Source organism: Alistipes sp. DJF_B185 (assembly GCF_964250025.1).
Lineage (GTDB): Bacteria > Bacteroidota > Bacteroidia > Bacteroidales > Rikenellaceae > Alistipes > Alistipes finegoldii.
In genome coordinates this window covers 57672-115342 of the sequence record NZ_CAXUDY010000004.1, presented here as the reverse complement: position 1 = coordinate 115342, position 57671 = coordinate 57672, and the positions used below count along the sequence as shown (strand labels likewise).

Sequence of the window (57671 nt, the reverse complement as noted above, 5' to 3'; positions counted from 1 at the left end):
TCCAGATATATCAATATCTTCTCAAACTCTTCATCCGTAAATGAGTTACGACCAACTTCCGCCAGCTGTTTCTTGTTGTGAATTTCCAACTGCCGCTTGAAGTTGGCATAAAGATTATCTTCTTCGGTAATCTGGACATACTCGTAGTCCATTTGCCGAAGTGTGGCTATAAGTCCGGCTTCCAATGCCGCTTCGCTCTGTATTGACATATTCTTTCCCTACTATGGTGTTATTACTTATTTATTCCAGCTTGTAGTATTTTGATACCTAATGCATTTTCTATTTTGCACAAAGTTTCCAATGACAGATTCTCGCGACCTTTCAACACCTTGGATACATATTGCTGGGTGCAGTTCATTTTCTCAGCCAACGCTCGTTGTGTCATGCCAAGTTCCTCCATTCGGTTTGACATGGTTGCAGCTATAGCCTGCGAATGGCAAACCCAATCTTCGCTTTTGCATTCCACTGTTTCCTCTTTTACTTCCAGTGCGTTGTCTATCTTATCTTCTGCCATTGTATGCATCAAAAATACCTTTGCCTTATTTGGTAAGCAAAGGTACTATAAATAATTGAGATGACACAACTTTCAGGTTGTTAATCGGTTCTTTTTTGCGCTAAGAATATTCTTATTTAATTGCTGTTACTCTTAAATCATATCTACGGCTACCCGTGTCAAGATCGACATCATACTCTTTCAGTCCTTTTTCAACTGCAATCTGATGTAATTCTTGCTTATCCTTTTGTGATATATCTGGACCATAATATATTGCTTTCAAGCATCCAACATCCGGTATTGCAACATAATCATTCTCATCTTCTAAATTATAGTAAATCATTCTCCATTCATGTTCGTGCTCGTATTCTTTTCTGTCTTTATAAAGATAAACTCGATACCAATATAATTGATTAACAGATATTATAGACGACAAAAAGCTTAACCAATTTTTATCTCCAATCTGCTTGAAATATTCGTAAGTATGAATATTTCCCTCATCTAATGTAACATCCGGTCTTAAATCTGTATAAATCACAGGAAAGAGATTAACACTCATTCCCAATGAATTATATTTAAAAATGCATCGTCTGAGATCATATTCTAATGCAAACCCCTTATATCCATCTGCATATCTATCCCACATATACTTAGACTGCACACTTTCTGTAAAACAGGCAATTTTTGCACTATTTCTTGGATTTCTAAAACGCGATTCTTGTTTTTTTATCGCAGCCCCTATATTATTGCAAAAATCAACATAATCATCTGTCAATATTTTATCTATAATTTGTTCATCCGTATATCCGCACTCTCTATAATAACATATTTTCGTTGCTTTTTCCGCCCTTATTTCAGGGGATTTCTGTGTTATATGCGACAATGTTATGCGCAACGCATCTTTCAATGCATTTTTTAGATCTTTGTGAATCTTATCTTGATCTATATATAAATACGAATCATATTTATCTGGAAACATTCCCGCATGGCATAATGAAATAGTTTTAGATTTAAATGATTCAATTGTATAGCCCTTATCGTCTATTCTACGATACCTAAAAAGTTTTTCCGGTATATTAGGAAGTACTAACTTATAAATATTACTCCATACGTCAGAAGTCGCAGTTTTATCTATATTGAAAGGGATATAAGATTGTTCTATAATCTCTTGGAATTGTTTTCTAAAATCCAACATCTGCAAATCACGAATTTGTTATTTCTTTATTTCATTAACTCGACAATATTTTCTGGCAACACGGCGTTTCTTATACCATCTTTCGGAGCATTCTTAAGGAACAGCATTGGAACGACGGTGTAGCACTTGGCAAACGGTAGCAGATTAGCTTTGCGGAGAAGTTCGGCAGTCAGTTGTTTGCCATTCTCTTGAGTAGTCCATTTGCATTCTCCGACCAACAAATACTTTTTGTCAAGCGATTCGGCCATAACATCAAACTCGACTTGTTCCGGCTTCTTATCCTCATTGAGCACAGAACCCCACCAGCGTTTTGCCTTGCCATAAACCACTCCATTGACAAGATTTCCTGTTACGGCATCCCGACATAATTTTTCCCATTGCATACTCACATACTCCGATAAATGAGCAGTCAAAGCCTGTTCTATTGGCAAACGACGACCAAGCTCGATGAACGAACGATTAGGTACGACAAACTGATAATAAAATGCCATAAACGGATCGGCTATCTTGTAAAGACTCTTTTTCGCATTCTTTTCATCAATCCCAAACGGAACATCTTTCTCCAAAAATCCGAGATCAATAAGTTTCTTCAATGGACGCGACAGGTTGGTTGCAGGCTCATTGCATCTTGCGGCAATCTCAGAAAGCCGATTTGCGCCAGTACCGATATAAGACATTATCGTCGAAGTCTTAACAATATCCTTTACATCGTCCTGAAACAATTTTATCGGTTCTTCGTAAAGAGTTCCATTTACAGAAAGGATATTGTGCCACAAAGCATCATTAAGTGAATTTTGGTTTTCCCTTAGTTCCCAATAACGCGGTACACCTCCCCAAACAGCATATTCTTCAATGGCATTCATCGCATCAAGGCTCAAAGCCTCTTGAATATATGGCAAACGTATCGGTGCAAGTTTCATGATCTCATCAGCACGACCATAGAGAGGTGCAGTAGAATCAAGAAACAATCCATACATCATATTTTGTGACGAACCGCAAAGCACAAGATTATACTTCAACAGCTTTTCATCAACCAGTTTTTGTAGCACAGACGGCAGTTCAGAAGATTGCTCTACAAGATACGGAAACTCATCCAAACATAAAGTAAAACGCTTGTCTGTTCGATAATTGACCGCACGAAACATAGATTCCCAATCCGGATATGTCAGTTTGTCGAAATCCGGGAACACTTGTGCTATTACTTTTGCAAGCAATACTCTCTGATGTTGCCCTTCAGAACGGTCAGCAAGGAAGTAAACATCCGTATCCGACAACACCCTTTTGATAAGCGTTGACTTACCCAACCGTCTGCGACCGTACATCACGACTAACGAGGACTTCTCTCTTGCAAGAGCATCCTTTAATCGTGCAGCTTCATCTATTCTATCAACGAATTTCATATATCTTATTTATTATGCAGCGCAAACATAATGCTTTTATTGCATAACACAAATTTTTGAGCCATATTTTTTTATTCCCAAAGAGCAAATTGCAACTTATGTATAGGAGAACATGTGCTCTATTCCTTTTTTGAAGCTCTTTTCCTTGTTTTCAAACTCAAATCTTGCAAAGCTTTTCCCAACTTGTCTTCTTTGGCCAGCCATAGAATATCATCGTCAAGCTGTAAAGCATACAGCACTCGCAAATAGATTCCGATTGCTACTGTCGGTGTGCCTTTTTCTATTCGGGACACAGTCAACGGAGAACAAGTGGCACGTTCTGCCACCTGAGCCACACTCAGATTCCTGCGCAAGCGAGCCAGTTTAATCTGCTCTCCCACAATTGACATCTTCTGCACCAATTTTCGGGGCAGCTTAGTCCCCATTGTATTCTTTGCCATATTCAACACATCATATAATATGTAAATTTATAACTTTTCATCTATTTAATGATGTATTACAGGTAAAAAATCACAAGATTAGAAGAAACGCTTGACCAAGTACAATATAACGGTTATACACTTTTTCAAGCGAATAAATCAGATTCGTTATACTTTTTCAAACGAATTCTATGTTTATAAAAGTTGCAGCAGCTTCCGACAACCATCTTGGGGAAAGTGTGTAAAACAAGATAATTTTGCTTTGGAGAAATATAAACGCTATTATATTGTTTATAAGCGCCAATATATCCACACAACAAACAATATGTTATTTGTTGCGTAAACACATACGATTCCTCCACACAACATATATTCAAGATTAGTTGGCTATTCAAATGAAAAACAACTTTACTTTATCCCCGTATTTATATATACGTGCATTAAAGTAAAGCTAACAGAGGGAGAAAAAGAAATGACTTCGCCAAAGCCGAACCGAACTATATCTGCCGACTTTTTTGGAGACTGCAAAATAATCACATAATTTGCCAAATCCCTTTGACCATTATGTCTCATTTTTGAGTCGAAAACAGTTCATTTTAGAAATTCCATCGTTTATCATTAAATGTTATCGACTAAAATCAGTACCTTTGTATAAGAAATCACTTAGAGTATAAATGTGGTAAGAATTTGATTATCACTCATTTCATCTCTAACCCATAATACATTCTTCGTCTCGCACTGTAAATGATTAATAGTTCTTGGCTGAGCTAAGTGATTAAAGTTTAGATAGATGTTACTAGTAGTTCAAATATAATGTCAAAGAAGATAGGTCGTAATGAGCCTTGCCCTTGTGGCAGCGGCAAGAAATATAAGCATTGTTGTATGCAAAAGGAACAGGCAATAGGAATATTGCCAGTAGCAAATCATGCTTTGTGGCCATCTTCTTGGCTTGATGTACCAAAAACGATAGCGTATTTAAGTAATCATGCAGTCCCTCCCATATTGGACTATTTGATAGCAATGCAACTTAATCCACAAAATCGAGGGAAGAATATCCGAATTGAGCACCTTTTGCAAATAGCAGTTGCGAATCTCGGAAAGAGTAGCCAGATTCCTGACATCAGTGAGTTCAAGAGTATAATTGACCAAGAGTTCTCATTTGATCTTATGGAAGACATGCCGATTAACATGTTTGCCGAACCTGTAGTGTTTTATGGAGGCAATTACACATTCTTTCCTGGCATCTCGACACATGCGACAGAAATTTTCCGTTCAATGACAGAAGCCATATTCAATAAAAGAAATATATTTACGGAAGCTTTCCGTAATGAAATTTATGATGGAGTACTCTTCATGCTTGAACTGAGCAAGCTTTTGTCAACCCAAGCAGGGATAAGTGGCTTAGTACGCGGAAATGAGACCCCTCGCGAGACGCTTAACGAACCAAAAACTAGCCAATCTTTTGTTATTAATTTGCCGACAATGACAGAACTCATTCATCGGAATAGGCTGAATCCAAATGTTTTGAAATCATTTTTGTTAGAAGTTAATGCTACTGATATACTAACCCAAGATGCAGAAAAGAATCCGTTGTTATACAGACCAATCGTTGAGTTTGACAATAACTTCTACTTTGCCGGAATTTCCAGTCAAGGCTGTGCCATTAACAACTTTATCTTAAAAACAGCTCTAAAACATCGTTGTCTTGAAGAACTAGTAAAACAGACCCATTATGGTGTCTGGATGCGCATCGGGCGTTCCTGTATAGAACAGCTGCGCTGGGTACAAAATTCAATGGATGAAATACTTGCTCCTGTTGAAGGCTATTACGAAGATGTATTCCGCATTGATGTCAACTGGCTTGCATACGTGTGCTATGCTCATGATTTAGCCCGTAATGTAGCCATAGATGGCAATGAGAGTTTCAACAATCGAGATCTCAGCCAACATTTACAAAAACGTATTGATACCATCAGAAATGATAAAAGGTCGAAAGATGACCATATCCTGACGCTTGTTCTGTATTCTACAATGGGGGAGACATACAGATTTGCCATGAAAAAGCAAAATGGAACTGACTATTTTCTTCAATTCTCTGCTTATGATTTCTTACAACTGATACAGACTGAGAAATGGGACAGCTTGAGTCTTGTTCGTTATGCTCGGTCCAAAGAGAACGTATCATCTCTCGAGACTCCTCTGAATCAATCTCTCGATGTATATGCTATATATAAGCATTATGGTGAAAGTTTCTATATGACAGACAACACACCATCAGACATGCTTTATATTGAGCCAAATGATGGATGTGATCTCATATTCAAAAGTAAAGATCAACTGTATTTCCACGGAACGCTGAAGAGATTAAATGGACAGTATGCTTATATACCAGTGATACGTGATCTCGACTATGCGGCAATTTTTAAGCCTGTCCATTCAGGTTTCAATGCCAAGAGTTGTGAATCTTATAGTATTCCTGTGTGGGTAAGTTGTTATCAAGAAGAAAAACAGGGAATAAATCCATCCTCTATTTCCGATACTGTAATAACAGCTGTTGCATACTGGATGGATACTTTACAACCAGCCATAGCCGATATGATCAGCCAACGCTATGAGCACTCCGTAGAAATAGAACTTGTCTTCAGTGAAAAGGTCTTGGCCGATAAAGGGATACACTATGATGACGACATAAAGCCTACGCAAGGAGGAAATCTTAACGTATCCAAGACAGAAGGCGGAGTTTCCGTTACATTTGATGATGATTATATCCATTCTTTTATGGGAGCTGGCAATGAGAGTGAGCGCAACATGATGCGTTGTATCATAAAAAAACTCCTGGAAATAGACGAAGAGACTGCATGCCAAATTATTGATACTCGCATCCCCTTTGGTCAAGCAAAGATGATTCTGATGATGGAGCAGTCACTCAACCCCCTGTCAATACCCTTGTGGCTTTATACTCCTATCTATATTCATGCCGCCACCAGCCAACTACTACAAGACAAATTCCCACAGTGGATGAAGGAGAAAGGTCATGATATAGCAGGTAAACTCAATACAAAAACTGAGAAAGAAGACTTCCTCCACAAAGGAGTAGATGTGCTCCTTAATGAACTTGATAAACGCCTATCATCATTTGATACATTGTGGTTGCTGCGTATGCTCATGCAGAATCACGAGACATTGGTTTATCAGCGAGAGCATAACAGAGTCTTACAACCCGCACAGATTCTTTGTTTTGGAGAAAATGAGTCAAAACGTAAAGAATTCTTCGATACAGAAAGACGACTTGCTGATGCTGGAATATCTACCCGTGCTATGATAGAATATATAGCTGCGACACAGTATCGTGGCGGTGGTGTTAAACCAGGCAATGATGATGTAGAAAGCCTGTTAGCTATCATGAACGAAGTGATATCCATTGGTGGTATATGTGACGCCATACATTTAGATGTAGCTAATCATACCATTGAGAAATTAGGCTCTGGACGTTATGGTATCTACGATGATGTTTTTTCCGACAATGTAGGAGAGTTTGCAGCAACGCGCACTATTGAGAGTGTAAATGGGCAAATCGAAGATTTCGAGAGTAAGATGGCCAGGATGGCAGTACGTCCAGATACAAAAGAAAAAAACAAGGATGCAGAACTCGAGGAGATAGATGTGGCATTCTTAGAGGATTGGGGAGTATCATATTCTAACATCTTGCAGTTCCTTTATGTTTGTTACATCATAGCTATGAAGCAGCAGAAGTCTGTTATTGAGATGGAAGAGTCTCAACTCATCAAAGCTATGCAGGAGCATTGTACAGAACTAACTGAAGATTTAGCAAAGAAATGTATCATTCGCCTTTCTTTGGATAAACGGGAAAACTACCTCACTCCGCCAGTAGGATTAGCGGGCAAGGATATCTTCCCTTGGTCATACAATAGGGAATTAAGTTATCTGCGTCGCCCAGTGATTCGTTATCAATATGATGATGGCACAGTTATGTGCATGTTTGGGTTCCGCTCCTGTATTCAAGCCGGCATTCAGCTATCTGACTTGCTTTATTCTGGTCGCTTACGTTATGTGGGAAGGAAGATAGAAACCTTGCTTGGAAAATTTGAGGCTATAAAAGGGGCTGCGTTCAATGACGAGGTACGCTCTTTTTTGGCAAAGATACCAATAATGCGAGTATGGGAACATGATGTCACTATCAAATCTGGAGGTTATTTTGCGGCAGATAAAGATTATGGCGATATTGATGTGATGGCTTATGATACATCACGTGATATACTCTACTTGATAGAATGTAAGAATACCAATCCAGCCAAGAATATTAAGGAAATGAAAACCGAGATGGATGAATATCTTGGTCGTGGTGATAATCCCGAGAGAGACAAGAAGAGAGCTCTTGTTCTTAAACATTTGCGTCGTCATCGCTGGGTAACGGAGCATATTAATGAAGTTGCGAAACACATTGGTGTAGCAGTTACACCCCGAGTAAAGTCAATGATGCTGACAGCTACAGTAATACCAACATCCTATCTCAAAAGAGAGAAAATACCAATGTCAATTCTGAATTACCCTGAATTAAAGATAAAGGGCGTGAATTTACTAGATTCGTGCAAAGAACCAGATTTAAGCGTACTTGATATATGAGACTTTTAGAGGTGCTGATGCATCACGCCTTCTAATTTTTACCTACTCCTAAAGGTAGTATGGAGCAATCGCTGACGGTTTATCATCTCTGCAATCTGTTCAGTTCGCATTCCCCTATTCTGGCTTGCCAAACAGTAGAGTATAGCCTCTTCAATCTTCATATTTTCAATAATTTAAAGTGTGCAAATTTTGCACAGGTTGTTACAAAAGTACGGAAAAATACGGCAACGGAGGTTCTCTGAAAAAGAATCATATCTGAAAACTTTCTCTTTTGACTGCAAAAGAATACGAAATCCCGACTAACAAGCCTGACAAAATTTCATATATGAACTTTTATACATATTTTCGTCCCCCAAAGAAACAAAATTATGGAAACATCAAAAACATACAATAGAACAATTAATTTATTAGATAAGTACACAAAGTTTATCAAGTCTATTGACACCGAGGATATTGGCAACAATCTTACACTAGATAAATTAATAGAACTAAAATCAATACTGTCCGATATTAATAACATAATGACATTAATATCGACTCGTTCTATTGCAACAAAGTTATCAGATATATTATCATTTAAAAATGAAGATAGAGAACGGATATTTAATGATATTGATAAACAAAAGCCAAACACAAATGGATTCGACATAAGAATTGACTCTCCTGTAAAAATATTAGTAGAAGTCAAATGCAATTCTCTAATCCGCAACAAAAAATTTGGTGCTGCACAAATCAATGCAATTCTTGAAGATGCTAGAAAATTACGGTTAGAATCATCTCGACATATAAAGGCAAGTAAAAGTATTCAAGACACAAAAGATTATATTAAGATAATTGCTATTGTCAATTTTGGCAATAGGTCTGACAAAGATTTAACGTCTCAACTACTGAGAGAAACCAAGTGTAAAGAATCCACTAATTCTGCAAGAAAAGAACGAATGAAAGTGAAAAAGTTTTTAAGACCATTATATTCACTATCGCAAATACATGAAATAACAGATCTAGAAAATGTTTATCTAACAATTTTACATATAAATGATTTAAAAAATGAGTTAGAGCGAATACGATGTGAGTACAGTTTATCACTCAAGTAAAAATACAACATAGCTTTACTTTATCCCTGTATTCATATATACGTGCATTAAAGTAAAGCTAACAGAGGGAGAAAAAGAGATGGCTGCGCCAGAACCAAGCCGAACCATAACTGCTGACTTTCTCTTTTGGCTGCAAAAGTATCACAAATTTGGTAAAAAGGCAAATGTAAGCATTGGTATTGATAATCAGGTAGTTTTTCTATCCAGTTCACTCTATACAGGTTGTCGAATCGGTAGTCGGCGGCATCGTCAAGCGTGGGTTCAGTTACCAAAGCATTACCTCGTTCGGGAATGCCTTTTATTTCCTAAAATAGTGATTTACCGTCTATTGCATTTCCATTCATCTTGACCGAAGACTCTGCGGAAATTAGTTTTGTATCCCTAAAAAAAGCAGAGTTATGCGCAGCACATTCAAGGTTCTGTTCTACCTGAAAAGGAACAAGAAAAAAACACAGTCTGCGGTTCCCCTCATGGGCCGCATCACGGTCAACGGTACTATTTCGCAATTCAGTGCGAAGCTCACGGTTCCGGAGTGTTTGTGGGAAGTCCGCGGCGGCCGTGCCAAGGGGCGGAGTCTCGAAGCCGACCGTATCAACCGCCATCTGGACGATATCCGCTCGCAGCTCGACCGTCATTATCGGGATATCCGCGACCGGGAAAGCTATGTGACGGCCGAGAAGGTGAAGAACGCCTGGCTGGGATTCGGGAAGCGTTACCGCACCCTGCTGTCCACTTTCCGCAGCTTTACGGACGACCTGCACGGCCGTATCGGCGTCGACCGTTCGAAAAACACGTGGTACCGTTATCTTGCCACGATGAAACACCTGCAAGCGTTCCTTACTGTAAAATACCGTGTGAGCGACATCGCCCTTGCCGAACTGGAACAGTCCTTTATCGAACAGTTCCATGTTTACTTGAGAACGGAATGCAATCTCAAGCTTACGAGCATCTGCCGTTATCTGGACTGCCTGATCAATGTGGTCAAAGTCTCCTTCAACGACGGAATCATGCCCCGCAATCCGTTCGCCTCGTACCGTTACAACGAACCCACGCCGGAGCGTGCTTTCCTGAACGAGGAAGAGATCCTCACGCTTCAGCATGCCGCGCTCCGCACGAAGAAACAACGTATGATCCGCGACCTGTTCCTCTTCTCCTGTTTTACGGGCATCTGCTACGCGGATCTGAAAACCCTTGCATGGAAACAGCTCGAACAGGATACGCACGGCGACTGGTGGGTCACAGGCAACCGCTGCAAGACGGACACACGGTACGTGGTCAAACTGCTGCCTGCTGCCTTGTCCATTCTGGAACGTTACCGGGACGGCACGGATTATGTCTTTTCTTTTATGCCGCATCTGAATACGGTCGACCGTTCCCTGAAACGGATCGCTGCCTTGTGCGGCATCGAAAAGAAGCTGACCTTTCATGTCGGACGCCATACCTATGCCACGACGATCTGCCTGATGAACGGCGTGTCGCTGGAAACGCTCTCGAAGATGCTGGGGCATAAACGCATCACCACGACGCAGACCTATGCGAAGGTTACCCAGCCGATGATCGACCGTGAGGTGGAGATGCTCAAAATAAAGTTGGCGGATAAATTCATGGCTGTATAAAAATAGCGGACAGTTGGGAAAAACGATAAGGAGCCATGTGAGAACAGCATATATCGTCTCACCCTTAAAAGCAAAAAAGTCTGATATATCCCTGTAATCTCTTTCCGCCGGCAGGAAATATATCGCCGGAGATGAAAATACGCAAGGCCATGCGAATCGCCCGAAGGGCGAGCCTTGCGTATTTCCATCTTCGGCGTTTTGCTGGACGCTACCGTCGGAAAAGGCGGCTTTCTGCGCCCCGGAGGCTACCCAACGGGCTATTGACTCTACGACACGCATATCAGAAACCCAAAGTAATCGGTCATTGCATTGCCTGTTCAAAACGGTTGTCTGTTATTCTTCTTTTCGTGGAGATAATTCAGCTCGTCGCTGTAAATTCCGATTACAAAGCGCAGCATATTGTCGACCAAGGCCGTTAATCTTGTATTATCGTTTCCCAGCAGGTGGAGGATTTCCGATACTTTGTGCTTGGTTTGGGCGCTGACATAGATCGCCGAACGGTTACGGCAATCCACCGGTGCGAAGAAGGTGCGTTCGAAGTCCGGCAGCGAGAGCTTTTTACGACGGAAGCCGGCAGGCTCCTTTCCAGTAGTCGTTTGGGTGTTGACGTCTGTTTTTTCAGTCGTCGGTGCCGATGCTTCGGATACCGTTTCCGATGTGTTTTCCTCGGGAGCGTCCGTATTTTTCTCTTCCGGGTCGGGAATCCGGCGGACGACTTTCGAGTCCAAAGGAGCTTGTCCGGCGATCATCTGACGCATCAGTTCCTCGGCGGCTTCGATACAGGGACGCTTTGAAGGTTTCGGTGCGAGTTTGTCTTTTTCTTTGAATGAATCCATGGTACAATGTTTTTGAGATTGATTGTTAGCTATATGGTCGTAAAGCGTGTATGTTTGCTTCGTTGGATTAAACCATTCAAAATACCATTATTGACTTTCGAATCCATAGGAACCCTCTGGCGATCATCTGACGCATCAGCTCCTCGCCGACTTCGATACGGGGACGCTTTGAAGGTTTTGGTGCGAGTTTGTCTTTTTCTTTTAATGAATCCATGGTGTAACGTTTTTGAGATTGATTGTTCGTTTTGCAGTCGTAAAGCATGTATGTTTGGTTTTATGTTTTAAACCATTCAAAATACCGTTTTCTGTTTCATGCGGTTTATATCGGGATAATGAACGGAATAAGAAAACCGACCTTTCATGCTGCAAGATACAACCGACTGAAATACCTCGGTTCCGATGTCCGCTCCAGACCGCTCCAGTCCGCACCGAGGGTTTGTTTTGGCGCCCGCACGGTTGTAATATTGCACCGGGAAAGACCCGCCCTCGGAGGCCGTAGCGGAGGCTTTTCAAAGTTTTTACAAAAAATTTTCCACCGCGGATTTTTGTTTTCGCCAGAAAACAGCGAGCTGTACCTTTGTCCGACAAATTGACATTTGTCCGACAAAGGTGCTCGCTCTGCGAGGCCGGGGTCGCTCCCGAGTCGCGACCCTTTTTTAAGCTATCTATGGATACCAACCGAAAACTGACAGACATAACCGACAGGAAGCCCCGAACACCGAGTTACAAGTATTCTTTCCGGCTCAATGAAGAGCAGCATATCCGTTTCAACGAGCTGCTCTGCAAAGCTGGACTGGAGCATAACAGAAGCCGTTTTATCGTCAAAAGAATCTTCGCCGAGGAGTTCGTCGTCATCAGACGCGACCCTTCGAAGGTGCAATTCATCGCACGGCTTAACGACTTTTATTTCCAATTTCAAAAGCTCGGGAACAACTATAACCAGATTGTAAAAGCCATCAATTCGCACTTTTCCAACGTCGCGATCCCGCATCAGATCGCCGCATTGGAACAGCGAACGAGAGAATTAAAGGCTCTGAGTATCGAGATTCTGAGCCTTGCAAAACAGGCTAAGAAATGGTTGCGAATATAAGATCGGGTTCTTCGCCCGACCGACAGCGTTATCGGAATCAAATATAGAATTGCACGCTTGCTCGTTACCTTGGCCCGGCAACTTTAACAACAACAAACGTATGGCAAGCGTAAAAGTAAAATTCCGGGCCTCGTCCGTTGCGGATCGGGAAGGCCGACTGTTCTATCAGATAATCCATAACCGTGTAACCCGGCAGATCAGCAGCGGTCATAAGCTGTTTCCGTCGGAATGGGAAGTTCTGCAGCGGAACATACTCCCGCCGAACTGCGAAGGCCCCCGGCACGCTTACCTTGTCGCATTGAAGAGCCGGATAGCGGACGACAAAGCCCGTCTGGAACGCATTATCTCCCGGTTGGAGCATACGGGCGAAAGCTATACTGCCGGGGATGTGGCGGCACGCTATCTTACGCCTCCGGATGCCGGCGGCTTTCTCTCTTTCGCACGGAGCCTTGCCGGGCAGTTGAGACAGATCGGGAAAATCCGCACGAGCGAACGCTACACGACCGTCTTGAACAGCTTCGGGCGTTTCCGCAGAGATGTCGAGGTGCCGTGGGATGAGGTGGATTCCGACCTGATGATCGAATACGAAACTTATCTCAAATCGAGGGGCGTATGCCCGAATACCTCTTCCTACTATATGCGGGGGCTGCGTGCCATTTACAACCGTGCTGTCGAAAAGGGAATGACGGTACAGCGCGATCCGTTCAAGTACGTTTACACGGGCATCGGCAAAACGGTCAAGCGGGCGGTACCTTTGAAAGTCATCCGCCGAATCCGGGATATGGACTTGGCGCTGTTCCCGGCGATGGATTTCGCCCGCGACATTTTCATGTTCTCATTCTACACCCGGGGAATGTCGTTCATCGACATGGCTTATCTGAAGAAGAAAGACCTGCAAAACGGCATACTCTCTTATCGCAGGCAGAAAACGGGACAGCAATTGTTCGTCAAATGGGAAAAACCCATGCAGGAAATTGTCGACAAATACGATACGGTCAGCACTCCCTATCTGCTGCCGGTGATTAAAGACATGAATGCCGACGCCCGCCGGCAGTACAAGAATGCGGCGCATCTGGTAAATGACAAATTGAAAAAGTTGGGTGTGCGATTGGGACTGGACATACCCTTGACGAGCTACGTCGCCCGCCACGGGTGGGCCTCCATCGCCAGGAGCAGGAACATCCCGCTTGCGACCATCAGCGAAGCAATGGGGCACGATTCTGAAAAGACCACGCGAATTTATCTCGCCTCTTTGGACACATCTTCCGTAGACAAGGCGAACAGCCAAATCCTGAAAGCATTGTAGCTGCATAAAAGTCTGTCTTCATCCAACCGGATTTCATTCGGAAATCTCTTTTAAGATTTATTCTTGAAAGAGATATTTTTTCCGGCGGATCAATCCACCGGAAAATCGCTCTCTCCGGAAGGAATAGGTGGGTCGGTAGCGATAATTAAAGAAATAAACGACGGTTAAGTTCCCGAAATAGCATTTAACGGACTGACAGATAGATACAACTTCTCTTTCCGAGAGAAATATCATACTGCCGCAAAGTTATGAAAAATATGAAATACGACAACGAAATCCGGTGAAAAATAAAATTATCCCGGTCATTTCAGTTCGGAATGTTGAGCCATTAATAGAATTTGTTGAACCAATCCTGAGGCTTTCGTGTGTAAGGCGCTGATAATAAACGCCAATCATTTCGCTATTTCTCTCGGAAAGAGATGTATCGGCAGAGGGAATCCGCCAAAGGAAATCACAAACAGCCTGCGACCGGTAAGAATGAGGTGCAGAGGCATTTCCGACGGACAATTCCGACTGACCGGGAGGGTGGGAAGAAAGATAAGGTGTTGTGTGATAGACTACTTCTCTCCGCAAGAGAAATATTGACGAACGCAAAGTTATGCAATTTAATGGAAATAACGACCAAAACCGGATGAAATTTTCGTCTGCCGAATTCGCCAAAAGATTTTTGGCCGACAAATGTTGTGCAAGCAAACAGTTTTCCGAGTGCAAATTTTGCATGGTTTTCAGATAGTTATAACCAATTATATCCATTGCTCTTTCTCTTGCGGAGAGAAAGAGCGTAAAACGAGCAGAATATCTTTTTACGGATTTGCGGAATAGATGATTGGTATTCCGGCGGAAATAAACATAAACGACTGTAATACATGCCAATATACAGATTGGCATGAACTAAAGGCATGTGCCTTTACAGAAAGGACAAACATAAGTAATGTATGGACATCGCCTCGCCCAATACAGAAGAACTCACGACCGCCCGCTGGTTCGTCATGCGGGCTTACAAAAGCGAAAAGAGAGCGGAGGAAAAACTCAAAGGTAAAGATGGATTGGAATATTTTATTCCGAAATATTATGCTGTAAGAGTCTATCACGGAGTGAAATCGAAACGCCTCGTTCCGGTCATTCCGAATCTCGTATTCGTACATGCCAGTCGCATACAGATTACGGAATTTAAGAAACGCTATAATTTCCTGCAATTCGTGATGTGGGAGAAAAGTACGGGCTTGGAATATCTCGTTGTTCCAGATGACCAGATGGAGAGTTTTATCAGGGTTTCATCCCAATACGAAGAAAATATCTCCTACTACAATCCGGATGAGCTCGACCTTCGAAAAGGGCGCCGGGTACGCATCCACGGAGGTAAACTCAATGGAGTAATGGGTGTATTCATGCAGGTGCAGGGCAAAAGAAACCGCAGGGTCGTCGTCCTGCTGGAAGGTGTCATGGCCGTAGCCGCAGAGGTGCATCCCGACTTGATCGAGGTTATCTCCTGACTGTAGTTTATCCATTGAGCAAAGCTGATACAATCGAATTAGAAAACTATGAACGGCAAACCGAATGTCGAGCCACCTTGGATGTCGCTGAAACGTCTGATCGAAACCCGTATGGTCGAGATACTCTGCAAAGAACAGGGCAACAGAAAGTATATCCGCTTATACGGCGCCGGAGAATATTGGCACGCCTACGAAGAGTCGGCCTGTCAGTTAAGCCGGATATTCACGGAATGTGAAACGGCACTTTTCAGGCATAAGGACTACCCCTTTCCAGTGGTTATGGTCAGCATCCCCGACAGTGAATTACGGACTTACATCCGGCAGCATATCCCGGTATGCGACAAGCCTGATTACAAAAAACTGCTGGTCGCGGAACTTTCCGTCTCGGAATACCGCGCATGGCATGAACACGCGGTGAAAGAGTTTTTGTAATTCCTTACGATTGCCGATGACTGATCCGAAAACCGTTATTTTCAACGAATATGGAAACGATACGTGCATTCATTTTATTCGTCATTCGAATATGCTAACTGACCGGAATCGCTATCTTCGATGGATCGACGGACTGTGAATTCAAACAACGAGTAAAATCGAACATTTTCACGCTTCTGTATGCTTTACCGCTTGCTGTCACGGCTGGGTGCTGAAAAGTACCTGTCGTCAAGTTACTTTTCGTCGTGGTTGATTTTGGCCATCGATACCGTTGTATCTGTTTTTTCGACGTTTGTCGCCTACCTTTTGATCCGGGGGCTTTTCCCGCATCCTGTTTTCACGGTCTGGTACGGCGTGTGGCTTCTGGCTGGTTCGTGCGTGTTGAGCGTCATCACGTTCATTCTGTTCCGTACGTTCCGGAGCGTCATCCGCCACACGACCCTTCGTGAAGTGTGGAAACTCGGCGCCGCGGTCCTGCTGAAAGACGTGCTGATGTTCGTCTATGTGCAATTGTTTCCGCAGTCGCCGCTTCCTCCCCAGACGGCTATCGCCCTGGGGTTCATGCTGGATGTGCTGGTCACGCTTTTCCTTTTGCTGGCCCTTCGTCTGGGGATGATCATCTTTTACGACCTGCTGAAACTCAACCGCACACGCCATGCGAACTGCCGTCAGGTTCTGGTCTACGGGACGGGGGACAAATCGGTCTCGCTCGTTACGCGTCTCCAGAACTCGCCCCATTACCGGGTCATCGGGTTTCTGACCTACGGGAAACGACTCAAAAACCATGCGATCGCCGACCGTCCGGTGTACTACTTCGAGGATGAAAGCAGCATCGAATATCTGCGTGACCGAGTCGATATTGATGCCATACTTTTCGCCACGAACGACGACGCACAGTCGGAACAGGAACGGCTGATCAAGTACTGTACGGAGAAATCGGTGAAGATCCTGATCACCCCTCCGATCGACGAGGTTATCGACGGTAAGATCATGAAGCAGTCGATCCGCGAGATCAAGATCGAGGATCTGCTGGGCCGCCCCGAAATCAAGATCTCGATGGAGGAGATCGTCGCCAACTTCAAGGACAAGACGATCTTCGTTACGGGCGCCGCGGGATCGATCGGCTCGGAACTATGCCGCCAGCTGGCGACGTTCGGGGTTAAGGAGCTTATCCTTTTCGACAACGGGGAGACCCCGATGCACAACCTTCGCCTGGAACTGGAGGAGCGCTATCCGGCATTGAAATTCATCCCTGTCATCGGCGACGTCCGGATTCCCGCCCGTCTGGACTTCGTGTTCCGGACGTACCATCCGCAGGTGGTGTTCCACGCTGCGGCTTACAAACACGTCCCGCTGATGGAGGAGAACCCATGCGAGGCGGTTCTGGTAAACGTCGCGGGAACGCGCAACGTCGCTGACAAGTGCATCGAATACGATGTTGAGAAGATGGTTATGATCTCGACGGACAAGGCCGTGAACCCGACGAACGTGATGGGTTGCACGAAGCGCCTTGCGGAGATCTATGTGCAGTCGCTGGGTCTGTCGATCGAGCAGGGCCGCACGCCGGGGAAGACGCGTTTCGTCACCACGCGCTTCGGGAATGTGCTGGGCTCGAACGGTTCGGTCATTCCCCGCTTCAGGGACCAGATCTCCAAGGGCGGTCCGGTGACTGTCACGCATCCGGACATTACGCGCTTCTTTATGACGATCCCCGAGGCGTGCCGTCTGGTCATGGAGGCCGCCACGATGTCGACGGGCAATCAGATCTTCGTCTTCGACATGGGCGAATCGGTTAAGATCGCGCACCTGGCGCGGCGGATGATCTCCCTGGCGGGCTTCGAGCCGGAGAAGGACATCAGGATCGAATACACGGGTCTGCGGCCGGGTGAGAAACTTTACGAGGAAGTACTTTCGAATAAAGAGAATACGGAGCCTACGTTACATGACCGCATCCGGATTGCTAAGGTGCGGGAGTATGATTACCGGGAGGCATGTGAGGTAGCCGAAGAGCTGGAAACTTTGTCCCGGAAAGTCGAGATTCCCGATATGGTCAGACTGATGAAAAAGACAGTTCCCGAGTTCAAATCAAAGAACTCAAGGTTTGAGGTGTATGATAAATAGAGTGTCGTTACATACATTTTGCGAACGTCTTAAAAGTAGTGATCTATTCAAGGACTCGTTTTGGGCCCTTGCTGGTAGTGCCTTGGGTAAAGGTCTTTCTTTACTTGCAGGAATTGCCGTAGCACGATTTCTCGGCAAAGAAGTATATGGCGAATATGGAACCATTAGGACCACACTGTTCTATATTGCGATAGTTTCCACTTTTGGATTTGGCTATACAGCAACTAAATTCGTTGCCGACTATATTTCGGAAAAGCCCGAAAAATTAAAGTCATTGGTTTGGACTTTTTTAAAAATTACTTTAGTTTTTAGTGGGTTATTAGCATTAGTTCAAATAATTTTTGCCGCTTCTATTGCTCTATTCATTGATGCACCAAATTTAGAATTTCAACTGCGTTTTTTTTCATTGTTAATTATTCTGAATGGATTACAAACAACCCAAATCGCTATTTTATCAGGATTTAAAAAATTTAAAGAAACTGCAAAAATAAATATTTACACCGGTTTTGTCGTATTTATTGGTAGCATTATCATGACATGGTTTTGGGGACTAACCGGAGCTCTTGGAGCATTAATGTTGTCATTTGTGGTTCAAGTTATACTGAATCAAATAATTATCCGACACGCTCTGACTCAGTATAATTCAAATGAAAAAGTTTCAAGATCAGAAATATACTCTATGTTAGGTTTTTCAATTCCTGTAGCCCTTCAGGAGAGTTTGTACACAATAGTACATTGGATAGGTTTGCTCCTACTGATTCATTTTGCCAATTATGGCGAAGTCGGTTTATCGTCAGCTGCAGCATTATGGCAAAGTGTTGTGATTTTTGTACCGGCAATGTTAAAAAACGTGATGTTTTCTTATTTATCAAGCTCAGATAACCATTCGTCTCTGATCAATAAACTTCTTTTAGTCAATTTTTTATCCTCATTACTCCCCGTTTCAATCGTCATTCTTTTTTCTGGATTTATCAGTTCTTTTTACGGTGTGAGTTTTGTTGGGTTACCAAAAGTTTTGAATATCTCAGCAGCAGCAGCTCTTTTCATCTGTTTATCGGAAGTTTATTGTTATGAGTTTATATCACGGGGAAAACCGTGGATAGTTTTCATAGCGCGCCTTGTTCGCGATATGTTCATTCTTATTCTCACCTACATTATTTTGCAACAAATTAATGAAAGTCAAGCTTATTGGTTTGCACTTATCTCACTAATTGCGAATGGGATATTTCTAATTTTACTACATCTAAGATATAGATATGTTAAGTAAAATACATATTAATAATAAATATTTTGTCCTATTCGTACTAGGGCTATTGGGATTTGCAGCAATAAAAGCAATGCAAGGTCTAGCTAATATAGATTCCACCTCACACAATAATACTAATTTTATTTATGTAATTATCGGAGTGTTATCTGTGATCTATATATTATCGCATTGGAGAATTGCTTTTGCAAATAATATATATACAAAAACGATATGTTCATTTTTGGCATACTTGATTTTAAGATATGCATTTTTTTATGATGATACACCAATAATAAGACTTATTGCAAATTGTGTATGGCCAATTATTGCAGTGTTAGGTTATACTATTGGTTATAAGAACTATACATCGGAGAACCTATCTGCCATAGCACGAGTTTATCTTACATTTATTGTTCCATTTTTTGTTTATAATGTCTTTCTTAGTTTTACATTGACATACGATACAGATGAGTTTGCCAAAGATGCTTTTTTTATTTGTCTAATTTTTTTACCATACATTTTTCTATTGAAATCTCCCAAATGGAAATACATATTATATATCATTTTTGCAGCAATTGCATTCATTTCGACCAAAAGAACCATTCTAATCGCAACAATATTGTCGGGCGTATTATTTTTTCTCAAAACAAAAAGAGGTAAGGAGTCTCTTGCATTAGTGATCCTCTTTGTTATTATTTTTTCATTTTCACCGCTTAGTAAGGATATTATTGCAAATACATCAGATCGTTTTCTAAGTATCGGTGAGGACGGAGGTAGTGGTAGGAATACACTTTACTTTCAAATATGGACTGATATATCTAGTAATTATTCGACACAAGACATATTAGTAGGCAAAGGATTCAGTTCGGTCTCGCATTTAGTTGGAATGGATGCGCATATGGACATATTGCAGATTCTACATTCATTAGGTTTTATAGGATTGATTATTTATCTAACTATATATATCATAATACTATATAAGTTGAAAATGTATAAAAACATAGTTGATTATAATGATCATTTAGGTTTGATAACTTTTATTACATTTATTTGTTTTGTTATAGTAGCTAACATGAATTGTTTTATATTCAATCCATCGTTTAGCGTTCCGATGTTTTTTCTTATTAGTCTTTTTATCGGAGCTATTTCATGCCGGCTGCAATATTATCAAAGATTTCACATATAAATATTTATGGCATTTTATTTAATTGGATCGTATATTAACTCTATTGACGACTCGACGATGCAGCAATTGAATGCTATGTCGGATCCAGCTGCAAATATCTATCAAGAATCTTTAATTAAGGGTTTTTTCAATTGTGGAATTGAATTAATTCCATACTCATTCAAGGTTGTATCAAAGAAGTTATACTCTCAATATAGCCTATTTTATAAGTCCTGGTGTTCATTATATCCAAATGTATCAATCAAGCCTCGGTCTTATATTAAAAATTTCATCGAATGCTATTTCTTTCTTTATAAATCATTAAGAAGTAAGCTACAACGAAATGATGTGATTATTTTATATTCATTGAATATTGCAGCAATTATTTCAACATTGGTAGCTTGTCGAAAATACCATAATAAAATATGTGTAATTATTACAGATCTACCATTGCACATGTCTACAAATGGATCCATTTTTTACCATATTATGAAATGGGTTGCTAATAAAATAATAAAATCGTGTATGCGGAAAATAACATGTTTTGGTATTTTGAGTGAATATATGTCTGAGTATCTCCCGAAACATGCAAACTACGTAGTCATTGAAGGTATTTATTCTCCTTGTAACTTAGTTAATATTCCTCAACCTAAAATAGACGGTCGAATTCTATATTCTGGAACCTTAGCAGAAAGATATGGTATCAAAAATTTGTTATTGGCTTTTAATTTATTAAAAAATGAAAATTATTCTCTGATTATATGTGGCAGAGGTGATTCAGAAGAATATGTAAAAAATATGGCAACGAAAGATCGTCGAATACAATATTTAGGATCTATACCTCATGATGAAATATTACAGCTACAACGGACTGCATCTTTATTAGTAAATCCAAGAACTCCAGAAGGTATATATACAAAATATTCGTTTCCATCTAAAACAATGGAATATCTTGCCTCAGGAACTCCTACTCTTTTATATGAATTGCCAGGAATTCCCAAGGAATATTACCATTATTGTTATTCATTAAATGATCAATCGATAACTGCTTTGGCCGAAAAAGTAGATGAAGTGCTTTCTCTATCTATAGAAGAACGGACAAAATTAGGGGAAAAGGCACAACAATTCATATTAGATACCAAAAATGCAACAATACAATGCACTAAAATTTTAGAACTAATTAAAAGAACATGAGTATTTTTACAGGAAAAGTCCTATTAATCACGGGAGGGACGGGATCGTTCGGTAACGCCGTGCTACGTCGCTTCCTCAATAGCGACATCAAGGAGATCCGCATTTTCAGTCGGGATGAGAAGAAGCAGGATGACATGCGTCATGCGTTACAGAACCCGAAAGTGAAGTTCTACATCGGCAATGTCCGCGACAAGTCATCGGTGGATATTGCGATGCGTGGCGTCGATTATGTTTTCGCAGCCGCAGCATTGAAGCAGGTTCCGTCGTGCGAGTTCTTCCCGATGGAGGCTACACGTACGAATGTCATCGGTACGGGTAACGTGCTGGAATCGGCCATTGAACACGGTGTGGAGAACGTCGTAGTCCTTTCTACAGACAAAGCCGCTTATCCGATCAACGCGATGGGTATCTCGAAGGCACTGATGGAAAAAGTGGCTATTTCCAAAGGCCGTGAATTAGGGGAAGGTGCCGCGACGACGATCTGCTGCACGCGCTACGGCAACGTGATGGCGAGTCGGGGAAGCGTTATCCCGCTTTGGGTGGAGCAGATGATGGAGGGTAAACCGATCACGATCACCGATCCGAACATGACCCGTTTCATGATGACGCTGGACGATGCCGTGGATCTGGTCGTCTATGCCTTTCAACACGGCCATAACGGGGATTTGTTCGTTCAGAAAGCCCCTGCTGCCACATTGAGTACCCTTGCCGAAGCCCTGAAGCAGATCTACGCAAAAGTGAACCCGAAATACGGTGAGACGGAGGTGAGGGTTATCGGTACGCGGCACGGCGAGAAACTCTATGAAACGCTCGTCACGCGTGAAGAGATGTCCAAGGCAATCGATATGGGCAACTACTACCGTATTCCGTGCGATACACGTGATCTGAATTATGACAAGTTCTTCACCAAAGGTAGCGAGGATATCTCGAAGATCGAGGATTACCACTCGCATAATACGCATCGTCTGGATATAGAGGGCATGAAGCAACAATTACTGCGCCTCCGTTTTATTCAGGAGGATCTGGGTATGATCGACCGCGCCAAGCCGCGTGACATTCGTTCGGAGTAACCTCTCTATATAAGAATACAGGCCATGCGTCCGGGCATAAAACGGATTGCGATCCTTACATCTCATTTCTTCGCGGCATTTCTTTCTGACAACCAGCCGCCCCACACAAAATGAACATATTAGTTACGGGAGCCAAAGGCTTCATAGGAAAGAACCTCCTTTCCCAACTGCGTAATATCCACGACGGTAAGGCGAAGAACTATGCCGTAGAAGGAAATCTTACGCTCTATGAATACGATCTGGACAGTACGCCGGAAGAACTGGACCTGTACTGCAAGAATGCGGACTTCGTTTTCAATCTTGCGGGTGTGAACCGTCCGCAGGACCCTGTGGAGTTTATGAAGGGCAATTTCGGCTTCGCGTCGACGCTGCTCGACACACTGAAAAAACACGGCAATACGTGCCCTGTGATGATCTCATCGTCGATCCAGGCGGCGCTGGACAACCCCTACGGAGAGTCCAAGCGTGCCGGCGAACAACTGCTGTTCGACTATGCAAAGGAGACCGGCGCCAAAGTATTGGTTTATCGCTTTCCGAACCTTTTCGGCAAATGGTGCCGTCCGAATTACAATTCGGCCGTAGCGACGTTCTGCAACAATATCGCCAACGACCTTCCGATCACGGTGAACGATCCGTCGGTGGAACTGCATCTGGTCTATATCGACGACGTGGTGGACGAACTAATCGGAGCGCTTACGGGCGATGAACACCGTGACGGGGATTTCTGTTATGTCCCCGCATCGCACCGGATTACATTGGGTGGGATCGTAGATCTGCTGCATTCGTTCCGGCGAATGACCGAAACGCTGGAGATTCCCGACACGACGAAAGACGGTTTTGCCAAGAAACTCTATTCGACCTATCTGTCGTACCTTCCGGCCGACCGGTTCGCTTACGACCTGAAGATGAATACGGATCCGCGGGGAAGCTTCACGGAGATTATCCGCACTGCTGACAGGGGGCAGTTCTCGGTGAATGTCTCCAAACCGGGTATCACCAAGGGCCAGCACTGGCATCACACGAAGAACGAAAAGTTCGTGGTGGTGCACGGACACGGATTGATCCAGCTGCGCAAGGTGGGCAAAGACGAACACGGCAACGATTACCCGGTGGTCAATTATGAGGTAAGTGGCGAAAAGATCCGGGTCGTGGAGATGATTCCGGGTTATACGCACAACATCGTCAACCTCTCCGATACGGAGGATCTGGTTACTTTCATGTGGTGTAACGAGTGTTTCGACCCTGCAAAGCCCGACACCTATTTCGAGCCGGTAGAATAACAACAGTACAATGAATACAATCAAACTTGACTATTCGGACGTAAAGTTTGCGGATAACGGCAAACTCAAATTACTGATCATCGTAGGCACACGCCCGGAGATCATCCGTCTGGCAGCGGTCATCATGAAATGCCGCAGGTATTTCAATACGGTTTTGGCGCATACAGGGCAGAACTATGACTATAATCTGAACGGGATTTTCTTCAAAGACCTGAGCTTGGAAGACCCGGAGGTGTATATGAATGCCGTCGGCGACGATCTGGGTGCAACGGTTGGCAATATCATCAACTGTTCCTACAAGCTGATGGTCACAATTAAGCCCGATGCACTGCTGATCCTGGGCGACACGAACTCCTGCCTATCGGCCATTGCCGCCAAACGGCTCCATATTCCGATCTTCCATATGGAAGCGGGTAACCGTTGTAAGGACGAATGCCTGCCGGAGGAGACCAACCGGCGGATTGTGGATATCATCTCGGACGTGAATATGTGTTATTCGGAGCATGCACGACGCTATCTTGCTGAGAACGGGCTTCCGAAAGAGCGCACCTATGTTACGGGCTCCCCGATGGCTGAAGTCCTGCACGCGAATTTGAAGGAAATCGAGGCCTCGGACATCCACCGGCGTCTTGGACTGGAGAAGGGGAGGTACCTGCTGCTGTCGGCCCACCGCGAGGAGAACATCGATACAGAGAAGAATTTCCTGAGTCTGTTCAACGCAATCAATGCGCTGGCTGAGAAATACGACATGCCGATTCTCTACTCGTGCCACCCGCGCTCGAAGAAACGTCTGGAGCAGTCAGGGTTTGAACTGGACAAACGGGTAATTCGTCATGAACCGTTGGGCTTCCACGACTACAACTGCCTTCAGATGAATGCCGCAGCGGTGATTTCGGACTCGGGGACGCTGCCCGAGGAGTCATCGTTCTTCCTGTCGGTAGGCCATCCCTTCCCGGCCGTCTGCATCCGCACCTCGACGGAGCGTCCTGAGGCGTTGGACAAGGGCGACTTCATCCTGGCAGGCATCGATGAAAAATCGCTTTTGCCGGCTGTGGAAACGGCGATCGGAATGAACGACGCGGGCAATTATGGAATCCCCGTTCCGGATTACACCGATGAAAACGTCTCGACGAAAGTCGTTAAGATCATTCAGTCCTACACTACTGTCGTAAACAAAATGGTCTGGAGAAAAGAATAGAATACGATTATGAATATGAAATTGAGAAACGTACCGTTCTCGCCTCCAGACATGACCGAGGCGGAAATTACAGAAGTTGCGAATGCTCTTCGCTCAGGATGGATTACTACCGGCCCGCGAACCAAAGAGTTTGAAAGACTGATCTCGATGTGTTGCCAGACTGAGAAATCGGTTTGTCTGAATTCTGCAACTGCTTGTATGGAGTTGATTCTCCGGGTACTTGGAGTTGGACCAGGTGACGAAGTCATCACGTCAGCCTACACTTATACAGCTTCAGCCAGTGTAATCTGTCACGTCGGAGCCAAAGTTGTTTTAGTCGATACAGCTCCTGGGACGTTTGAAATGGATTACGACAAACTCTCCCAAGCAATAACCGAAAAAACCAAGGTTATTATTCCGGTTGATTTAGGTGGTGTCATTTGCGATTACGATAAAATTTTTGCCGCCATAGAAAATTACAAACACCTTTTTAATCCTGCCAACGATATCCAAAAGGCTTTCGGTCGCATAGTCGTAATGGCAGATGCCGCCCATGCCTTCGGAGCACAGTGGCATGGCCGGATGTGCGGAGAGATTGCAGATTTTACCTCCTTTTCATTTCACGCTGTGAAGAACCTTACGACCGCTGAAGGCGGGGCGCTTACATGGCGATCTATTTCTGGTATTGATAACGAGTGGTTGTATAAGCAATTCCAGTTACTCTCATTACATGGTCAGAATAAGGATGCTTTGGCCAAAACCCAACTTGGAGCTTGGGAGTATGACATTATTGCCCCCAATTTCAAATGCAACATGACCGATATTATGGCAGGGATCGGATTAGCACAGTTAAAACGTTATCCGGAAATGTTGCACCGACGTCGGGAAATAATCGGTCGTTATGACGAAGCGCTGAAGAATTCGAATGTACAAGTCCTCAATCATTACGATCCGGATCATTCGTCGAGCGGCCACCTTTATATCGTGCGCCTGCTGGATATGGATGTGGCAGAACGCAACGAAGTTATTGTCAAAATGGCAGAACACGGAATTGCCTGCAACGTTCATTACAAACCGCTTCCGATGATGACTGCTTACAAGGCTCTCGGGTTCGATATTACCAATTATCCGAATGCCTACAATCAATACCGCAACGAAGTAACGCTTCCATTGCATACCCGTCTCACCAACGAAGATGTGGAATTCGTCATCTCAAATTTTGTCGATATCATTTCCCGATAAAGTTATGTACAAACATTTCTTCAAGCGGTTGTTCGATCTGATAATTGCTTTGTTTGCATTACCCTTTGTGCTGCTTCTTATTCTAATCATGGTACCATTGATTTGGCTGACTGATCGAGGACCGACTTTTTATAATGCGCAACGTGTTGGATTGAATGGTAAAATATTCAAAATGTTCAAATTCCGTTCAATGAAAGTGAATGCTCCCGATATACGTAATACAGATGGGTCTACATTTAATTCCAGTGATGATCCGCGTGTGACTCGTATAGGACGTTTTATACGGAAAACCAGTATAGATGAAATTCCTCAGATTCTCAATGTCTTGATTGGTGATATGAGTTTTGTCGGTCCCCGCCCTGTATTACCGGGCATACCTTATGCCGAATACGATGACGTTCGGCGCAAACGCCTAACCGTACGACCCGGTATTACAGGATATAGCCAGGCCTATTTTCGTAATTCTGTTGGTCAAGAGGAAAAATTTCTGCAGGATTGTTATTATACCGATCATGTATCTCTCCTTTTCGATTTGAAAATCTTATTTCACACGGCATATTCGGTGTTAAAACGAGAAAATGTTTTTGTAAAAGATAAAAAGGCTGAATAAAATGAGCCGTCTATTAATTCTTGGTGCATCCACTTTGCAACTCCCTGCAATTCTGAAAGCCAAAGAAATGGGGCATTATGTTGCAGTTGCCGATTATAATCCGCAAGCTATTGGGATTCTTTTTGCAGACGAGTTTTTCCCTGCTAGTACTATTGATATAGAGGCGATTTGTCAAGTTGCAGAAACATTCCATCCTGATGGAATTATGACTCTAGCAACAGATATGCCAATGCGATCGTTGGCGGCAGTAGCCGAAAAATTTGGCCTACCCGGCATTTCTGTACAAACAGCTTTACGTTGTACTGACAAAGGTGAAATGATTCGAGCTTTCAAAGCTGACGGCGTAGCTTCACCTTGGTATCATATAGTTGAAAATGAATCAGTATTAAAATCCATTATTTCGGAGTTAAGTTTTCCATGCATTATCAAACCTACGGATAATGCCGGTAGTCGAGGAGTCATATTGGTTCATGCGGTTGAAGAATTGTCAAGAGCATACCGATACAGCCGGGAACAATCCCGCCATGGTACCGTAATCATTGAAGAGTATATGCAGGGGCCGGAGGTAAGTGTAGAGGTGATGACTGTTGACGGAATACCTCATATTCTTGCTGTTACAGACAAGTTGACTACGGGAGCTCCCTATTTTGTCGAAATGGGGCATAGTCAACCATCCCGATTATCCAAAACAACAATTGATACTATCAAGGATTTAGCGGTCAAAGCAATTCGAAGTGTCGGAATCAATATGGGACCTGCTCACGTTGAAATGATTGTTACCGCTCAGGGGCCGAAGATGGTCGAGTTAGGAGCTCGAATGGGAGGGGACTGTATCACGACGCATCTTGTACCTCTTTCAACGGGAATAGATATGGTAAAGGCAACTATTGACATTTCCTTAGGATTGTATCCCGATATTGAACCCAAATTCGAACAGGGTAGTGCCATTCGTTATTTTCAAGTTTGTCCAGGGAAAATTTATTCTATTGAAGGTATAAATGCTGCACGAAAAATTGCGGGTATATGCGATATCATCTGTACAAAAAAAATCGGAGATCTTGTCACAGATATTCATAGTAGTATCGACCGTATGGGATGTGTAATTGCTCAAAGGGGAGATGCTGCTGCGGCAATCGAGGCATGTGAACAAGCGATGAAACAAATCAAAATAGAAATATATGAAGAAAAATCTGGCAAATAAACGATTGTTGCTGCTCGGCGGCAGTCTATGGAAAAAAGCGATTCAGGATTTCGCCCAAGAGCAAGGAATTATACTGATCGCTACTGGGAATAACCATAATGCTGGAATATTTGAAATTGCAGATGAGTGCTATGACGTAGATTCCACAAATACAGAGGCTATGAAACAACTCATTCGGGAGAAACGGATTGACGGAGTTTATATGGGTGGGAGTGAATCAGTCATTTCGACGGCTTGTGGTTATCTTCAGGAACTTGGTCTGCCATGTTACTGTACCAGAGAACAGTGGGAGTATTTGCAAAACAAAGAGCATTTTAAACGATTATGTATCGAGTATGGCCTGCCGGTTGTTCCGAAATATGATTATGAATTGGAGAATCCCAAACGCAATATTCCCGATAGTGCATTTCCTGTAATTACCAAACCAACGGATGGTTGTGGTAGCAGTGGCTTTTCCGTTTGCCGAAATTCTGAAGAGTTGAGAAAAGGTTATGCGATTGCACGTCAGGCATCGCCCACAGGCAGCGTCATTGTGGAAAAATTTGTAAAAAACGATGGCGTTGTGGTGTTCTATACTTTCAGTAACGGCAAGATGTATTTTTCTGGTTTGGAAGACAAATATCCAGTGAAATACCAAAAGCAAGGTAGCTATGTTGGAGGTTTGTTTGTATTCGAGAGTAAACTTACTCAAGAATTCCGTCTACATTTTGACGAAAAAATTGCAGAGATGTTTCAATCTATCGGCATTCGAGAAGGCAGTGTTTGGATTGAAGTTTTTCATGATGGAGAAAATTACTATTTTAATGAAGTAGGATTTAGATACGGTGGATCGGTTTCAATATACCCAGTCGATTATTTTTATCAAATTAATCAAGTCGCAGCGGATATTCATTATGCATTAACTGGCGAAAGTTGTATCTCCGAACACACCTCATTAATTCGGAGTACCCTGCCTCGAAAGAAATATTATTGCATATATCCGGTTCATATCAATGCTGGAACAATTTCTAGTATTTCAGGTTTAGATAAAATTGCTCAGTTAGAAAACATAGTTTATCTAGCCACGACTAAATATCTTCATGATCGGATTGAATCCTCGGGATCATTCTCTCAAGTTTTTGCATTGGTTCATTTTGTTTGTAATACAACTGAGGAATGTATACAAACCATAGATCGGATTCACCAAATGCTGGTTGTTTTTGACGAGCATGGGAATAACATGGTGAATCGAATGCTGGACGTCGGAAAAATAATTTTCTAATGGAAGGGCAATGAATAATACTATATCAATAAAAATTATAACTCAAGAAGATGTAGCTGCAATTTTTGATAGTCATGCAGATCGACTCTTCGAAATTGTTGAAGACGCTTTTCTTAAAGCTTCAAAAGGAGAGGTTCTTTTTCCTGATAAAATATCTCAGATTTTTGACACACAGACACAAAATCGGATTAACTGTATGCCGGCTACTTTATTGGGAAATAAAGTAGCCGGATTAAAGTGGGTTTCCGTTTTTCCAACCAATGCTCCGAAAGGCATTCAGAATGTGACGGGGGTTATGTTGTTGTCAGAAATCGAAACCGGATTCCCAATCGCTGTAATCGATGGAACACTTTGCACACAACTTCGGACAGCGGCCGTAGGATGTGTCGCAGCCAAATATTTGGCACCCAAAAAGGTGGAAACAGTTGGATTTATTGGAGCCGGAGAAGAGGCTCGGATGCACTTTACACTGCTGAAACATCTCTTCCCATCGATCAGAACCTGCAAAGTTGCTTCCCGGCACAGTGCAACCGAAGACCGATTCATAGCCGAATTTGATAAAATAATTCCGGATGTTCATTTTATCGCCTGCCGAGGCGATAATTCGCAGGCCGTGGCAGATACCGATATCATCGTAACAGCCATTAGCGGACAAGCACCGGTACTGAAGGCTCGGGATGTTCGGGCCGGAATGCTTTATATCCATGTAGGAGGTTGGGAGGATGAATATGGTGTGGCCCTCAAAGCCGATAAGATCGTATGTGATGATTGGAATGCTTCCAAGCACCGCACCCAGACGATTTGCCGCATGTATAAAGAGGGATTACTCAAGGATAAAGATATTTATGCCGATTTAGCGGAAATTATCGCTGGTCAGAAAAAGGGACGGGAGAGTGACGAGGAGTTTATCTATTTCAATTCAGTAGGTCTTTCTTACATCGATTTGAATTTTGCCCATGAAATCTATCGCGAGGCTAGCTTATTAGGTTTAGGGCGTGATATCGTGTTGGCAGAATCGGATCGAGTGGACTACCGTTGTTTTATTTAAAAATACTGCGAGTGAAAATACTTTATCTGCCAGCTTATTTTTATCCGGAGCAGGCGGCAAGTGCTTATTTAAGCGACAACCGAAATCAAGCTTTTGCTGATGCAGGGTTCGACATGGTGGTTTATACACCGGTTCCGACACGAGGTATTTCCATCGAAGAACGAAAAAAATACAAACACCGAAAGGCTGATTCGATGTATGGCGGCCGAATGATCGTATATCGGTTCTCTCTGATGCGTGAAGGTGGAGGTCCGATAGTGCGTGCGTTACGCTACAGTCTGTCGTGCATCCGACAATTTTATTGGGGATGTTTTGCCCAGGAGGCTCGGCAATGCGATGTAATGTTTATTTCCAGCACACCACCTATCCAAGGAGCAATGGCTGCATTGATTAAGAAAATACGGCGCATCCCACTCGTTTACAGTCTTCAGGACATTTTCCCCGATTCCTTGGTTGGAACGGGCATGGCAAAAAAAGGTGGGGCATTGTGGAAAGTCGGTCGGATGATTGAAGATTTTACCTATCGGAATGCCGACCGGATCATCGTCATCTCTGAGGATTTCAAACGCAATATTATGGCCAAGGGTGTCCCAGAGTCCAAAATCGAGGTCATATACAATTGGGTTGATGAAACTGCTATTATCCCGATACCACGGAATGAAAATCCCCTTTTTGCCGAATTTGGATTGGATCAAAACAAGTTTTATGTTGTATATGCAGGGAATTTGGGTAGTGCTCAGAATATTGATATTTTACTTGAGGCTGCAAACTTATTACACGATAATTCTGATATACAATTTTTGGTTTTTGGGGCAGAGAAACAAGCTGAGCCATACATCACAAAGGCCAAACACATGCAACTCTCCAATTTAAAATTTTTACCACTTCAACCGTATGAAAAGGTTTCGTGTGTGTATAGTTTGGGTGATGTCGCAGTTGTATCATGCAAACAAGGATTTGGAGACATTGCAATGCCTAGTAAAACATGGAGCATTATGTCTGCAGGAACTGCTGTATTGGCTAGTTTTGATAGAGGGACTGATATGCAATATATTATCGAAAAGAATCGTCTTGGAGTATTTACAGAAGCTGAAAATATTCAGGAATTTGTCAAGGCAGTACATATTTTATATTCTAATCCGGAGGAGTGCGTTCAAATGGGAAAACGAGGTCGTTGTTATATTCTAGAACATCTAACTCGGGAAGTTGGAACTCGTAAATATATTGGCGTTATTGAATCTATTGTTGGGCACTAAGTTTACAGTTTTCATTACATTCACATTAGCTGTCGATAATGTATGTTAGCACAACCCAATTTTCCAATAAATTGATATTTGGAAACATCAAAAATAATTCGTATTTTTACATTTCTAGCATAGAGATGTAATGTGGAGTAAAATGGCCGCTACAACCTCGTGACCTCAAAAACAAAGAATGGCCATAACATATTGATACATAAAGAACAAAGGTAGTAGATCCGAGTTTGTTTTCGATTCAAAAATCAGTAATCTATTGTAAATACCTTCTTTGTAAAAATAGAATCAATCAAGCTGATTGTGTGACCTAATCAATTGTATATTTAAGGGGTAAAATGACTTGTGTAGCCTAGTGGAGTTGATTAGCATATTGAGATTTTCGGGAAGTGTATCAAAATTCACTTGACTCATGAAAGGCCTAGTATTAGCGGGCGGGAGCGGCAGCCGCCTGTATCCGATCACGAAAGGTGTCAGCAAGCAGCTGCTTCCGATTTATGATAAGCCTATGGTCTACTACCCGCTCTCGGCTTTGCTTCTTGCGGGTATCCGCGATATCATGGTTATCTCTACACCGGATGACCTTCCGGGTTTCCGACGTCTTCTGGGCGACGGCTCCGACTACGGTGTTCGTATCACGTATGCCGAGCAGCCGTCCCCGGACGGTCTTGCACAGGCATTCCTTATCGGCGCGGACTTCATCGGCGACGACTCCGTGTGTCTGGTTCTGGGGGACAATATCTTCCACGGCTCGGGCTTCACGGGTCTTCTTCGCGAGGCCGTCCGCACGGCGGAGGAGGATGGCAAGGCTACGGTCTTCGGCTACCGTGTCGAGGAGCCCCAGCGCTATGGCGTGGCGGAGTTCGATGCGGTGGGTAACTGCCTTTCGATCGAGGAGAAACCCGCACACCCGAAGTCGAACTACGCAGTGGTGGGCCTGTACTTCTACCCGAACAAGGTCGTGGATGTCGCGAAGGGTATCAAGCCCTCCGCACGTGGGGAGCTTGAGATCACGAGCGTCAACCAGTCGTTCCTGCAAAGCGGCGAGCTGAAGGTGCAGACGCTTCAGCGGGGCTTCGCGTGGCTGGATACGGGCACGCACGACTCGCTGGCCGAAGCCTCGATCTTCGTGGAGGTCATCGAGAAGCGTCAGGGTCTTAAGATCGCCTGTCTGGAAGGCATCGCCTACCGCAACGGTTGGATCACGTCGGACAAGCTGCGCGCACTTGCCGAGCCGATGCTCAAGAACCAGTACGGACAATACCTTTTGAAACTCCTCGACGAAAAATAATCCCATGAAAGTTCTGACAACGGCCATAGAAGGCGTGGTTATCCTTGAGCCGGAGGTTTTCGGCGACGCGCGGGGTTACTTCTTCGAGAGCTACTCGCAGCGGAAGTTCGACGAGCAGGTGCGTTCAGTGCGCTTCGTGCAGGACAACGAATCGCACTCGCGCTACGGCGTACTGCGGGGCCTCCATTTCCAGAAAGGGCGATACGCCCAGTCGAAACTCGTGCGCGTTGTCCGGGGCCGTGTGCTCGACGTCGCGGTTGATATCCGCCGCGGCTCGCCCACGTTCGGACGACACGTCTCGGTGGAGCTCTCGGGGGATAACAAACGCCAGTTCTTCATACCTCGCGGCTTCGCACACGGCTTCGCCGTGCTGAGCGATGAAGCGACGTTCCAGTACAAGTGCGACAACCCTTACGCCCCCGAGTCGGAGGGCGCCATCGCGTGGGACGACCCCACGCTGGGCATCGACTGGCACCTGCTGCCCGGAGATGTCGTGCTCTCGCCCAAGGACAGCCACCACCCGCGGCTGGAGGAGGCCGGGGAGTTGTTCAACTATAATACGGATTACTATGCTTAATATCCTGATCACGGGGGCGAACGGACAGCTCGGCCGCTCCCTGCAGCGTCTGGGCTGTGTCTCGCCCCACAACTATATCTGTACGGACGTCGCGGAGCTGGACATCACCGATGCCGGGGCGGTCCTGCGTGCGGTCCGGGAACAGGGGATCGACGTTATCGTGAACTGTGCGGCCTATACCGACGTGGAGCGGGCCGAGGATGACGAACCTACGGCGGAGCTGCTGAACCACAAGGCCGCGGGCAATCTCGCGGCGGCGGCCAAGGCGACGGGCGCGACGCTGTTCCACGTCTCGACGGACTACGTCTTCGACGGCACGGCCCATACGCCCTATACAGAGGATGGTACGCCCTCGCCGCTGGGAGCCTACGGGCGCACGAAGCTTGCAGGCGAACGCGCCGTCATGGCGTCCGGGTGCCGGTATCTGATCTTCCGCACGGCGTGGCTCTACTCGGAATACGGCAACAACTTCCTGAAGACGATGCTGCGTCTGACCTCGGAGCGGGATACGCTGCAGGTGGTCTTCGACCAGATCGGCACTCCGACCTACGCCGGGGACTTGGCGCTTGCGCTCTTCTCGATCATCGAGTCGGAACGCTACGCGGGCAACGAGGGGGTGTACCACTTCACCGACGAGGGCGTCTGCTCGTGGTACGACTTCGCGACGGAGATCGCCGCGGCCGCGGGACACGACAAATGCCGCATCATCCCCTGCCACACGTCGGAATTCCCGACCAAGGCCACCCGCCCGGCCTACTCGGTGCTGGACAAGACCAAATTCAAAGAGACCTTCCAAATGGACATCCCCCACTGGAGGGAGGCTTTGATCTACTGCATGAAACGACTCACAGAAAATAACCCATGAAACGCACTATCCTGATTACGGGCGGAGCGGGCTTTATCGGCTCGCACGTAGTACGCCTGTTCGTGACGAAATACCCGGATTACCGGATCGTGAACCTGGACAAACTGACCTATGCGGGGAACCTCGCCAACCTGCGGGACATCGAGGATTCCCCGAACTACGTGTTCGAGAAGGGGGACATCTGCGACTTCGAGGCGATGCGTGAACTGTTCCGGCAGTACGGCATCGACGGGGTCATCCACCTCGCGGCCGAAAGCCATGTCGACCGCTCGATCAGGGATCCGTTCACCTTCGCGCGTACGAACGTCCTGGGCACGCTCTCGCTGCTCGAGGCGGCACGGGAATACTGGAACGGTGATTGGGCAGGCAAGCTGTTCTACCACATCTCCACCGACGAGGTGTACGGGGCGCTGGAGCTGACCCGTCCCGAGGGAGATGCTGCGGGCGGGGAGAGCGGCGGCGGGCCCTTCGGCGAGGAGTTCTTCACCGAAGAGACGAAGTACGCCCCGCACAGCCCCTACTCGGCCTCGAAAGCCTCGTCCGACCACTTCGTGCGGGCCTACCACGACACGTACGGGATGCCGACGCTGGTGACCAACTGCTCGAACAACTACGGGCCCTATCAGTTCCCGGAGAAGTTGATCCCGCTTTTCATCAACAACATCCGCCACCAAAAGCCGCTGCCCGTGTACGGCCGCGGGCAGAACGTGCGCGACTGGCTGTACGTCGAGGATCATGCACGGGCCATCGACGTGATCTTCCACAGGGGCAAGGTCGCCGACACGTACAACATCGGAGGCTTCAACGAATGGAAGAACATCGACCTGATACGGGTGATCGTCAGGACGGTGGACAGGCTGCTGGGCAACCCCGAGGGGTCGTCGGAGAAGCTCATCACGTATGTCACAGACCGCGCAGGCCACGATCTGAGGTACGCCATCGACTCGCGCAAGCTCAAGCGCGAACTGGACTGGCAGCCCAGCCTGCAGTTCGAGGAAGGAATCGAAAAAACTGTCCGCTGGTACCTCCAAAACCAAAAATGGATGGACGACATAACTTCTGGCGAGTACCAGCAATACTATCAGAGCATGTATAAGGGAAGATAAATGACCCGTGACGAGAAAATATATTTTTCCTTACTAAGGATAGGATTAGGAACTGAAAGCCCGGGAGAAATTTTACCGGAATTGGCTAAACTCCAATGGGGTGAACTTTATCGTTTGGCTGTTCGACAGGGGACGGGGGCATTGATCTGGGATGCTTTGCGGCAATTGCATGCAACGGAATATTTACCATTGTCTTTGCGTGTGCAATGGGCCTATAATGTCGAACAAATTGAAGATCGTTATCGAAAACAGGAAAAAGTATTGGCTGGATTGTCAAAATTCTATGCTTCCCATTCCATTTCGCTGATGCTCTTGAAAGGGTATGGACTGAGCTTTTGCTATCCGTGCCCCGAACATCGGGAATGTGGCGATATCGATATCTGGCTTTTTGGTCGACAGCGTGAAGCGGACGAGTTGTTATGTCGTGAATGGGGAATTCGGATCGATGAAGACAAACACCATCATACAGTTTTTCTCATCGACGGAATTATGGTCGAAAATCATTACGACTTTCTGAATGTTCATGCCCATGCATCGAATCGTGAGATCGAGCAGTTGCTGAGGACCTATGCCGAAATCCATGGTGAAACGATCTGTCTGAAAGATACGGAAATTCATCTTCCGTCACCCTCTTTCAATGCATTATTTCTGTTACGGCATGCCGCAGCACATTTCGCTGCAGCGGAGATTGGGATGAGGCATATAGCCGATTGGGGCATGTTCATCCTCCGTTACTGTGATAAGATTGATTGGACGGAGCTTTATGCGACGGCCCGCCGGATGAACATGCATCGATTTCTGAATTGTATAAATGCTATTTCAATAAATAACATAGGGGTAGATGCGAAACTATTTCCTTCGTTCGAACGTGATTTAAAACTCGAAGAACGGGTTTTAAATGATATTTTGCATCCTGAGTTCAGCGAGAAATTTCCTGAAAAAGGTTTTATCCGGATAATGCGGTTTAAATTCCGTCGTTGGTTGGCGAATCGTTGGAAACACCGGATCGTTTACCGGGAAGGTTTGATACATACGTTTTTCAGGCAGGTATACAGCCATCTGTTAAAGCCTAAGTCCATAGCGCATTAGGTCGTGGACACTGTTTTGGGTGTAATGATATGTTTATTATGAAATGGCTACTTCTTTGGGCGGTATTCCTCGCTCTGTTTTATAATTTCCTGTGGTGGGTTATCCGCCGGACGCCGGTGACCAAAGACGATGAGAAAGAGGGCTGGATAGATTGAAATGATAATATCGTACTAAATTATGATATATCAAGTGTTTCTAATTATTCCAATTTTTTGTACTTTTGCAATGGTTATTTGAAGTAAAGAAAATTAGTGCAAGATACTGACAAAAAACCGTTGCCTTCTCGTCACCTGTTATTTATATAAAAACTGTAACGATCCGATAAATCGAATCGTTACGGCTGTTTAATCCCGCTCTCGGAAGAACTTGGACAAAAATCAATTTATCGTCATGCTTGACACACTGCTTAACCGTCGATTGTCGGATGCGGAGTGCACAGCCTTTCATGCGGCTTATGAAAAGTTCATCGACCTGCTGCACGGTCTTACGGCTCAATCCTGTAAATCGCCCCTTGACCTGCTGCACGAACTTGCCCGCCTCCAATCCCGCCTGATGCGGTTGCAAGCGCGGATTGTTTGAGAAGGAATCTCCGCAAGCGTCGCTGCTCAAATCGGAGCTTCTGCTGACGAATTTCGAGATCCGTTTAGTCTTTACCCGGCTTCGTTATCCGTCCATCGCCGCCCCGGTATCGGTCGAAGTCCCTAAATCGCCGCTGTTCCTCTCCGAACAATTCACGCCTACGGATATCATGGAACTGAAAACGGCACTGCATCTCTCTGGAGCCATACGCCGCATCGACGGCACGCGGATCGATCTGGCGACACTCGTCGATGTGCTTTCCAGAACTTTCAATGTCCGGATCAATAATCCGGAACAGTGCCACCATACGCTCATCAACCGCAAGTTGCGGGACGCATTTTCTTGACATCTTGCGTAACAATCAGATAGAATATAACCGTTGATAGCTGGAACGCCTAAGTAGAGAAAAAGCAAATGAGAGAATTCTCATTTGCTTTTTTATCGGCTATTTTTTATCTTTGCATAAGAGTCTTTGAAAAGCTAATGAATGCAAAGGACACGGCCTTCAGAGTTAACAAATCATTACCTCGACTTTTGTCATATACTGTCTATCATATAGTTAGATTAGATTAGCACTTTTGACATCAAAAGACACAGAAATCCTGCTCACAAAACAAACATGATTCGAGCCCTTGTCAAGCCACCAAAAGCCCATCCGAAAATCCGTAAAATTACCCTCTATTTTACAGCCACAATCGGCGAAATAATCACCGATATGCCTTATCTTTGCGAAACGGAGATTTAAGAGCAAAAGAGAGCCATTATTCTCTTTTCCCCTTCGTTTGAAGACAAACTAAGGTTAAAAACGTTAAATCTTCGATTTTCGGCGAAAAAACAAGTAAATTTTTGAGCAGTCTATCTTTTAAGCCGTAAATTATTGATAATCAATTAGCATAATATGCTGCATCGGCAAATAATCAAAAACAAACCGGGACCGACATCCGATCAGAAGGTGTCGGTCTCGTCGCTTTATCGAATGGACAAGGAATCTACCGAACGTGTCTTAAGCATTCTGCCTGCGAAAATGCGAGACACATCCATCGCCTCTTCCGGGAAAAAGGGTATCGGGGCGGAATCTGGATAAGGGAACCGGTTCAACTACCGCCGCGGCTTCGGAAGATGCCGAGCAATCAGCGTATCGGCCGCATAGAGACCGGGACCTGCGGCGTACATCAGCACGTAAACCGACAGATAGGCCAGCGCCAGTTCGCGCGCCGCGAACGGATCGCCGCCGTGTACGGCGAAGAAAGCCACGCACATCGTGAAAATCATCGGGATGAGAGCCAGCCGGTAGAACAACCCCGCGATAAACCCGGCAGAACAGACGACTTCGCCGAAGATCGCCAGCGCGAGCGAAACACCGCCGCCGACACCCAGCGGATCGGGAAACGCGGCGGAAAGCGCATCGAAGTTCTGCCACTTGGCGATGCCGTGCGACATCAGCAGTCCTCCGAAAATAATGCGGGCCGCGAGCAGCAGCCACGAATTGCCGGCGGTATAAGGTTTGTCCGGAAACAGAAATCTCAGTATTGTATACATAATCTTGGGAATTTATGCTCTAATATCACAATAAATGCCGGAATTTCCAACACTCCGCCACACAATTTCGGACATCCGCAATGTGATATGCCCCGGACCGCGCAACGGCAAAGGGAGCATGCTCCGATTTTTCGTATCTTTACCGCAGCAATTTACAACATCGCCATGATCCAGCAGACCGAATTCACACTACGCCCCCGCACCCGCGGCTTTCACCTCGTCACGGACGAAATCGCGGCCAACCTGCCGCCGCTGCCCGACGCCGGGCTGGTGCATCTCTTCATCAAACACACCTCCGCAGGTCTTTCGATCAACGAAAACGCCGATCCCGACGTCCGCACGGACCTCTCGGCCATCTTCGACCGGCTGGTCCGCGAGCGCGAATCCTACTACGTCCACACGCTCGAAGGCGACGACGACATGCCGGCGCATGCCAAATCGACGCTCACAGGCGTCGAACTGACAATACCCGTCACACAGGGCCGGCTCAACCTCGGCACATGGCAGGGCATCTACCTCTGCGAATTCCGCAACCGCGCTTCGGGCCGCCGCATCGTCGCCACCCTAATCGGATAGTCCGGCCGCAATTCAGAAGACAAGCGGACGCGCTGGCCGAAAAATTGCATCTTCCCGAAACGGATCACCAAACAAGGGAAAGCAATGACGACAGCGACAAAACACAAGACCGCGGACCGGCTCACCGCCGAAGAGCGGCACGAACTGCCCGACTCGGCATTCGGGATTCCCGAAACGCGCGAATTCCCGCTCGTGGACGCCGAGCACGTACGGGCCGCCGAAGCCTACTTCCGCTATGCGCCCGACAACAAAAAGGCGGCTCTGGCCCGGCGTATCCTCGCCAAGGCCGCTGCATACGGCGTAAACGTACAGAGTCAGGTTATCCGCAGCTGGGCCGAGGAGTAACGCCGCGCGACACGCCGGAACGCGCGAAGGCCGGAGCACAAACGCCCCGGCCTTCGCTTTCCGCGACCGTCCCCGGTCCGGATTCCGGTCCGCATGCCCCGAACGGACGAACCGCATCGAGCGTTTCCGGCACAAAAAACGGCGGCGGAAACCGATTCCGCCGCCGCTGTCGTCCGGACAATCCCGGCCGGTTACTGAGCATGCCCGCGCGTCGTATCATCCGCAGGGCGTCCGCAACCGTCTATTTTTCCGAGGTCGCAATCACCAGCTCGCCTTTGCCCAGCGCATCGTGGGACACGAACCAACCACCGACCGGATTTCCGCCGCACGTGATGCCCGTAATCCGGCGGCCCGTTCCCTCGCGGCGGATCGACCAGCGGGAACCGTCGCCCAGCGACACTGCGACCTTGTCGAACAGCGGCACGGTGACGATATATTCGGGATCGGCCGGGGAATAGGTGTAAAGCCCGATGGCGTTGAAGACATACCACGACGACATCTCGCCGGCGTCGTCCATGCCCGACAACGCCAGTCCTTCGGGTCCCATGCCGTAGAACCGGTCCAGAATGTGGTCGAGCAGCTCCTGCGAACGCTCCTGACGGCCGATGAAGTAATACAGGTAAGGGAAACTGTGGTCGGGCTGGTTGCCGTGGCAGTACTGCCCGATAAAACCCGAAAGGTTGTCCACCTCGTAGCCCTTCCACGGAATCGAGAAGAGCTTGTCCAACTGCGCCCCGAACGCCTCGCGGCTGGGATAGAGACCGATCAGCCCCTCGGTATCGTGCGGCGCGAAGAACGCCTGCTGCCAAGCGTTGGCTTCGCGGTACATGTATTCGTAATAGGGATACTGGTCGTCGAAGGGCGTGATCCACGAGCCGTCGTCGAGCCGTCCGCGCATCAGGCCCGTCGAGGGGTCGAAGAGGTTCTTGTAATTGGACGTGCGCTTCATCAGCATATCCCGGTTCGCCCCATCTCCCAGCACATCGGCCAGCAGCGCCACGGCATAGTCGTCGTAGGCGTATTCGAGCGTTTTCGTAACCGCGGCTTTGCATACGGTCTGCGTCACGGGATTCTCGACATCCATTTCGGGGATATAGCCGCGGGCGACATACTCGTCGAGCCACGGGCGGATCGGCCCCTGCACGGTGGCGTTGCGCAGGACCAGCTCGTAGGCGCGGCGCACGTCGAAACCGCGGATGCCGCGCAGGTACACTCCGGCCACGAACGCCGAAGCGTGGTCGCCGTGGAAGAAGGTCGGCATGAATCCGCCCCGCTTTTCGCCCCGGTCGGTGTCCGAGCTGATGACGTCGGCCGCGACATCGGGAGCCAGCAGGCCGAGCAGAATCAGCTTGTTGCGGTAATCGTCCCAATACGAAGGCCCGGTGTAATAACGGAACCCGGTATTGACGACCTCGCCGTCCGCATCGGTAAACTCGCCGTTCACGTCGCTGCGCAGCGCGGGCCAGAGGAACGAGCGGTAAAGGCATGAATAGAACAATCCTTTTTCGCGCTCCGTACCTCCTTCGACACGGATCCGCCCCAGCAGATCGTTCCACACAGCGGTCGCTTCGGAGCGCACGTCGGCGAAACTCCTGCCGAGCATCTCGGCTTCGAGATTCTTCCGGGCGTTCTCCTCGCTCACGAACGAGAACCCGATCCGCAGTTCGACCGGACCGTCACCGTCGCCGAAGCGGACGATGCGGATTTCACGGTCTCCCTCCGCAACCGGCTCGATCCCGGTCACGGGACGGTCGGCCACGGCATAGAAATACATCTTCTCGCCCGTCTGCTGCCATCCGGCGAAGGCGTTGTCGCCCTCCTTACGGATATCCCATGCGCGAACATGTTCGTTCGAACGCTGCAGGTCGGCCAGCAGAGCCGCCTGCGCCCCGGCGGGATAGGTGTATTTATGAAACGCGCAGCGCAGCGTCGAGGTCAGCTCGGCATCGACGCCGTAGCGGTCGAGAAAAACCCGGTAGTAACCCGGAGCGGCCGATTCGCGCGCATGGCTGTAGGGCGAACAGTAGTCTCCGGGAAGCGGCGTGCCCGTGACGGGCAGCAGCGGAATATGGCAGAGGTTCCAATGCCCCTTGTTGGTGTGGGTAAAGCCGTAAATCACGCTATCCTCATACTGGTAGCCCGCCCCGCTGTGAAATTTGGTGACGGGGCTGACCTGCACCATGGCGTTGGGGAGCGACGAACCGGGGAAGACCTCGGCTCCCCACGTACGTTTGGTGGGCTTGAAGCCCAGATCGACGCTGTCCCAGAGCGTCGCGGTTCCCAGCAGGGGATTCACATAGTCGGTAAGGGGTTTCTGCTTCGGCGCGCACCCGGCGGCCAAGGCGAACAATACGATACAAAGTCCGGTTTTCAACATAAGCGGTGAGAATTCGTTTCAGACAAAATTAGCGCTTTTCATCCGGCACGTGCAACCCCTTTCGGGCAAAAAAACTATCTTTGTCCCGCAGGCGGACTACTCTTGCACAAAACCGGACACGACACATGGAGACACTCACGCAATTTCTGATCGACTGGGGCTACTGGGGCCTTTTCTTCTCGGCGCTGATCGCCGGAAGCGTCGTGCCGTTCAGCTCCGAGGCCGTGATGCTCGTACTGGTGCACATGGGGCTGGACCCCGTGCTGTGCGTCGTCTCCGCGGCATCGGGCAATACACTGGGCGGCATGAGCTGTTACTGGATCGGCACGCTCGGCAAGAGCGAATGGATCACCCGGCTGGGCGTAAAGGAGAAACAGCTGGACAAGGCCCGCCGGTTTCTCGCAGGGCGCGGGGCGATGATGGCCTTCTTCTCGTTCCTGCCCACCATCGGCGAAGCCATCGCCATCGTCCTCGGCCTGATGCGCAGCAACGTCTGGCTCACGGGCGGCTCGATGCTCGCCGGCAAGACACTGCGTTATATCGTCGTGCTGGCGACTTTCCAAGGTGCCGCATCGCTTCTCTAAATCCTCAACGCATGGAATTCGAAATCGTAAAAACCGACACTCCGGACCGCAGCCTGCTGTTGCTGGCCGACGAATCGGAAGAGTCCGTGGCCGACTACGCCGACCGCGGCACGACCTATGCCGCATGCCAGAGCGGGCAGCTCCTCGGCCAATACGTATTACTGCATACGCGGCCCTTCACGGCCGAAGTGGTCAACATCGCCGTCGCGCCCGAATACCAGCGCCGCGGCATCGCCACGACGTTATTGCAGCATGCCGTACGAACGGCCCGCGATGCGGGGTTCCGACTGCTCGAAATCGGCACGGGAGACATCGGCGCGGGGCAGATCGCCCTGTACGAACGGTGCGGTTTCGTCCGCTGCGGCATCGACGAAGACTACTTCCGGAAGCACTACCCCGCTCCGATTTTCGAAAACGGCGTAGAGTGCCGCCATATGGTGCGCCTGCGCATGGAGCTGAGATAACGGATCATGTCGGTCGGATGGAACCCGTGGCACGGATGCCGCAAGATCAGCGAAGGCTGCCGCCACTGCTACGTATACCGGCAGGACGAACGGCACGACAAGGACAGCAGCGAGGTGCGTAAAACCTCGGCGTTCAATCTGCCCGTGCGCCGGAGCCGCGACGGACGGTTCAAGGTTCCTGCCGGAGAGATGGTCTACACCTGCTTCACGTCGGATTTTCTGGTCGAAGAGGCCGACGCATGGCGCGCCGAGGCGTGGGAGATGATCCGCACGCGCAGCGACCTGCGCTTCTTCTTCATCACCAAACGCATAGACCGCCTGATGCAGGTCCTGCCGCCCGACTGGGGCGACGGCTACGAGAATCTGATCGTGGGCTGCACAGTCGAGAATCAGGCGGCGGCCGACCGCCGGCTTCCGCTGTTGCTGGGAGCGCCCCTGCGCCACAAGCTGATCGTCTGCGCACCGCTGCTCGGACCGCTCGACATCGCGCAATACCTCACCTCCGAGATCGAGGAGGTCTCCGCGGGCGGCGAATCGGGCAACGACGCCCGTCCGTGCGACTTCGACTGGGTGCTTTCGATCCGCCGGCAGTGTCTCGATGCGGATATCCCCTTCTGCTACCACCAGACGGGCGCACGGCTCGTCAAAGACGGCCGGCTGTACCGCATCCGCCGCCGGTTCCAGCACGCGCAGGCCCGCAAGGCGGGAATAGACTACAAGGTAAAACGATAGCCGCCCCGGTTCCCCGGAGCGGCTTGCTCAATACTACGGCATGTGATGCGGTCAGGCGTTGTTCGCGGCCAGCGGCGAAGCCTGCTGGTATACGCGCGCGGCCAACTCCTTGTCGAGCGTATAAAGCCCGAACTTGTTGCCTTCGACGGCCTCGCATGCGGTGATCATGTCGCGGGCCGACTCCTCCTCCTCGACCTGCTCGTCCACGAACCATACGAGCATGTTGGCCGAAGCGAAATCCTTGTCTTCGGCGGCGATCGACGCAAGGTTGTTGATCATCGAAGTCACCACCTTCTCATGCTCCAGCGTATCCTTGAACATGTCCAGCGGCGAAGTCCACTCGGTGCGCACTTCGGCGATCGGCTTCAGCTCGACTTTGGCGTCGCGCGAATTGATGTAGTTCATCAGGATGCGGGCGTGGTCCTGCTCCTCCTGAAACTGTACGAAGAACCAGTTGGCGACACCCTTCAGCCCCTTGGCCTCGGCGTCCATCGACATCGAAAGATAGAGATAGGCCGACCAAAGCTCGGCATTGATCTGCTCGTTCAGAGCATCATGTAATTTCTCGCTTAACATAGCTGTATTGTTTTAAGTTTGTGTTATTCTTTCCTGATACAAATATACAATAGTTTTCGCCGATTTGTGCGGAAATCCCATCACATTATTTTACAACACAATAGTCCCCGGTTATAACAAAAAAGACGGAACCTTCGCCGTGAAGATTCCGTCCCTGCCGGGGTATGCCGTCAGAAAATCGTGCCGTCGGCCTGAATGCGCAGTTCCGCTTCGCGGTCCGACTGCGGGTCCTCCAGTTCGAAGAGATACCACTGGCGTTCGGGGCTGTCGTAATGGTCTATGTCGTCGATCTCCCAGCCCGCGTACTGCGATGTCTGAAACGCCTGCATCACCGCTGCGGGGACCTCGCTCCTGCGCACTTCGGTTTTGGTCCGGAGCCAAGCGTCGCCGGCGCCGAAATAAACCTCGCGCGGCGTACGGCCGTCGATAATTTCGACTTCGAGTCCGCCTTTTTCACGCTCCGCATCGACGATGCGGGCGCCCGGATATTTCCGTCCGATAAAATCCTTCACAGCCTGCGGAAGCTCCTGCGGAAGCATATCCCCGTGGTCGCGGTCACCGTCCGCATCGGGCACGGCGCGCAGCAACACGCCGTCTTCCGAATAGACAAGCTCATACTCAGCGTCGCGCTGCTCGACTTCGAGCACATAGACCGTCTCCAATCCTTCGCGCGTCAGCTTATCCGCGTCGTCCACATGCCATGCGGCGTACTCGCCGCTTTCGAAAGCGGTGCGCACCGCCTGCGGCAGCAGGGCGTAAGGTACGTCCTCTTCGGTCATGTACCATTTGCCCGCGGCGTCGAACCACGCCTGCATGTCGGTTCCGCCTTCACGGAATTCGGCGACCAGATAGCCCTGCTTCCCCGCCCATTCGACATGTCCCGCACCGGGGAACATCCGTCCGAACGTATCCTGCACTGCGGCCGGAACCTTCACCGAATCGTCGTCGTCATCGCAGCCCGTCATCGCACCCAGCGACGCGAGGGCCAGCATCAACACTGCGAACTTTTTCATAATACCTCGCATAAAGGACTGTCCACTAATTGTCGATATCGATCAGACGGAACATGAGGTCGAACTTCAGGTCGAGTCCGTTGTCCAGCTCCACCTCGTAATCGCGACGGTCGCGGTCGATGGCGACAATCTTGTTTTTGGGGTAATTCTTGGTCACATAATCGCGGATCTGCTGCGGAACGATTGCCGCCGGCACCTCGCCGTATTTGCATTCGACGTCCTTCCACTCGCCGTTCTTGGCGAATTCGACTTTGGCGCCGTTTACGAATACGACCTTGTAATCCTCGTTGAAAAGCTCCTCGTCCACCTTCGAGAAGGAGACTTCGACGCCTGCGAAGTGGGTTTTGATAAACTCCTGCGACACGGCCGGAAGTTCGCCGACGGCGATCGGACGGTCGTTGCCTGCGAAGGCGGGAGCGGAAGTTGCGAGCAGGGCTGCGCCTGCGAGAATCATCATGAGCTTTTTCATAATCGTTTTGCTATTTTGGTTCAACATTGCTTATCGTTTACAATGCAAAGTTGCGACCTAAAGCTGAAACGAATTTGAAATAAACGCCCCGATACGCTTTTTTTGATTTTTATTTCGGAAAATGCACCGTGAAACAGTGGCACCTATTTATATACGCATATTCGGTCCGCAAACCGTAAAGACGGCACACGGCATCGACGATCGAAAGGCCCAGCCCCGTCGAACCCTCCTTTTTGGCCCCCTGATAAAAGCGTTCGAAGATATGGTCCGCATCGAGCGCACCGCCCGCACCGCTGTTGCAGACGCTCAGACGATCCCCGGAAACGGTCACCGTCACTTCGCCGCCCGCATCTCCGTGGACATAGGCGTTTTTCAGCAGGTTCGTGACCAAACTGGCCCCCAGCGACGAATTCATGCGGGCCGCAAGCCGGCCCTCTTCGCGCAGGGAGAGGCGCATGCCCCGCCCGGCGTAAATCTCAGACATATCTTCGGCCGTACGCCTGACCAGCGCATTGAAATCGACCTGCTCCGTTTCGGGAAACTGGCCGTTCTCGATCTTCGACAGCAACAACAGCGAACGGTTGAGCCGCACCAGATAATCGAGCGTCCGCTGCACCTTCATAATCTCGCCCAACTGCTCCTCGCTCAACGCCGAGCCGTCGCCTACGAGCATCTCCAGCCGGTTGCGGCAAACCGCCAGCGGCGTCTGCATTTCGTGCGACGCATTGCCGATGAACTGCTTCTGGCGGTCGAACAGCACTTCGGCCCGCTCGGCATTGCGGATCGCCGCCTCGTTCAGCCGCCGGAATTCGGCGATCTTCGTATCGTTGGCCAGCGGAGCGTTCTTTCCGCCTACCCTGTAGCCGTCGAGCCACCTCAGCAGGGCATACAGGGGCCGCAGGGTGCGGTGGAGCACCAGTATGTTGATCAGCAGAATGGTCAGCAGCAGGAAAAGATACAGATAGACGATCCACCAGAGAATCGCCTCCTGCAAATCGTCCTTCTCGATGGTCGGCGTCATCACGGTAAGCTCCTTATAGCTTCCCTCCCGGTCGCGGAAGATCATCCGCAGCACGCGCGCCGGCTCCTCCTCGTCCTTCTCCGGAATGAAAATCTCCTCGTCGCTGTAAACCATATGGGGCCGTGCGGCGGCGTATTCAGCCGAGACGTCGTGCAGGAAATAGCCGTTGTTGCTGCCCGAAAACGCCGCAGGAAGCTCACGGCCCGCAAGATTGCGTTTCACAAGCACCTCGGCATAGTTTTCGAGCGAATCGTCGACTTCGTCGTTGATCTCGTCGATCATCGTGAAATAGAAAAGCACCGCCCACGCCGCCAGCAGCAGCGAGAGCGCCCAAGACATATGGAGCAGGATACGGTAAACGAGTTTCATGGCGTAACGAGTTTATAGCCGAAGCCGTAAACGGCGCGGATTTCGATGTCCGCTTGCGCGTCGTGCAGCCGGCGGCGCAGGTTTTTCATCTGGGCGTAGACGAAATCGAAATTGTCGGCTTGGTCGATGTGGTCGCCCCACACGGCTTCGGCCAGCGTCGTCTTGTCGATCATATGGTTCGGGCGGCTCATGAAATAATAGAGTATATCGTACTCCTTGCGCAGCAGTTCGACCTCCCGGCCCGCGATTTCCACCCGGCGTCTGTCGGGAAACAGCCGCACGTTTCCGGCATCGAGACTCTCCTGACCGCCGCGCTGGTGACGGCGCACGACGCTCCGGATCCGGGCGCTCAGCTCCGCGAGATGGAAGGGTTTGGGCAGGTAGTCGTCGGCCCCCAGTTCGAGTCCCTCGATCTTGTCGTCGAGCGAGTCGCGGGCCGAAATGATGATGATTCCCGCCTGCCTGCGCTGCCGCTTCAGTTCTTCGAGCAGTTGCAGGCCGCTCCCGTCGGGCAGCATGATGTCCAGCAGAATACAGTCGTAATCGTATCCGGCGATCTTGTCGAGCGCCGATGCATAATCGGCAGCCTGCTCGACCACATACTGTTCCCGGCGCAGGGTCTGCACCATGATCTCCCGCAGGGAGGGTTCGTCTTCGACAATCAGAATCTTCATAACCGCACTTTTTCCAGATGCAAAACTAATGCGCGAATCCGAAAAGAAACTGAAACCGCACACGTTCCACGAAAGCCAAATATACGAAAATTCCCGGTTCCGCGAAACGCAGGGCACCCCGGAATATGCAGAAAAGAGACGGAAACCATCGCTGGTTTCCGTCTCTCTGTAGTCTATTTCTCCGACGGGCATCCGCCCGCACCGCAAAACTATTTTTCCGAAGAATCGATCTGGCAGGCTTTCGAACCGTCGTAAGCCCACTTCACATAGATCGCGCCCCACGTATAACCGCCGCCGAAAGCCGACAGAATCAGGTTGTCGCCCTTGCGCAGCTCCTTCTCGTAATCGTAAAGACACGAAGGAATCGTCGCGGCGGTCGTGTTGCCGTTGCGGTCGATGTTGATCATGCACTTCTCATGTTCGAGTCCCATGCGGCGCGCCGTGGCGTCGATGATGCGCAGGTTGGCCTGATGGGGCACCAGATAACGCACATCCGCAGAGGTAAGTCCGTTGCGCTCCATGATCTCGACCGACACGTCGGCCATCTTCGAAACGGCGGCCTTGAACACGGCGTGTCCGTCCCACATGATCGTATGCCAATTGTTCTGCACGGTCTCGACCGAAGCCGGATAGCGCGAACCGCCCGCCTTCATGTAGAGCTGCAGCTCGCCCGAACCGTCCGAACGGAGAATCTCGTCCAGAACGCCGTATCCCTCTTCATTGGGTTCCAGCAGTACGGCGGCGGCGCCGTCGCCGAAGATCGGACAGGTGGAACGGTCGGTGTAGTCCACGATCGACGACATCTTGTCGGCGCCGACGACCACGACCTTCTTGCACGAACCCGACTCGATGAATTTCGCACCCGTCGTAAGGGCGAAAAGGAAGCCGCTGCACGCCGCCGAAACGTCGTATGCAAAGGCGTTCTTGCATCCCGCCTGATCGGCGATCAGGTTGCCCGTCGAGGGGAAAAACATATCGGGAGTCACCGTAGCGCAAATCACCAGATCGATCTCCATCGGGTCCACCCCCGCTTTGTCTAGAAGGTTGATGACCGCGCGGGCGCCCATGTAGGAGGAACCTACGCCCTCACCCTTGAGGATATGGCGCGTCTTGACGCCGATATGCGACATGATCCATTCGTCGGACGTATCGACCATGGTGCTCAACTCTTCATTCGTAAGGATGTAATCCGGCAGATACTCACCTACACCCGTTATCGCTGCTGTTATTTTACCCATTAACTTTCTCTCCTAAATTGTGTGATTAATTTTTGAAAGCATGCTGCAGTTTGACGGTAAGGTCCGCCTTGATGCACTGCTCCGTCGAAAGGATCATGCTTTTGATCGCGCGGGCCGACGAGATGCCGTGGCCGATGATTACGGGCGCATTGACGCCGAGCACGGGCGTACCGCCCACGTTTTCGTAATTCATCGCGTCCCAGAACGCATTGCCGCCGCCCAGCTTCTTGTTGATGCGGTAAAGCCCCTCGGCCATCTTCAGCACCGTATTGCCCACGAAACCGTCGCAGACGATCACGTCGGCGACTTGGCCCGTAAAGATGTACGAACCTTCGACATTGCCCACGAAATTGATGCGTCCGTCCTCCTTCAGCAGTTCGTAGGTCGCCTTGGTCTGGGCGTTGCCCTTGGTCTCCTCCTCGCCGATGTTGAGTACGGCGACGCGGGGTTTCCCGATTCCGAGCACGGCTTCGGCGTAGATCGAACCTATCAGTCCGTACTGCGCCAGCACTTCGGGCTTGCAGTCCACGTTCAGCCCCACGTCCAGCAGAAGCGCGGGACGCCCCGCAATCGTGGGAACGATGGACGAGATCGCGGGACGGATGACCCCTTCGATCGGTTTTACCGCATACATCGAGCCGACCATCATGGCGCCCGTACTGCCGGCGCTGGCAAAACCGTCGATGGCGCCTTTGGCCAGATAGCCGAAACCTACCGTAATGCTCGAATCGGCCTTGGCCTGAAAGGCCTTGGCGGGATGGTCTCCCATCTCGATGACCTCCGTGGTCGCAACGATGTCGAAGCGCTCCGCGGAGCAGCCCTCGGCTTCGAGTACGGCTTTGATTTTCGCTTCGTCGCCGAACAATACGATGCGGCTGTCCGGCCCGATCGCTTCAAGTGCCAATACGGCGCCCTGAACCGCCGCCTCAGGAGCGAAATCGCCGCCCATGGCATCTACACCAATCTTTAACATAATCGTGCGATTTGGTTTAACTTCATATCCCGCTCTGTACCCGTCGGCAGGCCCGCATCACGGACCGTCCGGCCGTACGCGGCGAAGACAGGGAGCTTCTGTAAACTAAAAAGAGAGCAGCCTCGCGGATGCACTCTTCTTGCCGTCTGATTTATTCAGCAGCTTTTTTCTCGATCGCCAGCTTTCCGCGATAGAAACCGCACTCAGGGCATACACGGTGGTACAGCGTGGCTGCGCCGCAGTTCGAGCAGGTAACTACCGTCGGAACGACAGCCTTGTAGTGGGTTCTTCTCTTATCGCGTCGCGTCGACGAGACTTTGTGTTTAGGATGTGCCATTTTACAATATAAATTATAAGTTTAACGTATTATCGATTCTCCTTATTGCCGCCGGCGCTATTTTTCCGGCGTTCGGTCCTCTTCCTGCGGCTCTTGGGCCTCCATCCGCTCCTTGAGCGCGGCCAGCTTGGCCCATTCGCCGCCGTCGTGCTCCTGCGCTCCGGCCCGCGCCTCGACGGCCGCGAGTTCCGAATCTGATACGATGCGGAAGCGTTCGAGCATCTCCGGATTGCACTCCCCTTCGGGATGCACCCGCTGGTAAGGCAGCGACAGCACGATGCTCTCGTAAATGTACTGCTTCAGGTCGATTTCGTCTTCCATGGGCAGCAGCCACATCACCTCGCCGTCGTATTCGTGCACCTCGTCGGAGAACTTCACCAGCAACCGTCCCTGATAATGCACGGGAATCCGGCACTCTTCCAGACAGCGGTCGCACTCCACGACGACGCTTCCGTCCACCGTAACGTCGAGCGTAAGCATCGCTTCGCCGCGCTCCAAGGCGACCGTCACTTCGCACGCTCCGTCCTTGATCTCCGGACTTTCGAACTCCTCGAACAGCGAGCCGTCGACCTCGAAACGAAAGTCATGCAAACCGGGTTTCAGCCCTTTGTAAGCAATCGTATACCTTTTAGTTACCCCCATACGAGCGCATTTAGGGCACAAAGTTACGAAAAAATAAGACATTTGCAAAGAAATCGCTCAGTTTTAGCACCCCGCGCTCCAGACGCCCGTCCGGCAAACCGTCTGCGGCGGGGCGGAGCGATTTTCCCGGCACGAAATTCGCCGAAGAGCGAAAAATCGCTATATTTGCACCGTATGGCAGCAACTGAAGGATTCTCGATCGAAATATCAAGCCGTTACGACGGCTGGTGGCGTTACAACGCAGCGCTGATGTGCGGCTGCTTCGACGCCGGCGACGAACGCATTGGATTCGCCTCGGCCGAATCGCACGTCGCAGACGTCGGCGCGAACCTGACGGCAAAACCCGCGGACATGGCGGGCGACCGCAGCCTGCGGCTCGAAACCACTGCGTGCGACCACCTGCTGCTCTATATTTATATTGTACCCCACACGCTGCCCGCAGGCAACGACATCGCCGACACGCAGCCGTTCGAAATCACCCTCCGCATCGCATACGGCGGCAAAGTGCTCCGCAGCGAAAAACGCCTTATCAACCAGTGGTCGGGCGCTTCGGTCGAAATGCGGGTGGATCGTCAGGACAAATAACAATAAACGACAAAAAAAGAGGGATCCGGTTTCCCGAATCCCTCCGCTTTATGCGTCGGCTTACGACTATTTGTTGTTGTAAGCGGCCATCTTCTGGATCAGCATGACTACCTTGTTCGAGTAGCCCCACTCGTTGTCGTACCAAGCCACGAGCTTCACGAAGTTCGGGTTCAGCGCGATACCGGCCTTAGCGTCGAAGATCGAAGTGTTGGCGTCGCCCGTGAAGTCGGTCGAAACCACGTCGTCCTCGGTGTACTCGATGATGCCTTTGAACTCGTTCTCCGAAGCCTTCTTCATGGCAGCCTTGATCTCGTCGTACGAAGCGCCCTTCTCCAGACGGCAGGTCAGGTCTACGACCGAAACGTCGAGCGTCGGAACGCGGAATGCCATACCGGTCAGTTTGCCGTTCAGGGCGGGGATCACCTTGCCTACGGCCTTTGCAGCGCCGGTCGACGAGGGGATGATGTTGCCGCCGGCAGCACGGCCGCCGCGCCAGTCTTTCATCGAGGGACCGTCTACGGTCTTCTGCGTTGCGGTGGTAGCGTGTACGGTGGTCATGAGACCCTCGACGATACCGAAGTTGTCGTTGATGACCTTAGCCAGCGGAGCGAGGCAGTTCGTGGTGCACGATGCGTTCGAAACGATCTGCTGACCTGCGTAAGTATCGGTGTTCACGCCGCATACGAACATCGGGGTGTCGTCCTTCGAGGGAGCCGACATAACGACGTATTTGGCACCGGCTGCGATGTGGGCCTCAGCCTTCTCCTTGGTGAGGAACAGACCGGTAGACTCGACGATGTACTCGGCGCCTACTTCGTTCCACTTCAGGTTTGCGGGATCCTTCTCGGCGGTTACGCGGATGACGTTGCCGTTGACGATGAGCTGGCCCTTCTCCACGTTGTAGTCGATCGTACCGTTGAAACGGCCGTGTACCGAGTCGTACTTGAGCATGTAAGCCATGTAGTCTACCGGAACGAGGTCGTTGATACCTACCACCTCAATGTCTGCATTGTTGCACGCAGCACGGAATACCAGACGGCCGATACGACCGAAACCGTTGATACCTACTTTGATCTTTGACATAATGTTATGATTTATTTGTTAATAAAAAATGCGTTATTTTTTCACTGCACAAAAGTACATACTTTATGTATATTACGCAAGTAAAAAATTAAATTTTTTTAGGAATCCGATTCCTGCCTACTTCGCCGCCCTCTTGGCCCGTTTGGCCATCGCCGAAGCGAAGACGAAGTCGTTGAGTTCGGGGTTGTCGGCGTGCAGGATATCGTCTTTGGTGCCCTCCCACCATTTGCGGCCTTCGTGTATGTATACAATTTTCTCGCCGATTTCCATCACCGAGTTCATATCGTGCGTATTGATGATGGTGGTGATATTGTATTCGCACGTGATTTCGTGAATCAGGTTGTCGATGACGATCGAAGTCTGCGGGTCGAGTCCCGAATTGGGTTCGTCGCAGAAGAGGTAGCGCGGATTGAGCACGATGGCGCGGGCGATGGCCACACGCTTGATCATGCCGCCCGACAGTTCGGCCGGATAGAGGTGGTTGGCCTCTTCCAGCCGCACCCGCTGAAGGCAGAAATTCACACGCTCCATCTTCTCCTTCTCGCTCTGCGAGGTGAAGAGGTCCAGCGGCAGTTTGACGTTCTCCTCGACGGTCGAGGAGTCCAGCAGCGCCCCGCCCTGAAAAATCATGCCGATATCCTTGCGGATGGCGCGCCGCTGCTTGAAATCCAGCTGCGTGAAGTTGGTGTCGTCGTACCAGACGTCGCCCGAATCGGGTTCATGGAGTCCCACCAGCGTCTTCAGCAGCACGGTCTTGCCCGAACCGCTGCGGCCGATGATCAGGTTGGTCTTTCCGGTCTCGAATTCGATCGAAATATCGTCGAGCACCACGCGACCGTCGAACGATTTGGTGATATGTTCGGCGCGTATCATATGAGCAGGACTTGCGTCAGTATAAGGTTAAAGATCATGATCACTACGGAGCTGGCCACCACGGCGCGCGTCGAAGCGGCGCCCACTTCGAGCGAATTGCCCTTGGCGTAATAGCCGTAGAAGGCCGAAATCGAGGTGATGATATAGGCGAAGACGGCGGTCTTGATCAGCGAATAGACGATCGAATAGGGCTTGAAATCCATCAGCAGGCCGTCGATGTAGTCGGCCGGGATCATGATGCCGGTCAGGTAGGCGATCGCCCAGCCGCCCATAATGCCGATCGCGATGCTCAGGATGGTCAGAAACGGGAAGAAAACCACCGCGGCGACGATCTTCGGCAGGATCAGGTACGACGCGGAGTTGACGCCCATGATCTCCAGCGCGTCGATCTGTTCGGTGATGCGCATGGTGCCGATCTCCGAGGCGATGCTCGACCCGACCTTGCCGGCCAGAATCAGCGCCACGACCGTCGATGAAAATTCGAGGATCATCGTCTCGCGCGTGGCGTAGCCCACCAGCGAGCGGGGGATGAAGGGCGAATCGAGGTTGATGCACATCTGCAGGGTGATGACCGCGCCGATGAAAACCGAGATGATCGCCGTCAGGCCGATCGAGTCGATGCCCAGCGACTCCATTTCGTAAACGATGCGGCGGCGGTAGATGGCGGCCTTCTCCGGACGGGAAAAGACTTTCCCCATCAGGATGAAATAGCGGCCTATCAGCTCGAATATCTTCAGCATACGCTACTCTTGTTTCGGCTCTTTCGTCTCTTCGAACTCGACGTAGTCGCCGACGTCTTTCGACACCCGTTTTTCGGGCGCCCCGGAGGTTTTGCGCACCTTCACTTCGCCTTCGCGGCCCTTGCGAGGCTCTCCGGCGAAGGGCGAGCCGAAACCCTGTCCGCCGAAATTGCGCGGATCGAAGCCTTCGCCGAACTGCTCCTCCATCTGGCGGCGGACCTTGTTCATCCGCCAGCGGAACACCAGTATCAACGCCACGGCCAATATCAGAATACTCATAACGACATACAGAAAAAACAGTGCGACGCCCTTCAGCAGCGCCGGAGCGGCGATGGCGAGGATGAGAATGACCAAAACCGTCAGCGGATTGCGCTGCACGAATCCCACCAGAGCGTTTATGATTGCGGTCAGAAAATTCATTGCAATTTAAAGTTTACAACCCTACAAAGGTAGGGAAAAATATGCGGATTTCAATTAATTGTCGTAAATTTGGTGCCGGAAAACAAATCACAACACAATATGCTCAACAAACTTACAGCCATTTCGCCCGTAGACGGCCGCTACCGTAATACAACGGAAACGCTCGCCGATTATTTTTCGGAACAGGCCCTCATCCGCTACCGCATCCGCGTCGAAGTGGAATACTTCATCGCGCTCTGCGAGATTCCCCTGCCCCAGCTGGCCGGCATCGATCGTACCAAATTCGCCGCCCTGCGCGCCCTATACCTCGATTTCTCGCCCGCCGACGCCGAGCGCGTCAAGCAGATCGAGTCGGTCACCAACCACGACGTCAAAGCCATCGAGTACATCATCAAGGAAAAAATGGACACGCTCGGACTGGAAGCCTACAAGGAATTCGTTCACTTCGGGCTTACCTCGCAGGACATCAACAACACGGCCATTCCGCTCTCGCTGAAGGAGGCGATGGCGGGTTTCTACTACCCCGCCGTCGAAGAGGTGCGCGACAAACTGGCGGCTTTCGCCGACGAGTGGCGCGAGGTGCCGATGCTGGCGCGCACGCACGGCCAGCCCGCTTCGCCCACGACGCTGGGCAAGGAGTTCATGGTTTTCGTCGAACGCATCGAGAAGCAGCTGGCCATGCTGCACGACATCGCCGTTCCGGCCAAGTTCGGCGGCGCGACCGGCAACTTCAACGCACACCGTGCGGCCTATCCGCAGTACGACTGGGTGGCATTCGCCAACAGGTTCGTCGGCGAGACGCTGGGGCTCTGCCGCTCGCAGTACACCACGCAGATCGAACATTACGACAACTTGGCCGCGATCTTCGACAACATGAAGCGCATCGACACCATCCTCATCGACCTCTGCCGCGACATGTGGACCTATATTTCGATGGAATACTTCAAACAGCAGATCAAGGCCGGCGAGGTCGGATCGAGCGCCATGCCGCACAAAGTCAATCCGATCGACTTCGAGAACGCCGAGGGCAACTTCGGCATCGCCAACGCCCTCTTCGAACACCTCTCGTCGAAGCTCCCCGTCTCGCGCCTCCAGCGCGACCTCACCGACTCGACCGTGCTGCGCAACATCGGCGTTCCGGTGGCCCACGCCGCCATTGCGCTGCGATCGCTGATGAAGGGACTCAACAAGGTGATCCTCAACCGCGAAGCGCTCGACCGCGATCTGGAGAACAACTGGGCCGTGGTGGCCGAAGGCATCCAGACCATTCTGCGCCGCGAGGGCTACCCCAAGCCCTACGAGGCGCTCAAGGCCCTGACCCGCACCAACGCCCACATCACCCACGAGTCGATCGCCGCATTCATCGAGACGCTCGACGTGGCCGAAACGGTCAAGGAGGAGCTGCGCGCACTCGCCCCCTCGACCTACACGGGCGTATTCCGCTAAGACGGAAGGATACTCCATACGGCAGACGAGTCCCGGTCCCCACGACCGGGACTTGTTTTTGGCACGGGCTTTGCGATTCAGACAATCAACTGCGGAACAGCAACCGCAGTGAGGTTTCTTCATTTATTTAAGTTTGGGTTAGTAGTTTTAGGAGGGCAATCCTCCGCAGGCAGCAGGCAATCGTGAGATTCCCTGCTGTTTTGTCATATATTGCGCCCGTTTCCGCTCCGGCCCGCCCATCTTGACGTTTTATCCGGTCCTGCGGCGACTTAAGCGGAAAAATATTTGGATTTATCTGCAGGAAACCTTACTTTTAGCCCGTCACTTGCCGCAGAACGGATCTTCCCGCAGGTCCCGACTGCACCCGAACAAAAACTGTTATTAATTACTAATCCCAAAAATCACATCTATGATTAGATCGATTCTTTCGTGGAGTACTGCGCTGCTGGTGCTATGCTCCGGTCTTCTGGCCTCGTGCGACGACAAAGACGAGGGGGGGGGAATCCGCCTGCTCCGGCCGTCACGCTGGCTGTCGGTGACGCCGCATCCAACACGCTGAAATTTACGCTCACCCTGAGCGACGCGGACAAGTGCACCTATGTCTGCACCAAATCCTCCGAAGCCGTTCCCTCGGCCGAGAAAATTCTCGCCGACGGCAAATCCGTAACCGCATCGGGTCTCATCACGATCGGCGACCTCGAACCCAGCACCACCTACCGCCTCTCGGCAGTCGCCTCCAACGGCAAGGTCAACGGCAAGGTCGAAACCATCGAACACACCACCTCCGCCCCCGACGTACACCCGGCCGTCGTTCTGACGCCCGGCACGCCCACTTCGACGACCCTTTCGTTCACCGCGGCCCTGACCGACCCCGAAACGGCCGCATACGTCTGTCTCGAAAAGACCGAAGGGACGACCGTTCCCACGGCCGAAGAGATTCTCCGCGACGGCACCGCCATCGCCCAGACGGGTGAGCTCCTCGTCGAGAACCTGAAACCCGCCACCGTCTACCTCATCGCGGCGGCAGTCGCCAACACCGGCATCTATTCGGAGGTCGAAACCCTCGAAATGGAAACCGTCGCCCGGACGCCCGTCGTCACGGTCATCGCAGGCACCCCGACCGAAACGACCCTCTCGTTCCATTTCAAACTGACCGATGCGGAGAAAGCCGCCTACGTCTGTCTCGAAAAGACCGAAGGGCT

56 protein-coding genes (2 of these 56 cut by a window edge) are annotated in these 57671 nt (G+C 49.2%); 34 read left to right on the top strand and 22 right to left on the bottom strand.

Features of this window, described 5'->3' with window-relative positions:
- The 5 genes from ACESTR_RS07045 to ACESTR_RS07025 form a co-directional block, all read right to left on the bottom strand.
- On the bottom strand, window positions 1-209 hold the 5' portion of the coding sequence (locus ACESTR_RS07045) for a type I restriction endonuclease subunit R (protein ID WP_014774689.1). It extends 2620 nt beyond the left edge of the window; the window shows 209 of its 2829 coding nt (coding positions 1-209); it begins with the start codon at window positions 207-209; its stop codon lies beyond the left edge, outside the window.
- Window positions 210-232: 23 nt separating this feature from the next.
- Window positions 233-514 (bottom strand): helix-turn-helix domain-containing protein, encoded by a 282-nt coding sequence (locus tag ACESTR_RS07040; RefSeq protein WP_080714326.1) that lies wholly within the window; start codon window positions 512-514, stop codon window positions 233-235.
- A 112-nt stretch (window positions 515-626) separates the two neighbouring features.
- Window positions 627-1688 carry a DUF2971 domain-containing protein gene (locus ACESTR_RS07035; protein ID WP_032531604.1) on the bottom strand — a complete coding sequence of 354 codons (1062 nt, stop codon included), beginning with the start codon at window positions 1686-1688 and terminating at the stop codon, window positions 627-629.
- A 26-nt stretch (window positions 1689-1714) separates the two neighbouring features.
- The gene (locus ACESTR_RS07030; RefSeq protein ID WP_014774692.1) at window positions 1715-3088 is read right to left on the bottom strand and encodes an ATP-binding protein; all 1374 of its coding nucleotides are present in this window, start codon (window positions 3086-3088) and stop codon (window positions 1715-1717) included.
- Window positions 3089-3207: 119 nt separating this feature from the next.
- Entirely contained in the window at window positions 3208-3528 is a 321-nt protein-coding gene (locus tag ACESTR_RS07025) for a helix-turn-helix domain-containing protein (RefSeq protein ID WP_032581284.1), read from the bottom strand.
- Window positions 3529-4320: 792 nt separating this feature from the next.
- Between ACESTR_RS07025 and ACESTR_RS07020 the strand changes: the two genes are divergently transcribed.
- From ACESTR_RS07020 to ACESTR_RS07010, 3 genes are all read left to right on the top strand, one after another.
- Window positions 4321-8151, top strand: coding sequence for a YecA family protein (locus ACESTR_RS07020; protein WP_014774694.1), 3831 nt, complete (start codon window positions 4321-4323; stop codon window positions 8149-8151).
- Between the two features lie 368 nt (window positions 8152-8519).
- A complete protein-coding gene (locus ACESTR_RS07015) occupies window positions 8520-9245 on the top strand; it encodes a hypothetical protein (RefSeq protein ID WP_014774695.1) in 726 nt (241 codons plus the stop codon).
- A 398-nt stretch (window positions 9246-9643) separates the two neighbouring features.
- Complete coding sequence (locus ACESTR_RS07010) at window positions 9644-10861, top strand: site-specific integrase (protein ID WP_022333010.1); 1218 nt, start codon at window positions 9644-9646, stop codon at window positions 10859-10861.
- A gap of 317 nt (window positions 10862-11178) precedes the next feature.
- Here the strand turns inward: ACESTR_RS07010 and ACESTR_RS07005 are convergent, their stop codons facing one another.
- Together ACESTR_RS07005 and ACESTR_RS07000 are read right to left on the bottom strand one after the other, a co-directional pair.
- A complete protein-coding gene (locus tag ACESTR_RS07005) occupies window positions 11179-11697 on the bottom strand; it encodes a DUF3408 domain-containing protein (RefSeq protein ID WP_022043478.1) in 519 nt (172 codons plus the stop codon).
- 76 nt (window positions 11698-11773) lie between these two features.
- Complete coding sequence (locus tag ACESTR_RS07000) at window positions 11774-11911, bottom strand: hypothetical protein (RefSeq protein WP_162852190.1); 138 nt, start codon at window positions 11909-11911, stop codon at window positions 11774-11776.
- A gap of 453 nt (window positions 11912-12364) precedes the next feature.
- On the opposite strand from ACESTR_RS07000, the gene ACESTR_RS06995 reads away from it, so the two are divergent.
- From ACESTR_RS06995 to ACESTR_RS06885, 23 genes are all read left to right on the top strand, one after another.
- A complete protein-coding gene (locus ACESTR_RS06995) occupies window positions 12365-12787 on the top strand; it encodes a mobilization protein (RefSeq protein WP_055203886.1) in 423 nt (140 codons plus the stop codon).
- Window positions 12788-12887: 100 nt separating this feature from the next.
- Window positions 12888-14093, top strand: a complete 1206-nt coding sequence (locus tag ACESTR_RS06990) for a site-specific integrase (RefSeq protein ID WP_022333012.1) — start codon at window positions 12888-12890, stop codon at window positions 14091-14093.
- Between the two features lie 935 nt (window positions 14094-15028).
- On the top strand, window positions 15029-15586 hold the full coding sequence (locus ACESTR_RS06985; RefSeq protein WP_022333014.1) for a UpxY family transcription antiterminator: 558 nt from the start codon (window positions 15029-15031) through the stop codon (window positions 15584-15586).
- Window positions 15587-15634: 48 nt separating this feature from the next.
- The gene (locus ACESTR_RS06980; protein WP_022333015.1) at window positions 15635-16018 is read left to right on the top strand and encodes a hypothetical protein; all 384 of its coding nucleotides are present in this window, start codon (window positions 15635-15637) and stop codon (window positions 16016-16018) included.
- Between the two features lie 180 nt (window positions 16019-16198).
- Window positions 16199-18139 carry a polysaccharide biosynthesis protein gene (locus ACESTR_RS06975; RefSeq protein ID WP_141404881.1) on the top strand — a complete coding sequence of 647 codons (1941 nt, stop codon included), beginning with the start codon at window positions 16199-16201 and terminating at the stop codon, window positions 18137-18139.
- The gene (locus tag ACESTR_RS06970) at window positions 18129-19406 is read left to right on the top strand and encodes an oligosaccharide flippase family protein (protein ID WP_022332798.1); all 1278 of its coding nucleotides are present in this window, start codon (window positions 18129-18131) and stop codon (window positions 19404-19406) included. The genes ACESTR_RS06975 and ACESTR_RS06970 overlap by 11 nt, the downstream gene beginning before the upstream one ends.
- A gap of 1669 nt (window positions 19407-21075) precedes the next feature.
- Window positions 21076-21744, top strand: a complete 669-nt coding sequence (locus ACESTR_RS06965; protein WP_162505885.1) for a glycosyltransferase — start codon at window positions 21076-21078, stop codon at window positions 21742-21744.
- A complete protein-coding gene (locus ACESTR_RS06960) occupies window positions 21741-22814 on the top strand; it encodes a polysaccharide biosynthesis protein (RefSeq protein WP_022332795.1) in 1074 nt (357 codons plus the stop codon). The genes ACESTR_RS06965 and ACESTR_RS06960 overlap by 4 nt, the downstream gene beginning before the upstream one ends.
- Before the next feature lie 110 nt (window positions 22815-22924).
- Window positions 22925-24094, top strand: a complete 1170-nt coding sequence (locus ACESTR_RS06955; RefSeq protein WP_022332794.1) for a capsular polysaccharide biosynthesis protein CapF — start codon at window positions 22925-22927, stop codon at window positions 24092-24094.
- A gap of 10 nt (window positions 24095-24104) precedes the next feature.
- Window positions 24105-25292, top strand: coding sequence for a non-hydrolyzing UDP-N-acetylglucosamine 2-epimerase (gene wecB / locus ACESTR_RS06950; RefSeq protein ID WP_022332793.1), 1188 nt, complete (start codon window positions 24105-24107; stop codon window positions 25290-25292).
- Between the two features lie 15 nt (window positions 25293-25307).
- Window positions 25308-26513 (top strand): DegT/DnrJ/EryC1/StrS family aminotransferase, encoded by a 1206-nt coding sequence (locus tag ACESTR_RS06945; protein ID WP_204822933.1) that lies wholly within the window; start codon window positions 25308-25310, stop codon window positions 26511-26513.
- Window positions 26514-26517: 4 nt separating this feature from the next.
- The gene (locus ACESTR_RS06940) at window positions 26518-27123 is read left to right on the top strand and encodes a sugar transferase (protein WP_022332791.1); all 606 of its coding nucleotides are present in this window, start codon (window positions 26518-26520) and stop codon (window positions 27121-27123) included.
- Window position 27124: 1 nt separating this feature from the next.
- Window positions 27125-28324, top strand: a complete 1200-nt coding sequence (locus ACESTR_RS06935; protein ID WP_022332790.1) for an ATP-grasp domain-containing protein — start codon at window positions 27125-27127, stop codon at window positions 28322-28324.
- Window positions 28302-29585 (top strand): acetyl-CoA carboxylase biotin carboxylase subunit family protein, encoded by a 1284-nt coding sequence (locus ACESTR_RS06930; protein ID WP_082426686.1) that lies wholly within the window; start codon window positions 28302-28304, stop codon window positions 29583-29585. The genes ACESTR_RS06935 and ACESTR_RS06930 overlap by 23 nt, the downstream gene beginning before the upstream one ends.
- A 10-nt stretch (window positions 29586-29595) precedes the next feature.
- Window positions 29596-30633, top strand: coding sequence for an ornithine cyclodeaminase family protein (locus tag ACESTR_RS06925; RefSeq protein WP_055203751.1), 1038 nt, complete (start codon window positions 29596-29598; stop codon window positions 30631-30633).
- A gap of 11 nt (window positions 30634-30644) precedes the next feature.
- Window positions 30645-31889, top strand: coding sequence for a glycosyltransferase family 4 protein (locus tag ACESTR_RS06920; RefSeq protein WP_055203753.1), 1245 nt, complete (start codon window positions 30645-30647; stop codon window positions 31887-31889).
- Window positions 31890-32298: 409 nt separating this feature from the next.
- Window positions 32299-33177 (top strand): glucose-1-phosphate thymidylyltransferase RfbA, encoded by an 879-nt coding sequence (gene rfbA, locus ACESTR_RS06915; RefSeq protein WP_130065204.1) that lies wholly within the window; start codon window positions 32299-32301, stop codon window positions 33175-33177.
- 4 nt (window positions 33178-33181) lie between these two features.
- A complete protein-coding gene (gene rfbC / locus ACESTR_RS06910) occupies window positions 33182-33754 on the top strand; it encodes a dTDP-4-dehydrorhamnose 3,5-epimerase (protein ID WP_022333341.1) in 573 nt (190 codons plus the stop codon).
- Window positions 33747-34619 (top strand): dTDP-4-dehydrorhamnose reductase, encoded by an 873-nt coding sequence (gene rfbD, locus ACESTR_RS06905; RefSeq protein ID WP_373179037.1) that lies wholly within the window; start codon window positions 33747-33749, stop codon window positions 34617-34619. The genes rfbC and rfbD overlap by 8 nt, the downstream gene beginning before the upstream one ends.
- The gene (rfbB, locus tag ACESTR_RS06900; protein WP_279143506.1) at window positions 34616-35725 is read left to right on the top strand and encodes a dTDP-glucose 4,6-dehydratase; all 1110 of its coding nucleotides are present in this window, start codon (window positions 34616-34618) and stop codon (window positions 35723-35725) included. Before rfbD ends, rfbB begins: the two co-directional genes overlap by 4 nt.
- The gene (locus ACESTR_RS06895; RefSeq protein ID WP_333872523.1) at window positions 35726-36814 is read left to right on the top strand and encodes a nucleotidyltransferase family protein; all 1089 of its coding nucleotides are present in this window, start codon (window positions 35726-35728) and stop codon (window positions 36812-36814) included.
- Window positions 36815-37204: 390 nt separating this feature from the next.
- On the top strand, window positions 37205-37393 hold the full coding sequence (locus ACESTR_RS06890; RefSeq protein ID WP_022333576.1) for a hypothetical protein: 189 nt from the start codon (window positions 37205-37207) through the stop codon (window positions 37391-37393).
- The gene (locus tag ACESTR_RS06885; RefSeq protein ID WP_229111624.1) at window positions 37386-37739 is read left to right on the top strand and encodes an RteC domain-containing protein; all 354 of its coding nucleotides are present in this window, start codon (window positions 37386-37388) and stop codon (window positions 37737-37739) included. The genes ACESTR_RS06890 and ACESTR_RS06885 overlap by 8 nt, the downstream gene beginning before the upstream one ends.
- A gap of 752 nt (window positions 37740-38491) precedes the next feature.
- Here ACESTR_RS06885 and ACESTR_RS06880 read toward each other — a convergent pair.
- Window positions 38492-38932, bottom strand: a complete 441-nt coding sequence (locus ACESTR_RS06880; RefSeq protein ID WP_279064923.1) for a DoxX family protein — start codon at window positions 38930-38932, stop codon at window positions 38492-38494.
- A 165-nt stretch (window positions 38933-39097) separates the two neighbouring features.
- Here ACESTR_RS06880 and ACESTR_RS06875 point away from each other — a divergent pair, with 165 nt between their 5' ends.
- Together ACESTR_RS06875 and ACESTR_RS06870 are read left to right on the top strand one after the other, a co-directional pair.
- On the top strand, window positions 39098-39508 hold the full coding sequence (locus tag ACESTR_RS06875) for a secondary thiamine-phosphate synthase enzyme YjbQ (protein ID WP_195289862.1): 411 nt from the start codon (window positions 39098-39100) through the stop codon (window positions 39506-39508).
- Between the two features lie 84 nt (window positions 39509-39592).
- The gene (locus tag ACESTR_RS06870; RefSeq protein ID WP_009597790.1) at window positions 39593-39853 is read left to right on the top strand and encodes a DUF6582 domain-containing protein; all 261 of its coding nucleotides are present in this window, start codon (window positions 39593-39595) and stop codon (window positions 39851-39853) included.
- Between the two features lie 241 nt (window positions 39854-40094).
- Here ACESTR_RS06870 and ACESTR_RS06865 read toward each other — a convergent pair whose 3' ends face one another.
- Entirely contained in the window at window positions 40095-42230 is a 2136-nt protein-coding gene (locus ACESTR_RS06865) for a GH92 family glycosyl hydrolase (RefSeq protein WP_373179036.1), read from the bottom strand.
- A gap of 125 nt (window positions 42231-42355) precedes the next feature.
- On the opposite strand from ACESTR_RS06865, the gene ACESTR_RS06860 reads away from it, so the two are divergent.
- The 3 genes from ACESTR_RS06860 to ACESTR_RS06850 are packed head-to-tail and all read left to right on the top strand — an operon-like array spanning window position 42356 to window position 44010.
- Complete coding sequence (locus tag ACESTR_RS06860) at window positions 42356-42814, top strand: YqaA family protein (protein ID WP_009597736.1); 459 nt, start codon at window positions 42356-42358, stop codon at window positions 42812-42814.
- 11 nt (window positions 42815-42825) lie between these two features.
- On the top strand, window positions 42826-43278 hold the full coding sequence (locus tag ACESTR_RS06855; protein WP_022043562.1) for a GNAT family N-acetyltransferase: 453 nt from the start codon (window positions 42826-42828) through the stop codon (window positions 43276-43278).
- A gap of 6 nt (window positions 43279-43284) precedes the next feature.
- Window positions 43285-44010 (top strand): DUF5131 family protein, encoded by a 726-nt coding sequence (locus tag ACESTR_RS06850; protein WP_009597737.1) that lies wholly within the window; start codon window positions 43285-43287, stop codon window positions 44008-44010.
- A gap of 51 nt (window positions 44011-44061) precedes the next feature.
- Here the strand turns inward: ACESTR_RS06850 and ACESTR_RS06845 are convergent, their stop codons facing one another.
- The 9 genes from ACESTR_RS06845 to ACESTR_RS06805 all read right to left on the bottom strand — a co-directional run bounded on the left by ACESTR_RS06845 (window position 44062) and on the right by ACESTR_RS06805 (window position 51322).
- Entirely contained in the window at window positions 44062-44586 is a 525-nt protein-coding gene (locus ACESTR_RS06845; RefSeq protein ID WP_009597833.1) for a ferritin, read from the bottom strand.
- Window positions 44587-44756: 170 nt separating this feature from the next.
- Complete coding sequence (locus ACESTR_RS06840; RefSeq protein WP_039940230.1) at window positions 44757-45599, bottom strand: PepSY-like domain-containing protein; 843 nt, start codon at window positions 45597-45599, stop codon at window positions 44757-44759.
- 25 nt (window positions 45600-45624) lie between these two features.
- Complete coding sequence (locus ACESTR_RS06835) at window positions 45625-46068, bottom strand: PepSY-like domain-containing protein (RefSeq protein WP_302576224.1); 444 nt, start codon at window positions 46066-46068, stop codon at window positions 45625-45627.
- A 109-nt stretch (window positions 46069-46177) separates the two neighbouring features.
- Window positions 46178-47458 carry a sensor histidine kinase gene (locus ACESTR_RS06830; RefSeq protein WP_009597788.1) on the bottom strand — a complete coding sequence of 427 codons (1281 nt, stop codon included), beginning with the start codon at window positions 47456-47458 and terminating at the stop codon, window positions 46178-46180.
- Entirely contained in the window at window positions 47455-48132 is a 678-nt protein-coding gene (locus tag ACESTR_RS06825; RefSeq protein WP_373179035.1) for a response regulator transcription factor, read from the bottom strand. Before ACESTR_RS06825 ends, ACESTR_RS06830 begins: the two co-directional genes overlap by 4 nt.
- A gap of 209 nt (window positions 48133-48341) precedes the next feature.
- Window positions 48342-49370 carry a beta-ketoacyl-ACP synthase III gene (locus tag ACESTR_RS06820; RefSeq protein ID WP_009597846.1) on the bottom strand — a complete coding sequence of 343 codons (1029 nt, stop codon included), beginning with the start codon at window positions 49368-49370 and terminating at the stop codon, window positions 48342-48344.
- A 25-nt stretch (window positions 49371-49395) separates the two neighbouring features.
- Window positions 49396-50343, bottom strand: a complete 948-nt coding sequence (plsX, locus tag ACESTR_RS06815; RefSeq protein WP_014774704.1) for a phosphate acyltransferase PlsX — start codon at window positions 50341-50343, stop codon at window positions 49396-49398.
- 151 nt (window positions 50344-50494) lie between these two features.
- Window positions 50495-50680, bottom strand: coding sequence for a 50S ribosomal protein L32 (gene rpmF, locus ACESTR_RS06810; RefSeq protein ID WP_014774705.1), 186 nt, complete (start codon window positions 50678-50680; stop codon window positions 50495-50497).
- Between the two features lie 57 nt (window positions 50681-50737).
- Window positions 50738-51322, bottom strand: coding sequence for a YceD family protein (locus tag ACESTR_RS06805; protein ID WP_014774706.1), 585 nt, complete (start codon window positions 51320-51322; stop codon window positions 50738-50740).
- A gap of 174 nt (window positions 51323-51496) precedes the next feature.
- Here ACESTR_RS06805 and ACESTR_RS06800 point away from each other — a divergent pair, with 174 nt between their 5' ends.
- Window positions 51497-51907: a hypothetical protein gene (locus ACESTR_RS06800; protein WP_039940226.1), complete on the top strand. Its 411-nt coding sequence runs from the start codon at window positions 51497-51499 to the stop codon at window positions 51905-51907.
- Between the two features lie 66 nt (window positions 51908-51973).
- Here ACESTR_RS06800 and gap read toward each other — a convergent pair whose 3' ends face one another.
- From gap to ACESTR_RS06780, 4 genes are all read right to left on the bottom strand, one after another.
- Complete coding sequence (gene gap / locus ACESTR_RS06795; protein WP_009597885.1) at window positions 51974-52990, bottom strand: type I glyceraldehyde-3-phosphate dehydrogenase; 1017 nt, start codon at window positions 52988-52990, stop codon at window positions 51974-51976.
- A gap of 117 nt (window positions 52991-53107) precedes the next feature.
- Complete coding sequence (locus tag ACESTR_RS06790) at window positions 53108-53863, bottom strand: ABC transporter ATP-binding protein (protein WP_009597850.1); 756 nt, start codon at window positions 53861-53863, stop codon at window positions 53108-53110.
- Window positions 53860-54603, bottom strand: coding sequence for an MlaE family ABC transporter permease (locus ACESTR_RS06785; protein WP_130063076.1), 744 nt, complete (start codon window positions 54601-54603; stop codon window positions 53860-53862). The genes ACESTR_RS06790 and ACESTR_RS06785 overlap by 4 nt, the downstream gene beginning before the upstream one ends.
- 3 nt (window positions 54604-54606) lie before the next feature.
- Window positions 54607-55023 carry a DUF4834 family protein gene (locus ACESTR_RS06780; RefSeq protein ID WP_009597842.1) on the bottom strand — a complete coding sequence of 139 codons (417 nt, stop codon included), beginning with the start codon at window positions 55021-55023 and terminating at the stop codon, window positions 54607-54609.
- Window positions 55024-55122: 99 nt separating this feature from the next.
- Between ACESTR_RS06780 and purB the strand changes: the two genes are divergently transcribed.
- Both purB and ACESTR_RS06770 read left to right on the top strand, forming a co-directional pair.
- Window positions 55123-56469 carry an adenylosuccinate lyase gene (gene purB / locus ACESTR_RS06775; RefSeq protein ID WP_009597786.1) on the top strand — a complete coding sequence of 449 codons (1347 nt, stop codon included), beginning with the start codon at window positions 55123-55125 and terminating at the stop codon, window positions 56467-56469.
- A 474-nt stretch (window positions 56470-56943) separates the two neighbouring features.
- Window positions 56944-57671, top strand: partial view of a hypothetical protein gene (locus tag ACESTR_RS06770; RefSeq protein WP_302576221.1) — the beginning only. The gene runs 1120 nt beyond the window's last position; only the first 728 of its 1848 coding nucleotides appear in the window; the start codon lies at window positions 56944-56946; its stop codon lies beyond the right edge, outside the window.

What these genes read in the sequence shown, in the direction of transcription:
- ACESTR_RS07040 (WP_080714326.1), bottom strand. Translation starts at nt 514, where the DNA reads ATGGCAGAAGATAAGATAGACAACGCACTGGAAGTAAAAGAGGAAACA.
- ACESTR_RS07035 (WP_032531604.1), bottom strand. Translation starts at nt 1,688, where the DNA reads ATGTTGGATTTTAGAAAACAATTCCAAGAGATTATAGAACAATCTTAT.
- ACESTR_RS07030 (WP_014774692.1), bottom strand. Translation starts at nt 3,088, where the DNA reads ATGAAATTCGTTGATAGAATAGATGAAGCTGCACGATTAAAGGATGCT.
- ACESTR_RS07025 (WP_032581284.1), bottom strand. Translation starts at nt 3,528, where the DNA reads ATGGCAAAGAATACAATGGGGACTAAGCTGCCCCGAAAATTGGTGCAG.
- ACESTR_RS07020 (WP_014774694.1), top strand. Translation starts at nt 4,321, where the DNA reads ATGTCAAAGAAGATAGGTCGTAATGAGCCTTGCCCTTGTGGCAGCGGC.
- ACESTR_RS07015 (WP_014774695.1), top strand. Translation starts at nt 8,520, where the DNA reads ATGGAAACATCAAAAACATACAATAGAACAATTAATTTATTAGATAAG.
- ACESTR_RS07010 (WP_022333010.1), top strand. Translation starts at nt 9,644, where the DNA reads ATGCGCAGCACATTCAAGGTTCTGTTCTACCTGAAAAGGAACAAGAAA.
- ACESTR_RS07005 (WP_022043478.1), bottom strand. Translation starts at nt 11,697, where the DNA reads ATGGATTCATTCAAAGAAAAAGACAAACTCGCACCGAAACCTTCAAAG.
- ACESTR_RS07000 (WP_162852190.1), bottom strand. Translation starts at nt 11,911, where the DNA reads ATGGATTCATTAAAAGAAAAAGACAAACTCGCACCAAAACCTTCAAAG.
- ACESTR_RS06995 (WP_055203886.1), top strand. Translation starts at nt 12,365, where the DNA reads ATGGATACCAACCGAAAACTGACAGACATAACCGACAGGAAGCCCCGA.
- ACESTR_RS06990 (WP_022333012.1), top strand. Translation starts at nt 12,888, where the DNA reads ATGGCAAGCGTAAAAGTAAAATTCCGGGCCTCGTCCGTTGCGGATCGG.
- ACESTR_RS06985 (WP_022333014.1), top strand. Translation starts at nt 15,029, where the DNA reads ATGGACATCGCCTCGCCCAATACAGAAGAACTCACGACCGCCCGCTGG.
- ACESTR_RS06980 (WP_022333015.1), top strand. Translation starts at nt 15,635, where the DNA reads ATGAACGGCAAACCGAATGTCGAGCCACCTTGGATGTCGCTGAAACGT.
- ACESTR_RS06975 (WP_141404881.1), top strand. Translation starts at nt 16,199, where the DNA reads ATGCTTTACCGCTTGCTGTCACGGCTGGGTGCTGAAAAGTACCTGTCG.
- ACESTR_RS06970 (WP_022332798.1), top strand. Translation starts at nt 18,129, where the DNA reads ATGATAAATAGAGTGTCGTTACATACATTTTGCGAACGTCTTAAAAGT.
- ACESTR_RS06965 (WP_162505885.1), top strand. Translation starts at nt 21,076, where the DNA reads ATGCGGAAAATAACATGTTTTGGTATTTTGAGTGAATATATGTCTGAG.
- ACESTR_RS06960 (WP_022332795.1), top strand. Translation starts at nt 21,741, where the DNA reads ATGAGTATTTTTACAGGAAAAGTCCTATTAATCACGGGAGGGACGGGA.
- ACESTR_RS06955 (WP_022332794.1), top strand. Translation starts at nt 22,925, where the DNA reads ATGAACATATTAGTTACGGGAGCCAAAGGCTTCATAGGAAAGAACCTC.
- wecB (WP_022332793.1), top strand. Translation starts at nt 24,105, where the DNA reads ATGAATACAATCAAACTTGACTATTCGGACGTAAAGTTTGCGGATAAC.
- ACESTR_RS06945 (WP_204822933.1), top strand. Translation starts at nt 25,308, where the DNA reads ATGAAATTGAGAAACGTACCGTTCTCGCCTCCAGACATGACCGAGGCG.
- ACESTR_RS06940 (WP_022332791.1), top strand. Translation starts at nt 26,518, where the DNA reads ATGTACAAACATTTCTTCAAGCGGTTGTTCGATCTGATAATTGCTTTG.
- ACESTR_RS06935 (WP_022332790.1), top strand. Translation starts at nt 27,125, where the DNA reads ATGAGCCGTCTATTAATTCTTGGTGCATCCACTTTGCAACTCCCTGCA.
- ACESTR_RS06930 (WP_082426686.1), top strand. Translation starts at nt 28,302, where the DNA reads ATGAAGAAAAATCTGGCAAATAAACGATTGTTGCTGCTCGGCGGCAGT.
- ACESTR_RS06925 (WP_055203751.1), top strand. Translation starts at nt 29,596, where the DNA reads ATGAATAATACTATATCAATAAAAATTATAACTCAAGAAGATGTAGCT.
- rfbA (WP_130065204.1), top strand. Translation starts at nt 32,299, where the DNA reads ATGAAAGGCCTAGTATTAGCGGGCGGGAGCGGCAGCCGCCTGTATCCG.
- rfbC (WP_022333341.1), top strand. Translation starts at nt 33,182, where the DNA reads ATGAAAGTTCTGACAACGGCCATAGAAGGCGTGGTTATCCTTGAGCCG.
- rfbD (WP_373179037.1), top strand. Translation starts at nt 33,747, where the DNA reads ATGCTTAATATCCTGATCACGGGGGCGAACGGACAGCTCGGCCGCTCC.
- rfbB (WP_279143506.1), top strand. Translation starts at nt 34,616, where the DNA reads ATGAAACGCACTATCCTGATTACGGGCGGAGCGGGCTTTATCGGCTCG.
- ACESTR_RS06895 (WP_333872523.1), top strand. Translation starts at nt 35,726, where the DNA reads ATGACCCGTGACGAGAAAATATATTTTTCCTTACTAAGGATAGGATTA.
- ACESTR_RS06890 (WP_022333576.1), top strand. Translation starts at nt 37,205, where the DNA reads ATGCTTGACACACTGCTTAACCGTCGATTGTCGGATGCGGAGTGCACA.
- ACESTR_RS06880 (WP_279064923.1), bottom strand. Translation starts at nt 38,932, where the DNA reads ATGTATACAATACTGAGATTTCTGTTTCCGGACAAACCTTATACCGCC.
- ACESTR_RS06875 (WP_195289862.1), top strand. Translation starts at nt 39,098, where the DNA reads ATGATCCAGCAGACCGAATTCACACTACGCCCCCGCACCCGCGGCTTT.
- ACESTR_RS06870 (WP_009597790.1), top strand. Translation starts at nt 39,593, where the DNA reads ATGACGACAGCGACAAAACACAAGACCGCGGACCGGCTCACCGCCGAA.
- ACESTR_RS06865 (WP_373179036.1), bottom strand. Translation starts at nt 42,230, where the DNA reads ATGTTGAAAACCGGACTTTGTATCGTATTGTTCGCCTTGGCCGCCGGG.
- ACESTR_RS06860 (WP_009597736.1), top strand. Translation starts at nt 42,356, where the DNA reads ATGGAGACACTCACGCAATTTCTGATCGACTGGGGCTACTGGGGCCTT.
- ACESTR_RS06855 (WP_022043562.1), top strand. Translation starts at nt 42,826, where the DNA reads ATGGAATTCGAAATCGTAAAAACCGACACTCCGGACCGCAGCCTGCTG.
- ACESTR_RS06850 (WP_009597737.1), top strand. Translation starts at nt 43,285, where the DNA reads ATGTCGGTCGGATGGAACCCGTGGCACGGATGCCGCAAGATCAGCGAA.
- ACESTR_RS06845 (WP_009597833.1), bottom strand. Translation starts at nt 44,586, where the DNA reads ATGTTAAGCGAGAAATTACATGATGCTCTGAACGAGCAGATCAATGCC.
- ACESTR_RS06840 (WP_039940230.1), bottom strand. Translation starts at nt 45,599, where the DNA reads ATGAAAAAGTTCGCAGTGTTGATGCTGGCCCTCGCGTCGCTGGGTGCG.
- ACESTR_RS06835 (WP_302576224.1), bottom strand. Translation starts at nt 46,068, where the DNA reads ATGAAAAAGCTCATGATGATTCTCGCAGGCGCAGCCCTGCTCGCAACT.
- ACESTR_RS06830 (WP_009597788.1), bottom strand. Translation starts at nt 47,458, where the DNA reads ATGAAACTCGTTTACCGTATCCTGCTCCATATGTCTTGGGCGCTCTCG.
- ACESTR_RS06825 (WP_373179035.1), bottom strand. Translation starts at nt 48,132, where the DNA reads ATGAAGATTCTGATTGTCGAAGACGAACCCTCCCTGCGGGAGATCATG.
- ACESTR_RS06820 (WP_009597846.1), bottom strand. Translation starts at nt 49,370, where the DNA reads ATGGGTAAAATAACAGCAGCGATAACGGGTGTAGGTGAGTATCTGCCG.
- plsX (WP_014774704.1), bottom strand. Translation starts at nt 50,343, where the DNA reads ATGTTAAAGATTGGTGTAGATGCCATGGGCGGCGATTTCGCTCCTGAG.
- rpmF (WP_014774705.1), bottom strand. Translation starts at nt 50,680, where the DNA reads ATGGCACATCCTAAACACAAAGTCTCGTCGACGCGACGCGATAAGAGA.
- ACESTR_RS06805 (WP_014774706.1), bottom strand. Translation starts at nt 51,322, where the DNA reads ATGGGGGTAACTAAAAGGTATACGATTGCTTACAAAGGGCTGAAACCC.
- ACESTR_RS06800 (WP_039940226.1), top strand. Translation starts at nt 51,497, where the DNA reads ATGGCAGCAACTGAAGGATTCTCGATCGAAATATCAAGCCGTTACGAC.
- gap (WP_009597885.1), bottom strand. Translation starts at nt 52,990, where the DNA reads ATGTCAAAGATCAAAGTAGGTATCAACGGTTTCGGTCGTATCGGCCGT.
- ACESTR_RS06790 (WP_009597850.1), bottom strand. Translation starts at nt 53,863, where the DNA reads ATGATACGCGCCGAACATATCACCAAATCGTTCGACGGTCGCGTGGTG.
- ACESTR_RS06785 (WP_130063076.1), bottom strand. Translation starts at nt 54,603, where the DNA reads ATGCTGAAGATATTCGAGCTGATAGGCCGCTATTTCATCCTGATGGGG.
- ACESTR_RS06780 (WP_009597842.1), bottom strand. Translation starts at nt 55,023, where the DNA reads ATGAATTTTCTGACCGCAATCATAAACGCTCTGGTGGGATTCGTGCAG.
- purB (WP_009597786.1), top strand. Translation starts at nt 55,123, where the DNA reads ATGCTCAACAAACTTACAGCCATTTCGCCCGTAGACGGCCGCTACCGT.